Genomic DNA, 56,397 nt, shown 5'->3' on the forward strand with positions numbered 1-56,397 from the left:
CGGGGTCTGGGGCGGAGCCCCAGGGTGGGGTGACTTCCCAGTTGGCCGTCATGGGTGGGTGGGTGGGAAACCCCGGGGTCTGGGGCGGAGCCCCAGGGGCGGCGATCTTCCAGTTGGGCGTCATGGGTGGGTGGGAAACCCCCCGGGGTCTGGGGCGGAGCCCCAGGACGGAAAGGGGCCCGGGGCTGAAGCCTCGGGCCCCCTGGGGGTCACACGCCGCTGCGCGGCCCCGGCACGCTCACCGACAGGCTGCGCCGGGCCTGGATCGGGACGCCGGCCTCAGCGTGGAGGACGGGTACCGGGCCCACCGGGCCGGCCGGCGCGGACATGGCCGGCTCGGCATCGGCGGGCTTGTCGCCCTGGGGGCGACGGGCGCGGTAGGCGGCCCGGTACGCGGCCGGCGAGGAGCCCAGCTGGCGCCGGAAGTGACCCCGCAGGGCCACCGGCGAGCGGAACCCGCAACGGCCCGCGACCTCGTCGACCGAGTAGTCCGACGTCTCCAGCAGCCGCTGCGCTTGCAGCACGCGCTGGGTGATCAGCCACTGGAGCGGCGCGCTGCCGGTCAGCGACCGGAAGCGGCGGTCGAAGGTGCGTCGGCTCATGTAGGCCCGCGCCGCCAGCGTCTCCACGTCGAACTGCTCGTGGAGGTGCTCCAGCGCCCAGGCGACGACCTCCGCGAGCGGGTCGGCGCCGATCTCCTCTGGTAAAGATCGATCGAGGTAGCGCTCCTGGCCGCCCGACCGGCGCGGCGGGACCACCAGACGCCGGGCCAGCGCGCCCGCCGCCTCGTTGCCGTGGTCCGACCGCACGATGTGCAGGCACAGATCGATTCCGGCCGCCGTACCCGCCGATGTCAGGACGTCACCGTCGTCGACGAACAGCTCTCTCGGATCGACGTGCACCGACGGATAGCGCTTCGCCAGCGTCGGCGCGTACATCCAGTGTGTGGTGGCCGGTCGGCCGTCCAGCAGGCCCGCCGCAGCCAGCACGAACGCGCCGGTGCACAGGCCTACGATGCGTGCGCCCTCCTCGTGTGCCCGGCGCAGCGCGTCGAGCGCTTCCTCCGGTGGCGGAGAAGTGATCGAACGCCAGGCCGGTACAACGACCGTACCGGCGCGTGAGATGGCTTCCAGGCCATGCGGTGCGGTGAGTTCCAGGCCCCCTGTGGTCCGCAGCGGGCCTTCCTCGCCGGCGCACACCAGTAGTCGGTAGCGCGGCACGCCGGCGTCCTGGCGGTCAATCCCGAACACCGACAGCGGTATGGAACTCTCGAAGATGGGCCCGCCGCTGAACAGCAGCACGGCGACGATCTCCTTGCGACGTCGCCCGGACAGCTTCCGGGCCGCGGCTTCCGGCGCGGCGGTGGAGTCGTGGCTCATCCTGCTAAGCCCCCCTTGGTGGTCGCGGCTCCTCGGTTGTGTCGCTCCTGCACGTTTCCCCTCGGTCCTGCACGAGTCCCCCGCCGTAAGACATCAAGATCGAATCTACTGGGTGCCACGCCGCCGTGGTGACCAGATCGACACCCGGCGCATTGTCGACATGACAACTTGGCGTGAAGCATTCGATCACGAAGCGTTGCACTCGTGGGCCGTGCAGGGAAGTACGCCTCGTCGCAGTGGCCAAACAGCGTAGGGTGCGCAGGGCCCCCTGGGCCCTTTCCGTGCAGGTGGAACGGGGTGCGAGGGGTGGTTCCGGCCTGTCTTGCACAGTGTCCAGAAGTTGGCTGAAAAGCTACGGGTGCGTGCGCGGAAACCGGTCAGTCAACCGGTGTACCACCCTTGGTGTGACGTCCGCCTCCCTGGGGCGTCGGGCGTGCCGCGCAGCGCTCCGAGCGGCGCAGCAGGATCCGGCAGACGCCGGTGACGGCGGCGAGGCCCAGGGCGGTGCCGGTGGCGCCGGCCAGCGAGGTGCCGTACCAGAGCAGGACCACGGGTACGAGGACGCAGCTGAACACCGCCCAGCGCACCACGTCACCGGCGGTGTCCGGAGTGGGGCGCTGCTTGCTGGTGGGGCGTCGTCCGGGCATCTCGTACTCCCTGGTCGTACTCCTCGCGGCGGTGGCTCACAGGGTTCAACGCGTGTTCGATCGAGCGGTCACTCAGTCGGTCACCCAGTTGATCAGACAGTTGATCACTCAATGGGTCACCGTGCGTGCCGACCGGATGAAGTCGCCGCTGTTGAATCCCGTGCAAACCGCCTGTACGGGGCAGCAACCATTGCGTTACGGGCGTCGCTCGTGCATGCTCCGGGGAACCCCTGCGGACTCCGGGGGCGCCTTACGACGCCTTGCGTCTCACGACGCCTTACGGAGCCCGTGCGGGATCTGGGCTGAGGAAGCTTGCCGCCGTACCCTTGGGGGTATGGGGTGGGGAAGATGTTTCCCGGACACAGCTCCGCCGCACACTGTCGCCACCCAAAAAGGATCACAACGCCGAGACAGCCATGGCCGGTCACGAATTCTTCGAACCCGCGGACCGCAAGCGGCCGGTCGCCGATCCCACGGCGGCCGAGCCCCTGGCGGCGGAAGAGGCGCGTCCTTCCTGCGACCCCGCCTTCAAGCACGGAGTCGTCGTCGGTTTCGACGGCTCCACGTCCAGTGAGCGCGCCCTCGCCTATGCGATCGGCATGGCTCACCGATCCGCCTCGGGGCTGATCATCGTCCACGTCGCCAATCGGCTGCCCACCACCGTGTGGGCGGGGTGTGAGCCCCCGGTCTTCGTCGACGTGCCCGATCACCGCACCGAGGTGCTGGGTCTCGAGCTGGCCTGTGCGGACTATCTGGCCGAGGTGCCCTGGATCCTGGTCGAGCGCGGCGGTGACATCTGCCACGAGCTCGAAGAGGTGGGCCGGGAGTACGAGGCCGACGCGATCGTGGTGGGCTCCACGCACGGGATCGTCGGGCGGATCTTCGGCTCGGTCGCCGGACGGCTCGCCAAGCGGGCGAAGCGGCCCGTGATCGTCATCCCGTGACGTGACGTGTCGTGGAAGCCTGACTCGCCGTCATTCAGCTCGTCGCCCCGTTCCCCCAGGGCTCATCCGCCCGGAACCGTTACGGCGTCACGGTCTCACTCGTTGTCCTACTCGTTGAACCACTCGGACTTCACGTCGTAGCCGTCGCCGTTCCACGAGAGCTGCACCTGGTACGAGCCGAACTGGCCGACGTCGTAGCCCTTCTTGCCACAGCCGGCGTCACCGCCGTCGGTGATGTAGAGCCCCGGCCTCCTTCGGACACAGAAGCGGGCGGGGGACGGATCTCGTGAGCGCACGCTCCGAATACGTCCACCGCCCGCCGGTGATCTACCTCATGCCTCGGCAGTTTGCCTTTGCGGACCGGTAGTTGAATGCGTCGTGCCGGTTACTCCACCGTCACCGACTTCGCCAGGTTCCGCGGCTTGTCGATGTCCCGGCCCAGGGCCAGTGCCGTGTGGTAGGCGAGGAGCTGGAGCGGGATGCCCATCAGGATCGGGTCCAGCTCGTCCTCGTTCTTGGGTACGACGATGGTCTGGTCGGCCTTCTCCTGCTCCTGGTGGGCGACCGCGAGGATCTTGCCGCTGCGGGCCTTGATCTCCTCCAGGGCGGCGCGGTTCTTCTCCAGCAGGTCGTCGTCCGGGACGATCGCGACCGTCGGCAGCGCGGGCTCGATCAGCGCGAGCGGGCCGTGCTTGAGCTCGGAGGCGGGGTAGGCCTCGGCGTGGATGTAGGAGACCTCCTTGAGCTTCAGGGAGGCCTCGCGGGCCACCGGGTAGCCCCGCACGCGGCCGATGAAGAGCATCGAGCGGGCCTCGGCGTAACTCTCGGCCAGCTTCTTGACCTCGTCCTCCTGCTTGAGGATCTCGGAGATCTGCGCGGGCAGCCTGCGCAGGCCCTCGATGATCCGCTTGCCGTCGCGCACGGAGAGGTCGCGGGTGCGGCCCAGGTGCAGGGCGAGCAGGGCGAAGGCGACGGTGGTGTTGGTGAAGCACTTGGTGGAGACGACGCACACCTCGGGGCCGGCGTGCACGTAGATGCCGCCGTCGGCCTCGCGGGCGATCGCCGAGCCGACCACGTTGACCACGCCCAGCACCCGCGCGCCCTTGCGCTTCAGCTCCTGCACGGCGGCCAGCACGTCGTACGTCTCACCGGACTGCGAGACGGCGACGTACAGGGTGTCGGGGTCGACGACCGCGTTGCGGTAGCGGAACTCGGAGGCCGGCTCGGCGTCGGCGGGGATGCGGGCCAGCTCCTCGATCATCTGGGCGCCGATCATGCCCGCGTGGTAGGAGGTGCCGCAGCCGAGGATCTTCACGCGGCGGATCTGGCGCGCCTCGCGGGCGTCCAGGTTCAGGCCGCCGAGGTGCACGGTGGAGAAGCGGTCGTCGATGCGGCCGCGCAGCACGCGGTCCACGGCGTCGGCCTGCTCGTGGATCTCCTTGTGCATGTAGGTGTCGTGGCCGCCCATGTCGTACGACTCGGCCTCCCACTCCACGGTGGTGGGCTCGGCGGTCGTGCGGGTGCCCTCGGTGGTGTAGGTGCGGAAGTCGTCGGCCTTCAGGGTGGCCATCTCGCCGTCGTCCAGCGTCACTATCTGCCGGGTGTGGGCGACCAGCGCGGCCACGTCGGATGCGACGAACATCTCCTTCTCGCCGATGCCGAGGACGACCGGGGAGCCGTTTCGGGCCACCACGATGCGGTCCGAGAAGTCGGCGTGCATCACGGCGATGCCGTACGTGCCCTCGACGACCCGGAGGGTCTCGCGGACCTTGTCCTCCAGCTTCTCGGCCTGCGAGCGGGCGATGAGGTGGGTGAGGACCTCGGTGTCGGTCTCGGAGAGGAACTCGACGCCGTCCGCCTCCAGCTTGCGGCGCAGGTCGGAGGCGTTGTCGATGATGCCGTTGTGCACGACGGCGACCTTGTTGTCGCCGGACATGTGCGGGTGGGCGTTCACGTCGGAGGGGGCGCCGTGGGTGGCCCAGCGGGTGTGGGCGATGCCGGTGGTGCCCTTGAACCGCGCCGGGACCTTGGCCTCCAGGTCACGGACCCGGCCCTTGGCCTTGACCATCTTCAGGCCGGCGGTCTTCGGGGAGGTGACGACGATGCCCGCGGAGTCGTACCCGCGGTACTCCAGGCGCTGAAGGCCCTCCAGGAGCAGCGGGGCGACGTCACGCTTCCCGATGTATCCGACGATTCCGCACATATAAAGGTATCCCCAAGCTTCCGTTCAGCCGTAGACGATGCGCCGCAGTTGCCTGAGCGTGAGCTCGGGCGGGGCCACCGCACGGTATTTCAGGTCCGCCCCGATCCGTTCGAAGATCGCCGCGTTCACCAGGCCCTGGGCCTGGAGCTCGCGGTGGCGGCGACGGACGTAGTCTTCGGTCGTCTCGTCGAAATAGGCGAGCACGTCCTGGATCACCCGCAGTGCCTCGCCCCGGTGCAGGGTCGTGGACCGTGTCAGATGATCAACCAGTTCGTCGTGCACCCGGTAGATCCTGAGGTACCGGCGACGGTTTCGCAAGAATCCTGCCCGATTTCGGGCAACGGCCTGTTGAATCTCTTATGGGGCTCTGTTCGCAACCTGTCCATCCTGCGTCTTGCGCCACGTTGCTTGTGGCGACGATTTTCAGACGCCATGGACATTCCTCGTATGGGCGTACCCGATGAGCTCGCCGACCGCATGACCATGGCCGAGCAGCACGAGTACCTCCGCGCCAGGTTCTCCCGGCGCTCCATGATCAGAGGCGGCGCCGTCACGCTCGGCACCGTCACGGGCGGCTCCTTCGTACTGGGCGGCACCGCCCAGGCCGCCGCCCCCACCCAGTCCTCCGCCCCCGCCACCCAGCACGTCGACGGCGCCTTCGTCGCCCCGTTCGGCCGGCACCTCGCCTACGGCAACGACGCCGGCACGGAGATGACGATCTCCTGGCAGGTCCCGGTCCCGGTGAAGAAGCCCTTCGTCCGCATCGGCACCCACGCCTCGCACCTCTCCGTCAAGATCGAGGCCGAGGTCCGCTCCCTCCACACCCCGGCCGGCGTCGGCGCGAGCGGCGACCACACCCAGTACTACGTGCACGCCAAGCTGGCGGGCCTCAAGCCCGGCAAGACGTACTACTACGGCGTCGGCCACGACGGCTTCGACCCGGCCTCCCCGCGGTTCGCCGGCACCATCGGCACCTTCACCACCGCCCCCCGCCACAAGCAGCCGTTCACCTTCACGGCCTTCGGCGACCAGGGCGTCAGCTACCACGGGCTGGCCAACGACGCCCTCATCCTCGGCCAGAACCCCAGCTTCCACCTGCACGCCGGCGACATCGCCTACGCCGACCCGTCCGGCGCGGGCAAGACCGCCGACACCGGCTTCGACTCGCGCGTGTGGGACCAGTTCCTCGCCCAGACCGAGTCGGTCGCCAAGTCCGTGCCGTGGATGGTGTCGTTCGGCAACCACGACATGGAGGCCTGGTACTCGCCCAACGGCTACGGCGGCGAGGAGGCCCGCTTCACCCTGCCCGACAACGGGCCGGACAAGAAGAACCTGCCGGGCGTCTACTCCTTCGTCCACGGCAACACGGCGGTCATCTCCCTCGACCCGAACGACATCTCCTTCGAGATCCCGGCGAACCTGGGCATATCGGGTGGAACCCAGACCAAGTGGTTCGAGGCCCAGCTGAAGAAGTTCCGGGCCTCGAAGGACATCGACTTCATCGTCGTGTTCTTCCACCACTGCGCGTACTGCACGTCCACGGCGCACGCCTCGGAGGGGGGTGTGCGACAGGAGTGGGTACCGCTGTTCGAGAAGTACACGGTCGACCTCGTCATCAACGGCCACAACCACCAGTACGAGCGCACCGACGTCATCAAGGGCAACAAGGTCACCAAGAAGCTCCCGATCGGCGAGACGGCCTACCCCGAGACCGAGGGCGTCGTCTACGTGACCGCTGGCGCGGCCGGCCGCAGCCTGTACGCGTTCACCGCGCCGGACTCCTACGAGGGGCACCTGAACGAGGTCGACTCCGTCGCCTCCTTCGTCAACACCAAGGACGGCAAGGTCAACGAGACCGTCGCCTGGTCCCGGGTGCGCTACCTCAACTACTCGTTCCTGCGGGTGGACGTCGAGCCCGCGGCGCCCGGCCACTACGCCAGGCTGAAGGTGTCGGGCATCGCCGAGACCGGTGACCGCATCGACCACTTCACGGTGGCGCGCAAGGCCAAGTAGCCGTCGACGGCTCCGCAGGCGGTCCTCACATGCGCTTGAGGACCGCCTGTTTGGCCATCGTGAACTCCTCGTCGGTCAGCACCCCGTCGCGGCGCAACTCGCCCAGTTCCCGCAGCCGCCGCAGCAGGGCGTCGTGGTCGTCCTCGACGGGGGACGACGTGAGCTGCTCGGGGATCCGGGGCGCGTCCGGTCCCGCGTCCGTCCGGTCGGCCGCCGACGGGTGCGGCAGCCGCGCCTGCACCGCCGCCGCGACCAGCGCCATCAGCGGGTCCTTCTTGAAGCCCCACAGCTCCACCGCGTTGGGGTCGTACTTCGGCGGCGCCTTGGTGGCCGCGCCCCGCACGGTGAACCGCAGATGGCCGTTCTCCAGCCCGGCCGCCGGCTGCCACTCCACCGCGGTGATCTCGGCGACGGGGATCGCCCGGGCGCCGGCCGCGGCCTTGGCGTCCTCCGTCTTCCAGTTCCACTCCAGGCGTACGTGCTCGCCGTCGAAGCTCACCGTGCCGTCCCCGGCGGCCACCGACAGCGGGACGGACGGGCCGGGCAGCAGGTACGCGGTCACCGGACCGGACGGAACCCCGTCCAGCAGCAGGGCGTTGCGGACCTCGTCCACGAAGTACTCGGCGACGCCGTACCGGTCCGGCTCCACGGTCAGCTGGTAGGGGTCGTGGGGCTCGGCGAGCCGCCCGCCGGTCGCGTGCAGCAGCGGATCGGCGCCGTCCCGCAGCCGCAGTCTCAGCCGCCCCGACTTCTTGCCGTGCTCGAAGGAGACGCCGGCCAACGCCCCCAGCGGGACCAGCAGTTCACCCAAGGTCCTGCGCAGCAGGCCGACGCTCTTGTCCCGTCCGGGGGTCAGGCGCAGCGCCCCGCCGTCGAAAACCCACGTGCCGTCCTTCTGGATGATCTCCGCCATGAGGGGATTGTTTCACCGGATGCGCGGGAGACTGGTCTCGACCAATCGTGAAGTGACCCTCGTGAAGTGATGGGAGCGCGCTTGTGAGACGGCACCACAGAACGACTCCCCGTATGACCCGACTGCTGGGCTCGCTACTGCTGTTGGCGGCGGGCGCGATCACGGTCGGCGCGGCCCCGCCGGCCCCCCAGGACGCCGGGCAGCGGACCGCGACCCCGCTCGGCCGGGTCGTCCCCGCCCCCGCATCCGTCCAGCCGGGCGGAGCGCCCTACCGCATCACCCGGGACACCCGCATACGCGTCGACGACAACCGCGAGGTCCGCCGCGTCGGCACCTACCTCGCGGACATCCTGCGCCCCTCGACGGGCTACCGCCTGCCCCTGACCGCGCACGGCCGGGGCGGCGTCCGACTGCGCCTCGCCGAGGGCCCGTTCGGCGCCGAGGGCTACCGCCTGCACAGCGGAGCCGACGGCGTCACCCTCACCGCCCGCACGCCCGCCGGCCTCTTCCACGGCGTCCAGACCCTCCGCCAGCTCCTGCCGGCCGCCGTCGAGAAGAACCGCGTACAGCCCGGCCCCTGGCAGATCGCGGGCGGCACCGTCCAGGACACGCCCCGCTACCCCTACCGCGGGGCGATGCTCGACGTCTCCCGGCACTTCTTCACCGTGGACCAGGTCGAGCGCTACATCGACGAACTGGCCCTCTACAAGATCAACGCTCTGCATCTGCACCTCAGCGACGACCAGGGCTGGCGCATCGCCGTCGACTCCTGGCCCCGCCTCGCGACGTACGGCGGCTCCACCCAGGTCGGCGGCGGCCCGGGCGGCCACTACACCAAGGCCGACTACCGGGAGATCGTCCGCTACGCCGCCTCCCGCTACCTGGAGGTCGTCCCCGAGATCGACATGCCCGGCCACACCAACGCGGCCCTCGCCTCCTACGCCCAGCTGAACTGCGACGGCACCGCACCCCCGCTGTACACCGGCACCGAGGTCGGCTTCAGCTCGCTGTGCGCGAACAAGCCGGTCACGTACCACTTCGCGGACGACGTCATCCGGGAGCTCGCCGCGCTCACCCCCGGCCGCTATCTGCACATCGGCGGCGACGAGGCGCACTCCACGAGCCACGCCGACTACGTGACCTTCATGGACCGGGTGCAGCCGATCGTCGCCAGGTACGGCAAGAAGGTCATCGGCTGGCACCAGCTGACCGGCGCGACACCCGCCAAGGGCGCCGTGGCGCAGTACTGGGGCCTGGACGACACCGACCCCGCGGAGAAGGCACAGGTCGTCAAGGCCGCCCAGCACGGGACCGGGCTGATCCTGTCCCCGGCCGACCGGCTGTACCTCGACATGAAGTACACCGCGGACACCCCGCTCGGTCAGGACTGGGCGGGCCTGGTGGAGGTGCGGCGGGCCTACGACTGGGACCCGGGCGCCTACCTCCCGGGGGCTCCGGCCTCGGCGGTCAGGGGCGTCGAGGCGCCCCTGTGGACCGAGACCATCCGGACCTCGGCCGACATCGACCACATGGCCTTCCCCCGGCTGCCCGGCGCGGCCGAGCTGGGCTGGTCCCCGGCGGCCACGCACGACTGGAGCGCCTACCGGACGCGGCTCGCCGCCCAGGCCCCGCGCTGGGACGCCCTCGGTATCGGGTACTACAGGTCACCCCAGGTGCCCTGGCCGACGGGTTCCTAGGAAGGTCGACGGGCACCCCGGTGGACCGTACACCGGGGTGCCCGCCCGTCCGCGGGTCAGAACGCCGCTATCGGGTTCTCCAGGCTGCCGACGAGCTGTAGCGCGCCCGACGGGTCGGCCAGGTCCACCATCTGCCGGTTGTCGCGCAGCTGGAGGCGGTTGAGGCAGGACAGGGCGAACTCGGGGGCGAACATGTCGTACTGGCGGAACCTGTCGGCGAGTTCGGGCGTCGCCTGCTGGTACTCGCGGGTGACCTCGGCGACCGTGCGCCAGAAGTCGTCCTCCTCCAGGATTCCCTCGTCGGCCAGGAGGGCGGCCAGGAAGCGGAAGAAGCAGTCGAAGACGTCCGTGAAGATCGACAGGAGTTTCGTGTCCTCGGGGACCTCGACGCGGATCCGGCCCACCTCGGGCGGCAGCACCGCGTCCGGGTCCATGACGGCGATCTCCTCGGCGATGTCCTTGTAGACCGCCCGCCGCACCACGCCGTCCTCCAGGACCAGGATCACGTTCTCGCCGTGCGGCATGAACACCAGGTCGTAGGCGTAGAAGCTGTGCAGCAGCGGGGTGTAGTAGGCCCGCAGGTACCGCCGCAGCCACTCCACCGGGGACAGCCCGGACCGCTCGATCAGCGCGCCCGCGAAGGACGCGCCCTCGTGGTCCACGTGCAGCAGCGAGGCCATGGTGGCCAGGGACTCGCCCTCCGCGAGGGACGGCACGGGGCTCTCCCGCCACAGCGCGGCCAGCATCTTGCGGTACGGCGAGTACCGGTCGGTGGCCTTCTCGTACTCCAGGTGCCGGTAGCCGACGGCCGCCCGCTCCCGGATGATGGACAGGCCGGTCGACTTCAGCACGGGGTCGTTGTCGATCAGCTGGGCGAGCCAGTCGTTGATGGCCGGGGTCGCCTCCATGTAGGCGGCCGAGAGCCCGCGCATGAAGCCCATGTTGAGGACGGACAGAGCCGTCTTCACATAGTGCTTGCCGGGGTGCGAGGCGTTGAAGAAGGTCCGGATGGACTGCTGGGCCAGGTACTCGTCGTCGCCCTCGCCCAGGCACACCAGGTGCCGGCGGGCGACCTCGGCGGCGAAGGTGACGGTCAGCTTGTTCCACCACTGCCAGGGGTGGACGGGGATGAGCAGGTAGTCGGCGGGGTCGAGGCCCTGGCCGGTGAGCGTGGCGCGGAACCGTTCCAGCGTGGCCTCGCCCAGCTCTCCGCGCAGGAACGCCTCGTACTCGATGCCGGTCCCGGCCGTGAACGCCGCCCGCGACCGGTGCGCCGCCAGCCACACCAGCCGGACGGGGCTCGCCGTCTCGGGGGCGTACGACAGGTACTCGTGGACGCCGAAGCCCAGCCGCCCGTTGTTGGCGACGAAGCAGGGGTGGCCCTCGGTCATGCCGGTCTCGATGGCCTGGAAGCCGCTCCCGGCCAGCTCGGCGGCGGACACCCGGGGCTTGGCGAGCTTGTAGCAGGTGCCGGACAGGGTGGAGGAGATCTCCTCCAGGTAGACCGGCAGGATGTCGTCGCTCAGGCCCAGTGACTGCTTCAGCTCGACGAAGAAGTCCAGTGCGGCCAGGGGGAGTTCGGTGCCGTCGCGGTGGCGGGTGAGGGAGCCGGCGTCCACCTGCCAGTGGTCGAGGGCGCGGCGGACGGCGGTGAAGCGGTAGCGGGTCAGGCCGTCGTCGCTGCGGACGACGTACGCGTCTCCGTCCGCCTCGGGGGTGATCAGCCGCTCGTGCGCGAACTCGGCGAGCGCCTTGCGCACGAGGAGGCGGTTGGCCTGCTCCCAGCGCTCGGGGGAGAGGTGGGCCACGGCGTCGGCGAGGCTCATACGGCCACCCCCGTCGCGGCGACGAACCGCTCGCGGGTGCAGAAGCTCAACAGGGCCTTTTTCTCCGGCTTCTGGATCTCCCGCTCGGGCACGAACCCGACGGCCTCGTTGAGGGCGTGTACGGCCTTGTTGGCCACGTCCGGTTCGACGACGACCCGTTCGACGGCCGGATCCTCGAAGAGGTGCGCCATCACCGCGGTGATGACGGCCCGCGTGAAGCCGTGCACGGGGGTGTCGGTCGCGGGGGTGAGGAAGTGCATGCCGACATCGCCCGGCCGCGGCTCGTACAGGCCGACCAGCTCTCGGTGGGCGGGGTCGTACTTCTCCATCAGGAACGCCGGTACGCCGTCCTCGTCGAGTCCCAGCAGGGCGTGGTGGTGCTCGTCGGCGGCGATCTCCATGTACGCGCGCTCGACGTCCTGAAGCTTCGCGTCCTGCATCATCCAGAACGCCGCCTTGGGATGCGTGACCCAGCCCAGCAGCAGCTCGGCGTCCTTCAGGGGGTCGAGGGGGCGGAGGGTGAAGGTCATACGGAGAACTCCTGGAAAGCGATGCTCTTCTCGACCGGGTAGTACTCCGCGCCGAGCAGCTCACGGATGATGCAGCTGTTGCGGTACGCGCCCATGCCCAGGTCGGGGCTGGTGATGCTGTGGGTGTGCACGCCGGCGTTCTGCAGGAACACGCCGCGGCCGGTGACGTCGACGGCGTAGTTGCGGGCCACGTCGAAACGGCCGTGGCCGTCGAAGCGGAGGCGGTCGCGCAGCGGGTCGAGGAAGGCCGGCGGCTGGTAGTGGTAGCCGGTGGCCAGCACCAGGCCCTCGGTGCGGATCTCGAAGTCCTTGTCCTGCTCGTCCTGGTGGAAGCCGAGGGTGTACGCGCCGTCCTCGTACCGGGCGCCGGTCAGCGAGGAGTTGGTGAGCAGGCGGGTGGGGACCGGGCGGTCGCCGCTGGTGACGTTCTTCTGGTACAGCAGGTCGAAGATGTCGTTGATCAGGTCCGAGTTGATGCCCTTGAAGAGGCCCTTCTGCTGCTTCTCCAGCCGGTAGCGGGTCTCCTCGGGCAGCGCGCGGAAGTAGTCGATGTAGTCCGGGGAGGTCATCTCCAGGGTCAGCTTGGTGTACTCCAGCGGGAAGAACCGCGGGGAGCGGGTGACCCAGTTGAGCTCGTAGCCGTGGACGTCGATCTCGGAGAGGAGCTCGTAGTAGATCTCGGCGGCGCTCTGGCCGCTGCCGACGACCGTGAGGGACTTCTTGGCCCGCAGTTCCGCCTTGCGGTGCATGTACTGCGCGGTGTGGACGAGGTCGCCGTCCAGTTCCCGGCAGGCTTCGGGAACGAAGGGGACCGTGCCCGTGCCGAGGACCAGGTGGCGGGCGCGGTACACCTCGCCGGCCCCGGTGCGGACGACGTGGAGCCCGTCGGTGTCGTCGTACGTCACCTCGGTGACCGTCGTGCCGAACCGGACGCTGCTCAGTTTGCCCGCGGCCCAGCGGCAGTAGTCGTCGTACTCGACCCGCAGCGGGTAGAAGTTCTCGCGGATGTAGAACGAGTAGAGTCTGCCCTTCTCCTTCAGGTAGTTGAGGAAGGAGTACGGGGAGGTCGGATCGGCCAGGGTGACGAGGTCCGACATGAACGGGGTCTGGAGGTGGGCGCCGTCGAGGAACATGCCCGCGTGCCACTCGAAGTCGGGCTTCGACTCCAGGAAGACTCCGCTCAGTTCGTCGATGGGTTCGGTGAGGCAGGCGAGCCCGAGGTTGAAGGGGCCGAGCCCGATCCCCACGAAGTCGTAGGCGGCGGTCGGGGCTTCAGGACGCGCGGTCAAGGGACTCTCCCAGGTACTGCTCGGCGTGGCCGGCGATGAGGTCGAGGACGGCGGCGATGTCGGCCACGGTCGTCTCGGGGTTGAGCAGGGTGAACTTCAGGTAGTGGCGGCCGCCCACCTTGGTACCCGCGACGACGGCGTCGCCGGAGGCGAACAGGGCCTTGCGGGCGTAGAGGTTGGCGCGGTCGATCTCGCCCGGGTCGGTGACGGCGGCCGGGATGTGACGGAAGACCAGGGTGGACAGGGACGGCTCGACGACGACGTCGAAGCGGGAGTCGGCGGCGAGCAGCTCCCAGCCCTCCCGGGCCAGGTCGCACACCTCGTCGAAGAGCTGGCCGAGGCCGTCGGCGCCCATGGTGCGCAGGGTCATCCACAGCTTGAGGGCGTCGAAGCGACGGGTGGTCTGGAGGGACTTGTCGACCTGGTTGGGGATGCGTTCCTGGACCATGCGGCGCGGGTTGAGGTACTCGGCGTGGTAGGTCGCGTGCCGCAGGGTGGCGGCGTCACGCACCAGCACGGCCGACGAACTCACCGGCTGGAAGAAGGACTTGTGGTAGTCGACGGTGACCGAGTCGGCGCGCTCGATGCCGTCGAGGAGGTCGCGCCGACTGGGGGAGACCAGCAGGCCGCAGCCGTAGGCGGCGTCGACGTGCATCCACGCCCCGTACTGGGCGCAGAGTTCGGCGATCTCGGGCAGCGGGTCGATGGAGCCGAAGTCGGTGGTGCCGGCGGTGGCCACGACGGCCATGGGGACGAGGCCGTCCTTCTCGCAGCGCTCCAGTTCGTGGGCGAGGGCCACGGTCTGCATGCGCTTGTCGTGGTCGACGGGGACGGAGACCACGGAGTCCGGGCCCAGGCCGAGGAGTTTGGCGGACTTCTTCACGCTGAAGTGGCTGACCTCGGAGGCGAACACGCGGAGTCTGGCCAGGGAGGCCCCTTCCTCCCACCCGTCCGGCCCTGGCTTGGCCTCCTCCCTAGCCAGCAGCAGCGCCTGGAGGTTGGACTGGGAGCCGCCGGAGGTGAACACGCCGTCGGCGGACGGGCCGAGGCCGATGCGGGCGGCGGTCCAGTCGATGAGCCGGCGCTCGATCAGGGTGCCGCCGGCCGACTGGTCCCAGGTGTCCAGGGAGGAGTTGACGGCGGAGAGCACGGTCTCGCCGAGCACCGCCGGGATGACCACCGGGCAGTTGAGGTGGGCGAGGTAGCGGGGGTGGTGGAAGTAGACCGCGTCCCGGAGGTAGACCTCCTCCAGTTCGTCGAGCACCGCGGTGGTGTCGTGCAGCGGCTGGTCGAGGTCGATCTCGTCGATGCGGGGGGCGAGGGCGTCGACCGTGACGCCGGTGAACGGACGTTCGGTGGTGGCGAGTTTGGCCGCCACCCGCTCGACTCCTTCGGTCACGGAGCGGCGGTAGTGCTCCGCGGTGAGGTCATTGAGCAGGTGCGAGCGCATGTGGGGGTCCTCCGATGGGGACGGTCCGTGCGGGGAGTTCAACTTAGGTTAGCCTAACCTAAGTAGCTCGGCCGAAACCTGCCCCTCCCGTGACCGCCGTCACTTCGAACTGCGGTTCCACCAAAGGGAGTTGGTCGGAACTACTCAGAGGTCCTGAGCTGTTCCTCGGTCATCCCCCGCCGCCAGTAGCCGACGAAGGTGACACACCGGCGGTCGATGCCGCGCTCGCCGACGAGGTGCCGGCGCAGCGCCTTGACGCAGCCGGACTCGCCCGCGATCCAGGCGTAGGGGCGTTCGGCGGCCGGGAGCCGGGCGTCGCGCAGCGCGTCGAGGGCCGGCGGGGCCCCCGCGCTGCCGCCCGGGTCGCGTACGAGCCACGTCACCTCGGCGTCCGCGTCGGTCATGACGTCCTGGATGTCACCTGCGTGGTTCACCTCCAGCCAGGCACGCACACGGGTGCCGGCCGGCAGGGACTCCAGGGTGGCGCAGGCGGCGGGTACGGCGCTCTCGTCGCCCCACATCACCACCAGGTCGGTCCCCTCGGGCGGGCGGAAGCGGATCGCGCGGTTGTCGGCGACGGCCGGGCCGAGGAGGAGGACGCGGTCACCCGGGGTGGCGTCCGCGGCCCAGCGGGAGGCGGGGCCCGACGGGCTGTGCAGGGCGAAGTCGATGTCGATCTCGTCGGGGTCGCGGCGCAGCGCCCGGAGGGTGTACGAGCGCATCACCGCCCGCACGTCGTCGGGGAGTTCACGCCACCCCTGCCACCAGTTGTCGCCCAGCTCCAGCGGGACGACGGGCTCCGGCTGGCCCGGATGCGGCAGGAACAGGGACAGGGACTGGTCCCGCCCGTGGGAGTGGAAGGCGTGCAGGTCGGGCCCGCCGAAGGTGACACGGGCCAGGGACGGGCCGAGCCGCCTCGTCCGTACGACCTGGAGGGAGAAGAAACGGAACGGGGCGGCTACGGCGGTAGTCATCAGGGCTCCTGAATTTCGGTCAGGGGGCAAGGTGGCCGGCCCAAGGGGCGCGGGGCCGTATTGATATGCGGCTCCGCCGCGCGGGCGCGACCAGCCACAGGCGACCCGCGGCGTCCCATGAATCACCCTCACAGGGCGGTCAGCTGACCTGCTTCGCCTTCTCGATCGCCTCGGCCAACTCCTCGAGCAGAGGAGCGCACTTGTCGTACGACAGGATCGGCTCGGGGTTGCGGGCGATGACCTGCCCGGCCTTGACCGCCGGCAGCTTCTTCCACGTCCCCTCGGTGATGTCGGCGGGCTGGATCGCCGAGGAGCGGTTGTCCATCATGATGATGTCCGCGTCGTACTTGTCGACGTTCTCCCAGCTCAGTGACTCGTACCAGCCGCCACCCTTGGCCTTGGCCTTCTCCGGGGGCTCGACGAAGTTCACGCCGAGGGCCTTGAAGTACTCCAGGTCGACGGAGAGGTTGGAGCCGGAGACGTAGAACAGGTCCTGGCTGGCGGAGCCGGCCATCACCTTGATGCCGGGCTTGGCCTTGGTGGCCGCGCGCAGCCGGGCGGCGGCGTCCTCGAAGCGCTTCTTGGCCTCGGTGACCTTGGCGGCGGAGGTGTCCGCGCCGAGCGACTTGGCGAGGGCCAGCATGCGCTGGAGCGGCTCGGTCAGCTGGCGGTCGTAGACGGAGATGCCGACGCTCGGGGCACCGGCGGCCAGGATCTTCTTCTTCGACTCGTCGGGGACGTACCAGAGCGTGCCGGCGTCGTCGAACATGGTGGAGATGAGGACGTCCGGCGCCAGGGCCGCGTACTTCTCGATGTTGAACTGGCCCCACTCGTTGCCGAGGACCGTCACCTTGCTGACGTCCATGTCCCCGGCCTGCACATCGGCCTTGCCGTCCTTGGTCTTCGTCGGGCCGAAGACGCCCTTGGCCTGGACGCCGTAGTCGTACAGCGCGGCGGCCACGCCGACGAACGCGACGATGTTCGACGGGACCTTGTCGGCCTTCGCGGTGGTGCCGCGGTCGTCCTTGAAGGACCAGGGGCCGGACTTGCCCGCCGTCGTGTTGCCGTCCGAGCCGCCGCTTTTCCCGTCTTCGTTCCCGCAGGCCGCGAGCGCGGCCCCCAGACCGATGGCGCCGCCCGCGGCGAGGATGCCGCGACGAGTGAGGTGGGTGGCACGGGCGTTGGGCATGGGTATGACTGCTTTCGAACGGGGCGGAGCGCCCGCCGGACAACTTCCAAGGTAGGTTAGCCTAACCTCAGCTGATGTCCAGAGGGTGGGGCGCCCCGCGCCCGAACGTGTGACCGGCCTTCAGGGCCGGACGGGCAGGCTCAGCCCACCAGCCCCAACTCCCTTGCGATCAGCATCCGCTGGACCTCGCTCGTGCCCTCGCCGATCTCCAGGATCTTGGAGTCGCGCCACATGCGGGCGACCGGGTACTCGTTCATGAAGCCGTAGCCGCCGTGGATCTGGGTGGCCTCGCGGGCGTTGTCCACGGCGACCGTGGACGAGTACAGCTTGGCCAGCGCCGCCTCCTTCTTGAACGGCTCGCCCGCGACCAGCCGGCTCGCCGCGTCGCGCCAGGCCAGGCGGGCGGTGTGGGCCTTCATCTCCATGTCGGCGATCTTGAACTGGATGGCCTGGTTGGCGCCGATCGGACGGCCGAACGCGTGACGCTCCTTGGCGTACTTCACCGACTCGTCCACGCAGCCCTGGGCCAGACCGGTCCCGAGCGCCGCGATGGCGATACGGCCCTCGTCGAGGATCCGCAGGAACTGGGCGTAGCCGCGCCCCTCCTCGCCCAGGAGGTTGGTGGCGGGCACGCGGACGTCGGCGAAGGACAGCTCCCGGGTGTCGGAGGCGTTCCAGCCGACCTTCGAGTAGGGGGCGGCCACCGTGAAGCCCGGGGTGCCGGACGGGACGATGATCGAGGAGATCAGCGGCTTGCCGTCGGGCTTGCGGCCCGTCACCGCCGTGACCGTGACCAACCCCGTGATGTCGGTGCCCGAGTTGGTGATGAAGCACTTGGAGCCGTTGATCACCCACTCGTTCGTGCCGGCGTCCAGGCGGGCCGTGGTGCGGGTGGCGCCGGCGTCGCTGCCGCCGTCGGGTTCCGTGAGCCCGAACGCGCCCAGGATCTCGCCCGCGCACAGCCGGGGCAGCCACTCGCGCTTCTGCTCCTCGGTGCCGAACAGGTGGACCGGCATCGCGCCCAGGGAGACCCCGGCCTCGAGGGTGATGGCCACCGACGAGTCCACCCGGGCCAGCTCCTCCAGCGCGATGCCGAGGGCCAGGTAGTCGCCGCCCATGCCGCCGTACTCCTCCGGGAACGGCAGCCCGAACAGGCCCATGCGGCCCATCTCGCGGACGATCTCGTACGGGAACTCGTGCCGCTCGTAGAAGTCACCGATCTTCGGCGCCACGACGTCGTGCGCGAACTCCTCCACGGTACGGCGGAGTTCCTCCAGCTCGGGGGAGAGACGGTGGTCCATGGCGATCACTGGTCCTTGTGGGAGAGGGCGCGGACGGTGCGGGACGGGCTGGGTCGGCCCAGTTGTTCGGCCATCCACACGCTGGTGGCGGTGAGACGGCCGAGGTCGACCCCGGTGTCGATACCGAGGCCGTGGAGCATCCACACGAGGTCTTCGGTGGCGAGGTTGCCGGTGGCGGACTTGGCGTAGGGGCAGCCGCCGAGGCCTCCGGCGGAGGCGTCGACCGTCGTCACGCCGTGTTCCAGGGCGGCGAACGTGTTGGCGAGGGCCTGGCCGTAGGTGTCGTGGAAGTGCACGCCGATGACGTCTCTCGGCACGCCCTCCGCGTTGAGCGCGGCGAGCAGCGCGCGGACATGGCCGGGCGTGGCGACCCCGATGGTGTCGCCGAGGCTCAGCTCGTCGCAGCCCATGTCCCGCAGCGCCCGGCAGACGCGGACGACCTGGTGGAGCGGTACGGCGCCCTCCCAGGGGTCGCCGAAGCACATCGACACGTACCCCCGTACGTGCGCGCCCTCGTCCTTCGCGTGCCGCACCACCGGCTCGAACACGGCGAGGGACTCGTCGAGGGTGCGGTTGAGGTTGGCCTTCGCGAAGGACTCCGTGGCGCTGGCGAAGACGGCGATACGGCGGGCGCCGAGCGCGAGCGCCCGGTCCAGGCCGCGCTGGTTGGGCACCAGGACGGGCAGGGCCGCGTCCAGGTCGCTGACGAGCGGGAACAGCTCCTCGGCGTCGGCCAGTTGGGGCACCCACTTGGGGTGCACGAAGCTCGTCGCCTCGATGGTCGTCAGGCCCGCGTCGGCGAGGCGGTGGATGAACTCCGCCTTCACCGCGGTGGGTACGGCCGTCTTCTCGTTCTGGAGCCCGTCGCGCGCGCCGACCTCGTGGATCCGCACCCGTGCGGGCAGGTCCTGGGCCGGTACGGCCATGGGCAGTCCGTCGGCGCTCATCCGTCCGCCTCCTCGGTGGGTGCGATGACGGCCAGCACCTGGTCCATGGCGACCGTCGTGCCGGGCCGCACGTCCAGTTCGGCGACCGTGCCGGCGTGCGGGGCGGAGATGACGTGCTCCATCTTCATCGCCTCGACCACCAGCAGGCTCTGGCCGGCGGCCACCTCGTCGCCGACGGCCACCTTCACCACCGTCACCGTGCCCGGCATGGGCGCGGTGAGCGAGTCGGCGCCCGCGTGCGCGGACCGGGACAGGGACGCGGCCACCGGGTCGTGATCGCGCACCTGCCAGGCGTCGCCGTCGCGGCCGAGCCAGTCGGCGGCGCGGTGGAAGGTGTGGCGGACGCCGTCGAGGGTGACGGCGACCCGGTCGTCGGCGACGGTGTGGACACCCCTGGGGGTGTACGTCACCGGGTCGGTCACCCGCAGCGGGAAGGCGGGCCGCTTCGGGGTACCGCCGAGACGCCAGCCGCTCGGCACCGAGAAGGGATCGGTCCAGCCGTCCTCACGAGGCTTCAGTGCCTCCAGCCGTACGGCCGCCGCCGCCTCGTACACCTCCTCCGGTACGTCCGTGGTGACCAGCTCGTCCACCACCCGCTCCACCAGCCCGGTGTCCAGCTCGCCCGCCACCACGGCCGGGTGTGCCAGCAGCCGCCGCAGGAATCCGGCATTGGTCTGCACGCCCAGCGTGACCGTCTCGGCCAGGGCGGCCCGGAGCTTCCTGAGCGCGGTCGCGCGGTCCGGCCCGTACGCGATCACCTTGGACAGCATCGGGTCGTACAGACTGCCGACCTCCGTGCCCTCGCTGAGCCCGGAGTCGGTGCGGATGCCGTCGCCCTGGGGTTCGCGGAGCCTGAGGACCGTGCCGCCCGAGGGCAGGAACCCGCGCGCGGGGTCTTCGGCGCACAGACGGGCCTCGACGGCGTGCCCGGTGAGCGTGATGTCGTCCTGCCCGAACGGCAGCCGCTCGCCCGCCGCCACCCGCACCTGCCACTCCACCAGGTCCAGCCCGGTGATCAGTTCGGTGACCGGGTGCTCCACCTGGAGCCGGGTGTTCATCTCCATGAAGTAGTACGAAGAGGGGTCGCCGCCGGGGACGATGAACTCCACGGTCCCCGCGCCCCGGTACCCGCAAGAGCGCGCCGCCTGCACGGCCGCCTCGCCCATCGCGGCCCGGGTCGCCTCGTCGAGGAGCACGCTGGGCGCCTCCTCGATGATCTTCTGGTGCCTGCGCTGGAGCGAGCACTCGCGCTCGCCCAGGTGGACGACGTTCCCGTGCCCGTCGGCCAGGACCTGGATCTCGATGTGCCGGGGCCGGTCCACCCACCGCTCGACGAGCAGCGTGTCGTCGCCGAAGGAGGCGCGGGCCTCGCGGCGGGCCGCGGCGATCTCCTCGTCCAGCACGGACAGGTCCCACACCAGACGCATGCCCTTGCCGCCCCCGCCTGCCGACGGCTTGAGCAGTACGGGCGCGCCCAGCGCGCGTGCCGCTTCGGCCAGTTCGGGATCGCGCCCGCCCGGGACGACCGGCACTCCGGCGGCCCGCACCGTCTCCTTGGCCCGGATCTTGTCGCCCATGAGCGCGATCGCGTCCGCCGGCGGGCCGATGAAGACCAGCCCCGCCTCCTCGCACGCGTGCGCGAAGCCCGCGTTCTCGGCGAGGAAGCCGTACCCGGGGTGGACGGCCTGCGCGCCCGTCCGCGCGGCGGCCTGAAGGAGCCGCTCCACCGACAGGTAGCTCTCCGCCGCCGGCGCCGGACCGATCCGTACCGCCGTGTCCGCCTCCCGGACGTGCCGCGCGTCGGCGTCGGCGTCGGAGAAGACGGCGACGGAGCGCACGCCCATCGACCGCAGCGTACGGATGACGCGTACGGCGATCTCGCCCCGGTTGGCCACCAGCACTGTGTCGAACATCGTCGTCAACTCCCCCCTCACATCCGGAAGACGCCGAACTGGGGCTCTCCCAGGGGCGCGTTGGCACAGGCGGTCAGGGCCAGGCCCAGCACCTGACGGGTGTCCAGCGGGTCGATGACCCCGTCGTCCCAGAGCCGGGCGGTGGCGTAGTAGGCGTTGCCCTGGCGCTCGTACTGCGCGCGGATGGGCGCCTTGAAGGCGTCCTCGTCCTCGGCCGGCCACTCCTCGCCCCGCGCCTGGAGCTGGTCCCGCTTCACGGTCGCCAGCACCGACGCGGCCTGCTCGCCGCCCATCACCGAGATCTTCGCGTTGGGCCACATCCACAGGAAGCGCGGGGAGTAGGCCCGTCCGCACATGGAGTAGTTCCCCGCGCCGTACGACCCGCCGACCACGACCGTCAGCTTCGGCACGCGCGTGCAGGCGACCGCCGTGACCATCTTGGCGCCGTGCTTGGCGATGCCACCGGCCTCGTAGTCCTTTCCGACCATGAAGCCGGAGATGTTCTGGAGGAAGACCAGCGGGATCCCGCGCTGGTCGCACAGCTCGATGAAGTGGGCGCCCTTCTGGGCGGACTCGGAGAACAGGATGCCGTTGTTGGCGACGATCCCGACCGGGTGGCCGTGGATCCGGGCGAAGCCGGTGACCAGGGTCTGCCCGAACTCCGCCTTGAACTCCGCGAACCGGGAGCCGTCGACCACGCGCGCGATGATCTCGCGTACGTCGTAGGGGGTGCGGGAGTCGACCGGGACGGCGCCGTAGAGCCCGTACTGGTCGACCTTCGGCTCCACCGCGGGCACGGTCTCCCAGGGCAGGGGCCCGCGCGCGGGGAGGGTGGCGACGATGTCGCGCACGATCCGCAGGGCGTGCGCGTCGTCCTCGGCGAGGTGGTCGGTGACGCCGGAGACCCGGGAGTGCACCTCGCCGCCGCCGAGCTCCTCGGCGGTGACGACCTCACCGGTGGCGGCCTTCACCAGCGGGGGACCGCCGAGGAAGATCGTGCCCTGGTTGCGGACGATCACGGCCTCGTCGCTCATGGCGGGCACGTAGGCCCCGCCGGCGGTGCAGGAGCCGAGGACGGCGGCGATCTGCGGGATGCCGGCGCCGGACATCCGGGCCTGGTTGTAGAAGATCCGCCCGAAGTGCTCGCGGTCCGGGAAGACCTCGTCCTGCATGGGCAGGAAGGCGCCGCCGGAGTCGACGAGGTAGACACAGGGCAGCCGGTTCTCGAGGGCGACCTCCTGCGCGCGCAGGTGCTTCTTCACCGTCATCGGGTAGTAGGTGCCGCCCTTGACGGTGGCGTCGTTGGCGACGATCACGCACTCGCGCCCGCTGACCCGCCCGATCCCCGCGATGACCCCGGCGGCCGGGGCCTGGCCCTCGTACATCCCGTCGGCCGCCAGCGGGGCCAGCTCCAGGAAGGGCGAACCGGCGTCGAGCAGGGTGTCCACCCTGTCCCGGGGCAGCAGCTTGCCGCGCGCGGTGTGGCGGGCGCGGGCCTTCTCGCCGCCGCCGAGCGCCGCCGCGGCGAGCTTGCCGCGCAGTTCCCCGACCAGCTCGCGGTGCGCTTCCTCGTTGGCCCGCCAGGCCTCCGACGCGGGATCGGCCGCGCTCGTCAGCTCCGGTGCCTCGTGCATCCTGCGGTCCCCTCACCCAGTGATCGACTGTTAATGAGCGTTAACCATTTCCTCCAGGTTAACGACCGCTAACCTCGCTGTCTAGAATTGCTTCCATGGCCACGAGAACCGACGCCCCCACCCGACGCGAGCAGATCCTCAAGGAGGCCGCGCGGCTCTTCGCCGAGCGCGGCTTCCACGGGGTCGGCGTCGACGAGATAGGCGCCGCGGTGGGCATCAGCGGGCCCGGCCTCTACCGCCACTTCGCGGGCAAGGACGCGATGCTCGCCGAGCTGCTGGTCGGCATCAGCGGCCAGCTGCTGACCGGGGCCAAGCGGCGCCTGGCGGAGGCCGACGGCACGGCTGCCCCGGAGGCGGTCCTGGACTCGCTCATCGAAGGACACATCGACTTCGCGCTCGACGACCGTCCCCTCATCACCCTGCACGACCGCGAGCTGGACCGCCTCCGTGACAGCGACCGGAAGCTGGTCAGGCAGCTCCAGCGGCAGTACGTCGAGCTGTGGGTCGAGGTCGTCCGCGAGGTGTACCCGGACCTGACCGAACCGGCGGCCCGCTCGGCCGTGCACTCGGTCTTCGGCCTGCTGAACTCCACGCCGCACCTGGGTCGCGGCGGCTTCCTCCCGGGCCGGGGGGCCACCTCGGAGCTGCTGCACCGGATGGCGCGGGGCGCGTTCGCGGCGGCCTCGGGGGCCGGGGCCGCCCCGGCGTGACGAGCGTTACCCCGATCACTCTGGACCGCTTCCGTACTCGCCGGTACCTTTGATCTGAGCAAGCGCTTAGACATGCCGAAGTCCGTGGAGGTGGCGGAGTGCGCCGCACGCTGTTCAACGAGGATCACGAGGCGTTCCGGGAGACCATCCGCGCCTTCATCGAGGCCGAGGTCGTACCGGTGTACGACGAGTGGTTCGCCGCCGGCCAGGCGCCGCGCGACTTCTACTACAAGCTCGCCGAGCTGGGCGTCTTCGGCATCCGCGTCGACGAGGAGTACGGCGGCGCCGGCATCGACTCGTACAAGTTCGAGGCCGTCCTCTACGAGGAGACCGCCCGCGCGGGCATCACCTTCGGCGGCTCCGGCGTGCACGTGCTGCTCGGCCTGCCCTACATCAAGCTGCTCGCCAACGACGAGCAGAAGAAGCGCTTCCTGCCGAAGTTCGTCTCCGGCGAGGAGATGTGGGCGATCGCGATGACCGAGCCGGGCACCGGCTCCGACCTCGCGGGCATGAAGACCACCGCCAAGCTCTCCGAGGACGGCACGCACTACGTCCTCAACGGCGCCAAGACCTTCATCACCGGTGGCGTGCACGCCGACCGCATGATCGTCTGCGCCCGCACCGCGGCCCCCACCGCCGAGGACCGCCGCCACGGCATCTCCCTCTTCGTCGTGGACACCAAGGCCGAGGGCTACTCCGTCGGCCGCAAGCTCGACAAGCTCGGCCTGAAGACCTCCGACACCGCCGAGCTGGCGTTCGTCGACGTCAAGGTCCCCGTCGAGGACCTCCTCGGCGAGGAGAACAAGGGCTTCTACTACCTCGGCCACAACCTGGCCTCCGAGCGCTGGGGCATCGCCTTCGGTGCGTACGCGCAGGCCAAGGCCGCCGTCCGGTTCGCCAAGGACTACGTCCAGCAGCGCACCGTCTTCGGCCAGACCGTCGCGTCCTTCCAGAACACCAAGTTCGAGCTGGCCGCCTGCCAGGCCGAGGTGGACGCGGCCGAGGCCGTCGTGGACCGCGCGACCGAGGCCCTCGACGCCGGCGAGCTGACCCCCGCCGAGGCCGCCTCCGCGAAGCTGTTCGCCACCGAGGTCGCCCACCGCGTGATCGACCGCTGCCTCCAGCTGCACGGCGGCTACGGCTTCATGAACGAGTACCCGATCGCCCGCCTGTACGCGGACAACCGCGTCAACCGCATCTACGGCGGTACCAGCGAGATCATGAAGTCGATCATCGCGAAGGACATGGGTCTGTAGCCGCACGCGATCACCGGCGGATACAACCGACTCCATGAGCCAGGCACTCCAGGATCTCCTTGATCTGCTCGACCTCGAGCAGATCGAGGAGAACATCTTCCGCGGCCAGTCCCGGTCCGCCGTCGTCCCGCGGGTCTTCGGCGGGCAGGTCGCTGCCCAGGCGCTGGTCGCCGCCGGGCGCACGGTCCCCGCCGACCGGCACGCCCACTCCCTGCACGCCTACTTCCTCCGCCTCGGGGACCCCGGCGCGCCCATCGTCTACAACGTCGAGCGCATCCGTGACGGCCGCTCCTTCACCACCCGCCGGGTGGTCGCGATCCAGCACGGCAGGCCGATCTTCACCCTCTCCGCGTCCTTCCAGACGCACGAGGACGGCCTCGACCACCAGACCCCCATGCCGCCCGCGCCCGACCCGGCCACCCTGCCCACCTCCCAGCAGCGCCTGCGCGGCTACAGCCACCTCGACCCGCAGGTCGTCGAGCGCTTCATCGAGGCCCGCGAGGCGGTCGACCTGCGCTACGTGGACGAACCGCCGTACGGGAAGTTCGGCGAACCGCGCGAGCCGCACTCCCAGGTGTGGTTCCGCGCCAACGGCAAGCTGGAGGGCGCCATCGACATCCCCCTCCTGCACGTCGTCCTGGCCACCTACGTCTCCGACATGACCCTCCTCGACTCCGTGCTGCTCGCGCACGGCCGCGGCGGCTGGGCCGTCGGCGACGTCGTCGGGGCCTCGCTGGACCACGCGATGTGGTTCCACCGGCCGTTCCGGGCCGACGAATGGCTGCTGTACGACCAGGAGTCGCCTTCGGCGTACGGCGGCCGCGGTCTCGGCCAGGCCCGTATCTACACCCAGGACGGGCGGCTCGCCATCTCGGTCATCCAGGAGGGTGTCGTCCGCGTCCCACGGTGACCGTGTGGCGGTGGGCGCCTCCCGAGATGACGTGTGACGCATGCGGGACTAGGCTCTTGGAGTGAACGCCGCGATGCACGGGACGCCCGGCCGATCTGGATCCGGTGGCGCGCCCGCCATGAAAGCGCGGTGACATCTGAGACCGCGCCGCATTCTCACCTCGCGGCGGCGGCCATCCCATCTCGTGAGTCCACAGCGGAGCCGCGAGAGATGATGGAACGAAAGGTGTATTTCCCATGCGAGCACAACGCGCGAGGCGTCTCCTCGCGGCTTCCGCCGCAACCGTCCTGATGGCGGGCGGCGCCGCACTCGGCGCCGCGGGCGTCGCTTCGGCCGGTGACTGCGGCGACAACCACGACAACGGTGGTTACAGCTGGTCGGACGACGACAACGGCTATGGCGACAACGGCTATGGCGACGACGACTATGGCGACAACGGCGGCTACGACAACGGCGGCTATGGCGACCATGGCGACAACGGCGATCACGGCGGTGACCACGGCGACAACGGTGACCACGGCGGTGGCGACCACGGCGGCGGTGACCACGGTGGTGGCGACCACGGCGGCGGTGACCACGGCGGTGGCGGCTACTGAGGCCGCCCGCCCGGAGAAGTGAAAGGCGTGAGGTGCGGCCCCGTCAGCGGCGCCGCACCTCACGGTGTTCGCCCGCTCCCGGTCAGGCCAGGCCCGCCTCCGCCAGCAGATACGCCGTCAGCGGGTCGTAGTAACGCGGGCTGAGCACATGGTCGTCGAGGGGCACGGCCACCTGGAGGGTGCCCTCCGACTCGGCGAGGAACAGGGCCGGGTCGTTGCAGTCCGCGTAGCCCACGGAGTCGACACCGTGCTGGCCGGCGTACCCCGCCCAGCCGTGGTCGGCGACGACCAGGTCGGGCAGCGGGCGGCCCTCGCGCTCAAGTCCCGTCAGAATGGCCCGCATCGGCGCACCGGAGTGCGTGTGCCACAGCGTGGCGCCGTGCTCCAGCACCGCCACGTCCGCGAACTGCATCACGTACCCCTCCTCCGTCTGCAACCCGTCGGGGATGACGACGATCTCGCAGCCGGCGGCGCGCAACGCGACGGCCGTGGCCCGGTGCACGTCGAGCAGACCGCCGGGGTGGCCGGTGGCGAACAGCACCCGCTGCCGCCCGTCGGCCGCCTTGCGCAGCCGCGCCGCCATCCGCTCCAGGGCGTCGACGGTCAGTTCGGGGTCGATGGTGTCCTGCCCGTACCGGTGCTCCGCGTCGTCGTTGACACCGACCCGCTCCGCCATCACCGCCAGCACGTCCTGCTCGTCCCGCCAGCGGTCGCCGAGTTCCAGGCCGAGCCAGAAGTTGCGGTCGCCGTTGGCCAGCTTGCGGTAGTGGGAAAGGTTGTTCTCGCGGGGCGTCGCGACGTCGCCCGCGATACGGGTCTTCACAAGGTGGTCGACGAGCTCGGCGCGGCTGGGTGTCCCGGGTATCGGCATGTCTCCCATTGTGGGGCAGGGTCCCGTGCGCGTCCCTGGCTTACCACCTGCTGGGACGTGGGTCACGTCGCAGGTCAGCCCCGGTCGGTCACAGGTTCCGCAACGCGAACCACAACTCCATGCGTACGTCCGGATCGTCCAGGTCCGTGCCGAGGAGCGCCGCGCACCGGGCGATCCGTTGCCGGACGGTGTTGCGGTGCACCGACAGGGCCACCGCCGTACGGTCCCAACTGCCGTGCAGGGAAAGCCAGGCGCGCAGTGTCTCGGTGAGCGCGGGGTGCGCCGAGACCGGACCGAGGAGCGCCCGGGCGTGGCTCTCGGCCTCCCCGGGCGGCACCAGGTCGGCCAGGCCCGGGCGGCCGCCGTGCCGGACCAGCGCCGTGCGGGTGGCGCGGGCGCGGGCCAGGGCGCGGGCCGCCTGGGTGTCGGCGGCGGGCCAGTCGTCCGGCGCCACGGGGGCGCTGACACCGAGGGCCCAGCCGGGCTGCGCGGCCGGTTCCCGGTCGGCGGGCACCAGGACCCGTACGACGCCGTCCGCCAGGTCGACCAGCGCGGACCCGAGCGCGGCGCCCAGCGCCGAGGCGGCCACCGCGTCCGGGGCCTGCCCGTCCGGCCGCGCGTGCACGACGACCCACCGCCGGGCCCCGAGCAGCGGGGCCACGTCCTCGGGTGGGGCGCCGAGCAGCAGCCGGACCAGCGCCGACGAGCGGGCCGTGCCCGCGCCGCTCTGGTGCTCGCCGGTGAGGAGGGAGAGGAGGACGGCTGCGACGGAGGCGATGGTGTGGTCCCCGGGCTCACGCCGGTCGGAGGCGACCCCGAGGACGAAACCCTGACCGGTGCCGAGGGCGTAGACGGCGAGATGGGTGCCCAGGACGGTGTCCGTGGCGGAGGAAGGGGCGGCGGCGGAGGAGGAGGAAGGGCCGGGGGAGGGGCGGGAGGAGGGGCCGGCGGAGGAAGCCTGCGCCCCGGTGGGCCGTACGACCCCCGCCAGCCCGGCCAGCGCCTCCCGCACCTCCCGCGCCGTCTCCCGGCCCGCCGCCGCGATCTGCGCGCCGTCCGGGCCGTACAGCACCGCCCGGCCGCCCAGGCGCTGGGCCAGCCTGCGCAGCACCGAGGGCACCGGGTCGGGCCGGGAGGCGGCGGAGGCGAGGCTCTGCTGGGCCTCCGTGACCCGGCGCAGCTCGGCCAGGCGGGCCTGCGCCATCAGCTGCCAGACCGCGCGGGCCACGCCGGAGAACGTGGTCTGCGGCGGCACCTCCAGCAGGGGCAGCCCATGGGTGTCGCAGGCGGCGACCAGGGCCCGCGGCACCGAGTCGTGCACCGGCGCCAGCCCGAACCCGAGCGCGGCCCCGCCCGCGGCCACGATCCGGGACACGTAGTCGTCGAAGTAGGTCCCCGAACCCGCCGCCTCCGGCACGTGCACCCCCGCCGTCAGCAGCAGCTCGCCGCCCAGCAGGTACGGGTACGGGTCGGCCATCTCCGAGGTGTGCGCCCAGTGGATCACGATGCCGGGATCGTCCGGCCCCGCGATCCGCCTCAGGCCCAGGTCCTCCCTGGCCAGCAGGGCGACCAGCGGGACCGGTGGTGTGGGCGGTACGGGAGTGTCCGGCATGGTGGACGATTCCTCCATCCGGTATGGCGACTGTGGATGAAACCTACACTTCCAGGGCGCTTTTCAGCCACCTAGGGTCAACCCACGAACCACCACCTAGCCATGACGCGAGCAAGAAGGGTGGGCCCCCATGGCCGTCGACTACGCAGTGATCGTCGTCTATCTGACAGGCATGCTGGCCATGGGCTGGTGGGGCATGCGCCGCGCCCGCTCCAAGAGCGACTTCCTCGTCGCGGGCCGCCGACTAGGCCCCGCCATGTACTCCGGCACCATGGCCGCGATCGTCCTCGGCGGCGCGTCCACCATCGGCGGGGTGGGCCTCGGCTACAAGTACGGGCTCTCGGGGGCCTGGATGGTCCTCACCATCGGCCTCGGCCTGCTGGCCCTCTCGGTCTTCTTCTCCGCCCGCATCGCCCGCCTGAAGGTCTACACCGTCTCCGAGATGCTCGACCTGCGCTACGGCGGCCGGGCGGGCGTGATCTCCGGCGTCGTCATGTGGGCGTACACGCTGATGCTCGCGGTGACCTCCACCATCGCCTACGCCACGATCTTCGACGTCCTCTTCGACCTCAACCGGACCGTCGCGATCATCCTCGGCGGCTCGATCGTCGTCGCCTACTCCACGCTCGGCGGCATGTGGTCGATCACGCTGACCGACATGGTGCAGTTCGTGGTCAAGACGATCGGCGTACTGCTCCTGCTGCTGCCCATCGCCGTCGTCAAGGCGGGCGGCTTCTCCGAGATGAAGGCGAAGCTGCCGACCACGTACTTCGACCCGCTGGGCATCGGCGGCGAGACGATCTTCACCTATGTGCTGATCTACACCTTCGGCATGCTGATCGGCCAGGACATCTGGCAGCGCGTGTTCACCGCCCGCAGCGACACGACCGCGAAGTGGGGCGGCACGGTGGCCGGAACCTACTGTCTGGCCTACGCCCTCGCCGGCGCCGTGATCGGCACCGCCGCCAAGGTGCTCTACCCCGACCTGGGCAGCGCCGACGACGCCTTCGCCACCATCGTCAAGGACGAACTCCCCGTCGGCGTGCGCGGGCTGGTGCTCGCCGCCGCCCTCGCCGCCGTGATGTCCACCTCCTCCGGCGCGCTGATCGCCTGCGCCACCGTCGCCAACAACGACATCTGGTCCCGGCTGCGCGGCGCCGTCCGGCCCACCGGGGACGAACACGACGAGGTCAGGGGCAACCGCGCCTTCATCCTCGTCATGGGCCTCGGCGTGATCGGCACGGCCATCGCCCTCAACGACGTCGTCGAGGCGCTGACCGTCGCCTACAACCTGCTCGTCGGCGGGCTGCTCGTCCCGATCCTCGGCGGCCTGCTGTGGAAGCGGGGCACCGTGCAGGGCGCGCTCGCCTCGGTGATCGTCGGCGGCCTCGCGGTGATCGGCCTGATGGCCGGGTACGGCATCCTCGCCAACGAGCCCGTCTACCTCGGCCTGTCCGCGTCGCTCGTCGCCTACGTCGCCGTGTCCCTGGCGACCCGGCCCACCGACGCCGCCGTCCTCGCCGCCTGGCGCGAACGCCTCGCGGGACGGAACCCCGAACCCTTGTCCGAACCGGTGCCGGCGCACCAGTAGAGTCGTACAACAAGACGTACATACGCGACGAAGCGTAGGAAAGAAGGCAGTACTCATGAGCGGCAACGAGACGCCCCGCGGCCCCGTCGACTCCTCCCGCATCCCGCGGTACGCCGGACCCGCGACCTTCGCGCGGCTGCCCCGCCTCGACGAGGTCGGCACCGCCGACGTCGCCGTGGTCGGCGTGCCCTTCGACTCCGGCGTCTCGTACCGGCCGGGCGCCCGCTTCGGCGGCAACGCCATCCGCGAGGCGTCCCGGCTGCTGCGCCCCTACAACCCGGCACAGGACGCCTCCCCCTTCGCCCTCGCCCAGGTCGCCGACGGCGGCGACATCGCGGTGAACCCCTTCAACATCCACGAGGCCGTGGAGACCATCGAGGCCGCCGCGGACGAACTGCTCGGCACCGGCGCCCGCCTGATGACCCTCGGCGGCGACCACACCATCGCGCTGCCCCTGCTGAGGTCCATGGCCAAGAAGCACGGCCCGGTCGCCCTGCTCCACTTCGACGCCCACCTCGACACCTGGGACACCTACTTCGGCGCCGAGTACACCCACGGCACCCCCTTCCGCCGCGCGGTCGAGGAGGGCATCCTCGACACCTCCGCCCTCTCACACGTCGGCACCCGCGGCCCGCTGTACGGCAAGCAGGACCTCACCGACGACGAGAAGATGGGCTTCGGCATCGTCACCTCCGCGGACATCTACCGCCGGGGCGCCGACGAGGTCGCCGACCAGCTGCGCCAGCGCATCGGCGACCGCCCGCTGTACATCTCCATCGACATCGACTGCCTCGACCCGGCGCACGCCCCCGGCACCGGCACCCCCGAGGCGGGCGGCATGACCTCCCGCGAGCTGCTGGAGATCCTGCGCGGGCTGGCGTCCTGCAACCTGGTGTCGGCGGACGTCGTCGAGGTGGCCCCCGCGTACGACCACGCGGAGATCACGTCGGTGGCCGCGTCCCACACGGCGTACGAACTGGCCACGATCATGACCCGGCAGATCGCGGCGGCGAAGCAGGAGAAGGCAGCCAAGTGACCCACGACCACGACCTGGTACTCCGCCCGACGCCCGCCCAGACGGAGGCCGCGCTGAACCCTCCCCCCGGCCGCAACGGCGGAGACCTCGTCGTGGAGACCCTGACCGGTCTCGGCGCGACCACCGTCTTCGGCCTGCCCGGCCAGCACGCGCTGGGCATGTTCGACGCCCTGCGCCGCTCCGCGCTGCGGTACGTCGGCCTGCGGGTGGAGAACAACGCGGGGTTCGCGGCCGACGCGTACGGCCGGATCACGGGCGAGGCGGCCCCGCTGCTGCTGTCGACCGGCCCGGGAGCCCTCACCTCCCTGGCCGCGCTCCAGGAGGCGGCGGCCGCTTCGGCGCCCGTACTGGCGATCAGCAGCCAGATCCCGACGGCGGGCCTCGGCGGCGGCCGCCACGGTTACCTGCACGAACTCCCGGACCAGGCGGCCTCGTTCCGGGGCGTCGTCAAATCGGTCCACACCGTCCGGGCCCAGTCCCAGATCCCGTCCGCCGTCGCCGCGGCCTGGAAGTCGGCGCTCACGGCTCCGCACGGCCCGGTGTGGGTGGAGATCCCGCAGGACGTCCTGCTGGCGGAGACGACCCTGCCGGTGGTGACGGCGCCGGACGCCACCCCCGACGAGCTGCCCCCGCGCCCCGAACTGACCGCCGTTGCAGCGGAGTTGCTCTCCTGCGCCGCCCGCCCGGCGATCATCGCGGGCGGTGGAGCGGTACGGGCGGACGCCTCCGGCAAGCTGAGGCAGCTCGCCGAGAGGCTCCAGGCGCCGGTGGTGACGACGTTCGGCGGCAAGGGCGCGTTCCCCTGGGAGCACCCCCTCTCCCTCCAGTCCTGGCTGGAGGACCGCCACACGACGGACTTCCTTCAGGACGCGGACGTCCTCCTCGTCGTCGGCTCCGGCCTCGGCGAACTCTCCTCCAACTACCACACGTTCAAGCCCCGCGGCCGCGTGATCCAGATCGAGGCGGACCTCGGCAAGCTGGAGTCCAACCACCCGGCCCTCGGCATCCACGCCGACGCGCGCCTCGCGGTCCAGGCGCTGCTGGAGACGGTGCGGGAGCGCACCGACGAGACGGCGCACGAGCGCGTGCGCACGGTGCTCGCCAAGGTCGGCGAACGGATCGCCTCCCAGGAACTGACCCTGGAACAGGACGTGCTGGCGTCGGTCCGCCGAGCCCTGCCCGCCGACTCCCCGTCCTTCTGGGACATGACGATCCTGGCCTACTGGGCCTGGTCCGCCTTCGACCCCAGGGGCGCGAACACCATGCACTCCGCCCAGGGCGCCGGCGGCCTCGGCTACGGCTTCCCGGCGGCCCTGGGCGCGGCCGCCGCCGACCCGACCCGCCCGGTGCTCGCGGTGTCCGGCGACGGCGGCGCCCTGTACTCGATCGCCGAACTGGCCACGGCCAAGCAGTACGACCTGCCGGTCACCTGGCTCATCGTCGACGACGGCGGCTACGGCATCCTGCGCGAGTACATGACCGACGCCTTCGGCCAGCCGACGGCGACGGAACTGACCCGCCCGGACTACGTGGCCCTCGCGGAGTCCTTCGGCGTCCCCGGGGTCCGCACGACCCCGGAGACCCTGGAGGCGGACCTGGCCAAGGCCCTGTCGACGCCTGGGCCGTCGGTGGTCGTACTCCCGGCGGTACTGCGGATGTTCGCGCCGACGCACCTGGACTGAGAGGCCGTATCAGCAGGCCCCCGGGCCCACTCCGTCGATACGGCCGCCGAAGTCACCGAGGTAGCGGGAGCGCCAGTCGCCGTTGAAGACGTCCCGCTTCTCGACCGGCTGCCAGTTGATGAAGCAGGCCCTGGTGCTGGAGACGGCCGAGCCGACGTGGTCGTGGAGGAAGGACGGCATGTCGCGGTAGCCGCTGCGGGAGGTCCACTCCCAGGTGCTGCCGCTGAAGCCCTCCCCGCTCCAGAAGCACACCGACCCGTCGGGACAGGATGGCTGGGCGACCCGGGCCGAGGCCGTCTGGGCGGGCAGCACGAGCGCGGTCAGGGCGAGAACGGCGGCGAGGGACCAGGAACGAAGCTTCACGAGACTCTCCGAAAAGGGGAGTTGGCAAGCCCCGGCGGATCTGCCGGGGCCTCGCCATGCTCCTGCCCGGCGGCCGGGACACGCCCGGGAGCAAGATCGGTATCACCGGTGTGAGCGAACTAGTAGGACTGCTCGTTCACTTGTCACTTCATGGCGTCCCGGTACTCGACCTCGTAGATTCCTTGCTGCGTACGGAACGCATGTTGGAAGTCGTCGGCGTCCGAGGAGAAGCTTGCGGGGACCCCGCCGGGTGGCAGGAATTCCGGTATGCGCAGCCACAGCGCGTCGGCGGCCTTGGTCCGAGGCGGTCTGCGGGTACGCGCACCGACGAGGTGTTCCGGTGCCTTGTCGAGCTGCTCCGTGATCAGGCGACCCGGATTTCTGCGAACGGCCTCCAGCACTTCCTTGCTCGCGAGTTTCTCGCGGTCCCCGCTCCTCGTGTACCCGACGACCCTCAGTATGTGCAGCGTCGCCCACAGCTGGCCGCACAGGTACGCGTTGCTCGGCTTCTCCGTCATGGGCGGATCACTACCCCTGCGCGGTTTCCCGAGAACCCCGTGCGGCCGGCGCGCGGCAGTCCTACCAGATCGCGTCCACCCACTCCGGGTGGTCGATGAACGGGTTGCGGTTGTGCTGGTAGGAGTCGTAGATGACCTGGTTGCGGTGCTCCTCGAAGGCGTCCGGCGGGTCTTCGTCGTTCCACTTCTTCAAGATCGACAGCTTGCCGATGTACGGGTTGCTGCCGTTGTTGACCTTGTCGTCGGGCTCCAGGTTCGCGAAGCCGTCGTCGCCCTCGTAGCGGACCGCCATGTAGAGGATCATGCGGGCCACGTCGCCCTTGACGGCGTCGCGGGGCTCGAAGGAGTCCGAGTCGGCCTTGCTGCCGCCGCTGTTGGTGAAGGTGGAGCCGCCCTCGTCGAAGTCGAGGTTGGCGCGCTTGCCGTTGACCGCGACGTCCTCCGGGCGGATGTGGTGCAGGTCGGTGCCGGGGCCGGTGGAGGTGGTGAGGTCGCCGTGGGAGATCGCCCACACGTGCTCGCGGTTCCAGTCGCCGGTGGCACCGCCGTTGAGCGACTTGCTGCGGGAGATGCCCGAGTACAGCAGGATCACGTTGCCGCTGTTGTTCGGGTCCTGGTCGGTCACCTTCAGCGCGTCCCACAACTGGGAGTAGGACAGCTTGCTCTGGCTGCTGATGATCGTGTGCAGGGACGACTTCAGGCCGGTGCCGGTCTTGCCGATCGCGTTCTTGTAGTACGTCGAGTCGTACGAGGTCGTCGTCGCCGCGGCCGGGGCCGCCGTCAGCGTCGGAGCGGTGAGGCCGACCAGGACGGCGGCCGTGGTCAGGGCCACCGACTTCCATCGGCGGGGGAGCGTCGCCAGCATCATGTGGGGTCCGTTCTACGCGGGTTGACCGGAGGCGGCATCCGGAGCGTGACATGAACATGCACGCGACGCAATGAACGTGAGGTGTCGGTTCGGTGACACGACGAACGGCCCCTGACAGGAGTGGTGATCAGGGGCCGTTCAGCTGGGGGAGCCGGGCAGGCGTCAGCTCACGTCGGACGGGTCCAGGCGGTAGACGGTCGAAGTGTTAGAGGAGCTGGAGGAGTTGGCGGAACCGGAGGACTTCGACGAGCCGGTCGACGACGAACCCTTGCCGTACGCGCTCTCCTTCACCGCCGTCCCGTGCTTCTGCACCCACGACGTCACCGCGGAGCTGAGGCTGTTGTTGCCCCCGCCCGGGCCGCCGCCCATGCCGCCGCCACCGACCTGGACGTAGTGCAGCTCGCCCTTCTTCACCAGTTCCTCCAGCTTGGCGACGGTCATCGCGTTGTCGCTGCCGGTGAAGCCCCACATGGAGATGACGGGCTGCCTGGTGCTGAGCTCGATCTGGGCCGCGCTCTGGGAGTTGGACACCGCCAGCAGCCACTTGGCGCCGTCCTGGTGCTTCTTCAGGTAGGCGATGAGCTCGCTGCTCGCGCCGCCGCCCATGCCTCCACCGCCGGGGCCGCCGGTGCGGGTTCCGGTGCCTGTACCTGAACCCGTGCCGCCCGGGGGCGTACCGCCGTTGGTGCCGCTGGGCGGGCCGCCCGCCTCCGCGTTCCCGCCGCCCTGCCGGCCGCCCGGGAAGCCCCCGCCCTGCGGGAGTTCCCCGTTGCCCCCGCCCGGCGTCATCTGGCCGCCCGGGGCGCCCTGTTGGCCGCCCTGCTGCGGCATCTCCCCGCCTCCCGGGAACCCGCCGCGGCCACCGCCTCCGCCGCCCCCACCGGGCCCGGCGCCGAAGCCGTTGCCCGTGGACGGGCCGGCCGTCGGGTTCGTGCCGCCCATTCCGCCACCGCCCGACTCCGACGGCACCGACCAGGCGTACGCCGCCGGGCCCGCGACCGCCGCGACGACCGCCGCCGCCCCCGAGGCCGCCAGCAGCCGCACCCGGCTGCCCGAGCGGAAGACCAGCAGGCCCACGATCGCCGCCGCCATGACGACGCCGATCACCGGCCACAGCCAGGTGTTCCAGCCGGAGGCCCGGCGCAGCAGCACGATCGCCCAGACGCCGGTGACACCGAGGGCGACGGGCAGCACCCACGCCCACCGCCTGTCGGCGCGGAAGGCGCGCAGCAGCATCAGGCCGCCGCCCCCGCACAGCACCGCGATGCCGGGCGCGAGCGCGGTCGTGTAGTACGGGTGCATGGTGCCCTCGGCCATGGCGAACGTCAGGTAGTGCAGGGCCGTCCAGCCGCCCCACAGCACCAGCGCGGCACGCGTGAGGTCGGTGCGCGGCGCCCTGCCGCACAGCACCAGGCCGGCGACGCAGGCGATCGCGGCGAAGGGGATCAGCCAGGAGATCTGGCCGCCGAGGATGTCGTTGAAGAGGCGGCCGAGCCCGGCGGTGCCGGAGAAGCCTCCGCCTCCGCCTCCGCCGCCCCCGCCGTTGCCCTCGCCGCCGAAGACCCGGCCGAGGCCGTTGTAGCCCATGATGAGGTCCCAGGCGGTGCCGTCCGTGGAGCCGCCGATGTACGGGCGGTCGGAGGCGGGCACGAGGGACACCGCGGCCGCCCACCAGAAGCTGGAGACGGCCAGGACCACGGCCGCGAGCGCGAGGTTGACGATCCGCTTCACCAACGGGAGCCGGGTCGCGTACAGATAGACCGCGAAGACGGCGGGCAGCGCGATGTAGCCCTGGAGCATCTTCGTGTTGAACGCGAGGCCGAAGCAGGCCGCCGAGCACAGCAAGGGCAGCAGCCGGCCGTTCGTCACCGCGCGCAGCCCCAGCGCGGCCGCGCCGGTCATCAGCAGCACCAGCAGCGTGTCGGGGTTGTTGTCCCGGTTGATGGCCACCGTGATCGGGGTCAGGGCGAGCACCAGCGCGGCGATCGCCGCCGCGCCGTGCCCCCACACCCGCTTCACGGAGGAGTGCAGGATCCAGATGGTGGCCAGCGCGGCCACGATCATCGGCGCCATCATCTGCCAGGTGCCGAACCCGAAGATCCGGCAGGACAGGCCCATGACCATGAGCGCGAGGGGCGGCTTGTCGACGGTGAGGAAGTTGCCCGCGTCCAGCGAGCCGAAGAACCACGCCTTCCAGCTCTGCGTGCCGCTCAGGACGGCCGCGCTGTAGAAGCTGTTGAGGCTGGATCCGGACAGGTTCCAGGAGTAGAGAACCGCCGCCAGGACCAGGATCGCGATCAGCGCGGGCAGCGACCAGCGGGGTGCGGCGCCCGGGGCCGTCGCGGGCGGGACGGGCGCCGGCGGGTCGGGGGTCACGGTCGGGTGGGGGTGTGGATCGGTGGCAGATGTCACGGGCGCAGCCTGCCGGGCGGGCGTGGGTGGGGGCTGTGCCGTACCTGGCCGCTGGCTGTGAATACGCACTGGGCGCGGTAATGCCCGTTGGGCAACTCCTTGTACAGCCTTTGCCTGATGATCAGCTGCGCTCGTACAACCATTCACTCGAATCTGTGAGTCATCTGGGGCATGACTCACAGGACTTCCAGGAGGGCCAGGGTGCTGGCGGCCGCCGTCGGCGCCGCGGTACTCATACCGGGGGTCGTCGCCGCGACCCCGGCCGCCGCGACGACCCCCACGGTCAGTTGCACGTCCGCGAAGGCGGGCCTGGCCGACAAGTTGAAGAAGGACATCACGGCGGCCCTCGCGAACCGCAGGGGCACCGTCGCCGTCGGGCTCTACGACCGCTCCACCAAGACGACCTGCACGCTGCGCCCGACCACGTCCTACGACTCGGCCAGCACCGTCAAGGTCACCGTGCTCGCCACGCTGTTGTGGGACGCGAAGAAGCACAACCGGTATCTGACGAGCACCGAGCAGTCGCTCGCCAAGGCCATGATCACGCAGTCGGACAACGCCGCGACCAGCAAGCTGTGGAAGCAGCTGGGGCTGACGAAGATCAAGGGCTTCCTGGCCGCCGCCGGGATGACCAAGACCACGCCGGGCGCGGACGGCTACTGGGGTCTGACCCAGGAGAACGTGACCGACGAGCAGAAGCTGCTGGGGCTCGTCACCGCCAAGAACACCGTGCTGAGCGACAACTCCCGCGCCTACATCCTGAAGCTCATGGGCCAGGTCGTCTCCTCGCAGCGCTGGGGCACGCCCGCCGGGGCGCCGTCGACCGTCTCCGTGCACGTCAAGAACGGCTGGCTGCAACGCTCCACGCACGGCTGGCGGGTGCACAGCCTCGGCACCTTCAACGGCGCCGGACACGACTACATGATCAGCGTGCTGACGCAGGACAACAGCACCATGGACTACGGCGTCGCCACCATCCAGAACGTGGCCAAGGCCATCCACAAGGACCTGGTGCCGACCACGTCGGGCACGGCGACCTACACCCCGACCAGCACGCCCCGCGAGGCGTTCGTGGCGGTTCCGGAACAGGGCTGACGCTTCACGAGGCGGTCTCCCGCAGGCCACCGGACCGTTCTACGGTGACGCCCATGCGCCTGAGAACCGTACTCGTCACCCTCACTGCCGGCCTGGCGGCGGCCACTTGTCTGGCCGTCGCCGGGCCCGCCGACGCGGCTCGGACCAACACCGCCGCGGACCACGCCTGTTCGCCCGCCGTCTCGATCGACCGCTTCTCCGACGCGCTCGACAAGACCAGGTACCAGGGCGACTTCGTCGGCAACTTCTCCGCCCTCGCCACGGACCGCGACGGCACCCTCGCCGCCCTCTCCGACCGCTCGTCCCTGTTCTCCCTGGACGCGAAGACCCTCGCGCCGAAGGCCCTCGTCCCGCTCGCCGACGAGAACGGGACCGTCCTCGACTCCGAGGGCCTGGTCATCGACGGGGACGGCACCCGGCTGATCACCTCCGAGACCGAGCCGTCCGTCCGCCGCTACTCCCGCGACGGCCATGTCCTCGACCGCCTCCCGGTCCCGCCCTCCCTCCTCGTCGCGCCGGCCGGCCGGGCCACGTCGAACCAGACCTTCGAGGGCCTGACCCTCCTGCCCGGCGGCCACACCCTGCTGGCGTCCATGGAGTACTCGATCTCCGGCGACACCGCCGGCACCGTCCGCTTCCAGACCTGGCAGCGGACGAAGGGCGACCACTTCAGGCTCGGCGCCCAGTACGCCTACCGCACCGACTCCGGCCTCGGCGTCCCCGAGGTCCAGGCGACGCCGGACGGCCGCCTGCTGGTCCTGGAGCGCGGCTTCACCCCCGGCGTCGGCAACACGGTCCGCCTCTACCTGGCCGACCCGCGGCACGCCACCGACACCAGCGGCATCGAGAACCTGACCGGTCAGGCGGGCGTCCACCTGATCAGGAAGACCCTGCTCACCGACATCGCCACCTGCCCCGCCCTGGGCGCCACCGCCAAGCAGCCCCAGCCCAACCCCCTCCTCGACAACATCGAGGGCATGACGGTCACGGGCCGGGCGCACGGCCGGCTGAAGGTATTGCTGGTGAGCGACGACAACCAGAACACGGCGCAGACGACCCGCTTCTACTACCTGCGGGTACGTATCTGATACCTGCGGGTACGTGTCTGACATGTCCGGTTCCCGCTGTTGTTTTGTTGCGGAGGGATGAAATCCGCTTCTTTTCGCGTTGGTGCCTTCCGTAGACCAGGACCGGATCAGGACCGGACCGGATCAACGGAGGGCACCGCGTGACACCGCAACGGGGATGGGCACGTCGACTGGCCGGATACGCGTGGCGGTATCCGAAGGACGTCGTCCTCGCCCTCGGCGCCTCGCTCGCCGGCATGGCCGTCATGGCGGTGGTGCCGCTGGTCACCAAGGTCATCATCGACGACGTGATCGGCGACCACAGCCGGCGCATGGCCCCCTGGGCGGGCGCCCTCATCGCGGCCGCGCTCCTCGTCTACGCCTCGACCTACGTCCGCCGCTACTACGGCGGCCGCCTCGCCCTCGACGTCCAGTACGACCTGCGGACCGAGATGTACGGGACGATCACCCGCCTCGACGGCCGCCGCCAGGACGAGCTGTCCACCGGACAGGTGGTCGGCCGGGCCACCAGCGACCTCCAGCTGATCCAGGGCCTGCTCTTCATGTTGCCGATGACCATCGGCAACGTCCTGCTCTTCCTGATCTCCCTGGTGATCATGGCCTGGCTGTCGCTGCCGCTGACCCTGGTCGCCATCGCGGTCGCCCCCGCGCTCGGCTGGATAGCCAAGCGCAGCCGCTCCAAACTGCACCCCGCCACCTGGTACGCGCAGGCCCAGGCCGCCGCCGTCGCGGGCGTGGTCGACGGCTCGGTCAGCGGCGTACGCGTGGTCAAGGGCTTCGGGCAGGAGGAGCAGGAGACCGGAAAGCTGCGTGAGGTCGGCCGCCGCCTCTTCGCCGGACGTCTGCGCACCATCCGTCTGAACAGCAAGTACACCCCGGCCCTCCAGGCCGTCCCCGCGCTCGGCCAGGTCGCCATGCTGGCGCTGGGCGGCTGGCTGGCCGTACGCGGCCACATCACGCTCGGCACCTTCGTCGCCTTCTCCGCCTACCTCGCGCAGCTCGTCGGCCCGGTCCGGATGCTCGCCGTGGTCCTCACCATCGGCCAGCAGGCCCGCGCGGGCACCGAGCGGGTACTGGAGCTGATCGACACCGAGCCGTCGATCAAGGAAGGCACCAAGACCCTCCCCGCCGACGCCCCCGCGACCGTCGAGTTCGACGACGTGTCCTTCGGCTACGCCCACGCCTCCGGCCGGACCAGCCCCGTGCTCCAGGGCCTGAGCTTCGAGATCCGCCCCGGCGAGACCCTCGCCTTCGTCGGCTCCTCCGGCTCCGGCAAGTCCACGGTCTCCCTGCTGCTGCCGCGCTTCTACGACGTCACCCACGGCGCCGTCCTGATCGGCGGCCACGACGTGCGCGAGCTGACCTTCGACTCGCTGCGGGCCGCGATCGGCCTGGTGCCCGAGGACTCCTTCCTGTTCTCTGACAGCGTCCGCAACAACATCGCGTACGGCCGACCCGATGCCACCCAGGAAGAGATCGAGGCCGCCGCCCGCGCCGCCCAGGCCGACCGGTTCATCACCGAGCTGCCCGACGGCTACGACACCAAGGTCGGCGAGCACGGCCTGACCCTCTCCGGCGGCCAGCGCCAGCGCGTCGCGCTCGCCCGCGCGATCCTCACCGACCCCCGGCTGCTCGTCCTGGACGACGCGACCTCCGCCGTGGACGCCCGCGTCGAGCACGAGATCCACGAGGCGCTGAAGCAGGTGATGCGCGGCCGGACGACGCTGCTGATCGCACACCGCCGTTCCACGCTCAACCTCGCCGACCGCATCGCCGTCCTCGACGGCGGCCGTCTCGCCGACATCGGCACCCACGAGGAACTACAGGAACGTTCCGCCCTCTACCGCAGCCTGCTCACCGACCCGGACGAACTGGGCGGCGTCTCCCCGGGCCACGCCCAGCCCGCCGCGCCCGAGGAGGACACCTCCCTGCGCGACGAACTCGACGCCGAGTTCGACGTCGAGCGGGGCGTCACCCCCCGCCTGTGGACCGGCGACCGCGAGCCCAAGGACACCGCACTCGCCGGCACCCCGGCCACCCCGGAGCTCCTCGCCCAGGTAGAGGCGCTGCCCCCGGCCACCGACACCCCCGACATCGACGAGGCGCGGGCGGTCCGCCCGGAGGCCTCCTACGGCCTGCGACGCCTGCTGCGCGGCTTCGGCCCGCCCCTCCTCGTCAGCCTGCTGCTGGTCGCCGTGGACGCCGGCATGGGCCTGGCGCTGCCGGTCCTGATCCGGCACGGCATCGACCAGGGCGTCAACCGGGTGGCCCTCGGCGCCGTGTGGTCGGCCTCCCTGCTCGCCCTGCTCGCCGTACTCGTGCAGTGGGCCGCGCAGATCGGCGAGACCCGGATGACCGGCCGCACCGGCGAGCGCGTCCTGTACTCCCTGCGCCTGAAGATCTTCGCCCAGCTCCAGCGCCTCGGCCTCGACTACTACGAGCGGGAGCTGACCGGCCGGATCATGACCCGGATGACGACGGACGTCGACGCCCTGTCCACCTTCCTCCAGACGGGCCTGGTCACGGCGTTCGTCTCGGTCGTCACCTTCTTCGGCATCATGGTCGCCCTGCTGGTCATCGACGTACAGCTCGCGCTGGTCGTCTTCGCGACCCTGCCCCCGCTGATCGTCGCCACGTACTTCTTCCGCCGGGCGAGCGTGAAGGCCTACGAACTCGCCCGTGAGCGCGTGTCGGTGGTCAACGCCGACCTGCAGGAGTCGGTGTCCGGGCTGCGGATCGTGCAGGCCTTCCGGCGCGAGCGGGACGGCGGGCGCCGGTTCGCCGAACGCAGCGACAGCTACCGGAGCGCCCGCATCCGCGGCCAGTGGCTGATATCCGTCTACTTCCCCTTCGTCCAGCTGCTGTCCTCGGTCGCCGCGGCCTCCGTGCTGATCGCGGGCGCGGGCCGGATCGAGGCGGCCACGCTGACGACCGGCGCGCTCGTCGCCTACCTGCTCTACATCGACCTGTTCTTCGCCCCCGTCCAGCAGCTCTCCCAGGTCTTCGACGGCTACCAGCAGGCGACGGTGTCGCTGGGCCGCATCCAGGAACTCCTCCAGGAGCCGACGTCCACCCGGTCCGCCGAGAAACCGCTGGAGGTGCCCTCGCTCCAGGGGGACATCGCCTTCGAGGACGTGCACTTCGCCTACGGCGACGGTGAGGAGGCGCTGGGCGGCATCGACCTCACCATCTCCGCCGGCCAGACCGTCGCCTTCGTCGGCGAGACCGGAGCGGGCAAGTCGACCCTGGTGAAGCTGGTGGCACGGTTCTACGACCCCACCCGCGGCCGGGTGACGGTCGACGGCACCGACCTGCGCGCCCTGGACCTGACCTCGTACCGCCACCGCCTCGGCGTGGTCCCCCAGGAGGCGTACCTCTTCCAGGGCACCGTCCGCGACGCCATCGCCTACGGCCGCCCCGACGCCACCGACGCCGAGGTGGAGGCCGCGGCCCGGGCGGTCGGCGCCCACGACATGATCGCCACGCTCGACGGCGGCTACCTGCACGAGGTCGCCGAACGCGGCCGCAACCTCTCGGCGGGCCAGCGCCAGCTCATCGCCCTCGCCCGCGCCGAACTGGTCGACCCCGACATCCTGCTCCTCGACGAGGCCACCGCGGCCCTCGACCTCGCCACCGAGGCCCAGGTCAACCAGGCGACGGACCGCCTGACGGGCCGCCGCACCACCCTCGTCGTCGCCCACCGCCTGACCACCGCCGCCCGCGCCGACCGGGTCGTGGTGATGGACCACGGCCGCGTCGCCGAGGACGGCACCCACGAGGAACTGCTCGCCCGGGACGGCCGGTACGCCGAACTGTGGCGGACGTTCATCGGCCAGGCCGAGCCGGAGGAGCCGGTCGGGGTGTCCCGCTGACGGTCGTGCAACCATCCGACATATGTCGTGCGTCCGTACATCAGTACGTTCATGGCTGGTGCATGACCGATGTACGGGAGGGACCACAGTGGACAGTGGTGCGATACGCCGGCGCCTGGCGCTCGGCACGGCCGTCCTGGCCGCATCCGGGGTGTTCGCGCTCGCGGCGCCGGGCAGCGCCCAGGCGGCGACGCAGACGTCCTGCGCCGGGCGCGAGGTGAGAACCCTGCCCTTCTCCACCGGCAGCGTGCACGTCTACAAGCGCAACGGCTACGTCTGCGCGGTCACCGTCCCCAAGAAGGCCGGCGCCAAGCGCGCGATGTCGGTCAGTGTGCAGGCCCGCGGCAACCGTCCCGTCGTCGACAGGGGCCGCTACGCCCACCTGGCGGGCCCGGTGACGGTGCACGCCGGCCACCGCTGCGTGTGGATCAAGGGCTCGGTGAGCCGCGGCTCGGTGAGCTCGGGCTGGATCCTGTGCTGAACCGCTGAGGCCGCCCCCCCGTCCCGTCACACCCGCCGCGCGCACCCCACCGGGTTCCGGCCGCCGAGCTGGACGTAGAGGGCGGTGGACGCGGGGCACCGGCCGCGGGTCGCCACCGCCTTGATGACCTTGTACTGGGGTTTCCGTGCGCCCGAGCCGTCGCAGGGTGTCTCGCGGACCTGGTCACTGCCGGAGCCGTAGACGCAGTCGCCGGGGATGGTGCGGGGGCCGCCTCCGCCCCCGGGATCGCCGGGGTGCGGGGGTTCGAGGTCGCGCATGCAGGCGTAGCCCTGGGGGATGCTGCCGTCGCCGTCCTCGCCGGCGGACGGGCTCTGGGCGCTGATGTGCAGCACGAAGTCGGTGGTCGGCGGGCACAACGGGCCGTCGGCCGCGGTGCCGTCGTAGCGGGCGACGACCCGGGCCGCCGCCCGCTCGCCGGCGCACGGCACCTCGGTGAAGCTGGTGGTCCCGAAGGAGCTGCACTCGCCCATGCCGAGGAACTCGGCGCCGTAGCCGGTGGTCGGGGTGGGTGTGGCCGCCCCGGCCGGGGTGCCGTCCGCGGCGGGCCCCGGGGCGTCCTGGCAGCCCGTCAGCAGGGCCAGGGGCAGTGCGCACAGCCCGCACACCAGCCCCACCAAACGCCTCGCGCGCATCGCCATCCCCCCAGACACCTCGACCAGCGTGACCCGCGGCGACAGGCCACGCCAGGCGTATCGGAGGCTTTCCGCCCTTTGTGGGCGTTACGCACCTTGCGTGACGTACGTCTAGTACGTCAGCCCGTGCCCGATGGGATACAGCACCTGTGTCGGATCGTCCGCCCGCTGCACCGGCACCGGCAGTTTCCCGCGCGGCCGGACCTGCCCGGTGATCACCCGGGCGGCGGCACGCAGTTCGACGTCCGTCCAGGAGTACGTCGCCAGGTACGACCCGACGGCGGGGAGCACGGCGATGTCGTACGGGTTGCGGACCGCGACCGCCACCACCGGCCTGCCCGTCCCGACGAGCCGGTCCACGAGCGTCTTCTGACCACTGCTCGCCGTGACGTTGTACGTCGCCACGACCACCGCGTCCACGTCCTGCGCGGCCCTCACCGCCTGGGCGACGGCGGCGTCCGAGGGAGCCGTGCCCGTCGACAGGGCCGTGGCCGTGAAGCCCAGCTCGGTCAGGGCGGCGGCCAGCACTCCGGTGGGCGGGCCCGTGGTGCCGGACGGGGAGGCCGGGTCGGCGCCCACCACCAGCAGCCTGGGGTGGGTGCGCCGGGACAGCGGGAGCAGTCCGCCCTCGTTGACCAGGAGCGTGGTGGTGCGTTCGGCGATGCGGGCTGCGGCCCTCAGGTGCCGCGGGGTGCCGACGGTGCGGTCCACATCGTCCGTGCTGACGTACGGCCGGTCCAGCAGCCCCAGCTTCGCCTTCAGCCGCAGAATCCGCAGGATCGATTCGTCCAGCCGCGCCTCGGTCAGCTCACCCTCCCGGACCGCCGCGAGCACGGCCTTGAACGCCACGTCGATGGACGGCGGGTTGAGCAGCTGGTCGACGCCCGCCTTCAGCGCGAGCACCGGCACCCGGTCGTCCCCGTACTTGGTGCGGACACCCTGCATGCCGAGGGAGTCGGTGACCACGACCCCGTCGTAGCCGAGTTCCCCGCGCAGGATGCCGGTGAGGACGGGGTGGGACAGGGTCGCCGGGTCACCGGAGTCGTCGAGGGCCGGGAACTGGATGTGCGCGGTCATCACCGAGTCGATGCCCGCCCGGATCGCCGCCCGGAACGGCACCGCGTCCAGCTTCTCCCACAGCTCACGGCTGTGCGTGATCACCGGAAAGCCGAAGTGGCTGTCCACGGCGGTGTCCCCGTGCCCCGGGAAGTGCTTGGCGGTCGCCGCCACCCCGGCCGCCTGGTACCCCCTCACCTCGGCCGCCACCAGATCGGCCGCGGCCTGAGGATCGGCGCCGAAGGACCGCACGCCGATGACCGGGTTGGCCGGGTTGACGTTCACGTCCGCGTCGGGGGAGTAGTCCTGGCGGATGCCCAGCGCGCGCAGCTCCGCCCCGGAGATCCGGCCGAGGGTGCGGGCGTCGGTACGGGAGCCGCCGGCGCCGATCGCCATCGCGCCCGGGAACAGCGTCGCGGGCTTGCCGACACGGCACACGGCACCGTGCTCCTGATCGGTGCTGATGAGCACCGGCAGCCCGCGGGACTGGCCCAGCGAGGCCTGCTGGATGCCGTTGGACAGGTCCGCGATCTGACGGGGGTCCCGGGTGTTGTGCGCCCAGGTGAAGTAGATGATGCCGCCGACCCGGTACCTGGCGATCAGCTCGGCGGCCGTCCGTACGCCGAGCTCCTTGAGGTTGGCGTCGATGTCGGCCTGGTCGGGGGCGGTGGCCGAGTGGCCGTACACCCGCATCACGAAGAGCTGACCGACCTTCTCCTCCAGCGTCATGCGGGAGATGAGCGCGTGGAGCCTCTGGTCGTCGGGCTTCTTGTCCTGCGCTGCGGCGTGCGCGGTGCCGCTGACGGTCGCGGCGGCGGTGAGGCCGGCGGTCGCGGCGAGGACGGTACGTCTGGAGGGGCGTGCGGTGCTTCCCGTGCCGGTGTGGTGCACGTGCGCTCCTTCCGGTCCACTGAAGGAAACTTCCGAGAAGTCACCCATATCCGGGAAGTTTCTGCCAGTCAAGGGAACGCACAGCGCGTGGCCCCGGAAGGGGGCCGCCATCGGCGCAGTTGGAGGGGGCGCGCCGATGGCGGTGTGCTGCCGGGCGCGGTGCGGCGGAGAGGGTGGTCAGCGATCGCAGCCAGCAGCGAGGGCCGACACCGCACCGCGTGGACTCGTCCGGCAGTTCGCGGGTTGGACGGGGCGGGGCCGGGGTGGGTTCCCACTCAGTCCAGGTCGTAGTCGAAGGAGTACGGGAAGGGTGTCTCGCCGGGTCGGTAGGTGAAGGTTCCGGTGCCGCGCAGCCCGGCCAGCTCCCCGGTGCCGGACCCCGGCACCACCTCGAAGGAACAGCGCACCGAGCCGTCGGCCTCGAACGCCCCGCGCTCCTCCAGCACGAAGCTCCCCGCCCGCCCGTCGAGCCGCCCCGCCAGCAGCTCCATGCCGGTGAACGTCCCGGTCTTCCCGGTGGTGTAGACGATCGTGTACTCGCAGGTCGTGCCGGCCGCCTCGATGCCGCCGGTGAAGGCGTTGGTGACGGAGGCGTGGGCGAGCCGCGGGAGGGGCTCCTGCGGGCCGGCCGGGTTCTCCTTCCAGTCGGCGTAGGAGATGTCACCGGTGGTGTGCGTGGGCATGCGGGTCCTTTCGCTGGGGCGCCGTGCGGTGCCCGCCCCAGCCTGGCCGCCGTACCTGACACCTTCTGTCAGGTACCGGGAGAATGCCGCCATGCGCGCCGACCGGCTCCTCTGCCTGCTCCTGCTGCTCCAGAACCGCGGCCGGATGACCGCGCCCGAACTCGCCGCGGAGCTGGAGGTGTCGGTCCGCACGGTCTACCGGGACATCGAGGCACTGGGCGCCTCGGGCGTGCCGGTCCTCTCCGACCGCGGCCCCGCCGGCGGCTACCGCCTCATGGACGGCTACCGCACCCGGCTGACCGGCCTCACCGACGCCGAGGCCGACGCCCTCTTCCTCGCCGGCGCACCCGGGCCGGCGCGGGACCTGGGCCTCGGCGCCGTCCTCGCCACCGCCCAGCTGAAGCTGCGCGCGGCCCTTCCGGCCGAACTCGCCGACCGCACCCGGCGCGTCCAGGAACGCTTCCACCTCGACACCCCGGCCTGGTTCCGGGACGCCGACCCGGTCCCGTACCTGGAGCCGGTGGCCCGGGCGGTGTGGGAACAGCGGGTGCTGCACGCGCACTACCGCCGCTGGCGCGGGGAGGTGCGGCGCGAACTGCGGCCCCTGGGGCTCGTGCTCAAGGGGGGCAACTGGTACCTGGTGGCACTGGCGGACGCACGGAACGCGGCCGTGGGGGCCGTACGGACCTACCGGATGTCCCGGTTCGTGACCGTCGACCTGACGGCCGACACCTTCGAACGCCCCGCCGGATTCGATCTGGCCGCCCACTGGGCGGAGTCCTCCCGGAACCTGGAGCAGGCGCTCCACGCGGACACCGCGCGCCTGCGGATCTCACCCCGGGCCCAGCGGCTGCTGCCGATGCAGTTCGGGGCGCTGGGCAGGCAGGCCCTGGACGGTGCCGGGCCGCCCGACGGCGAGGGCTGGGTCGAGGTGGAGATGCCGGTCGAGACCCAGGCCGTCGCGGTCACCGACCTGCTGCGGCTCGGCCCGGAGGCGGAGGTGCTCGGCCCGCCCGGGCTGCGGCAGGCGGTCACGGAGGCGGTGGCCGCGCTGGCCCGCCGCTACGGACTGACCGCGCCGGGCTGAACCCGCCCGCCGCGAGGGCGTGGGCCCCTACGCCGAGTCGCTCAGCAGCCGTACGAGGTGCTCGCGGCCCGCGTCCAGCAGTCCGGGGAGCGGGGCGGCGGACTCGTACCACCGCTTTTCGTACTCCCAGCACAGCCAGCCGTCCCAGCCGTGCCGGGAGAGCACCTCCACGCACTCGGTGAGCGGCAGCACGCCGGCGCCGAGCGGCAGCGGAGTGGTGTCCTCGGCCGAGGCGATGTCCTTGACCTGGACGTATCCGAGGTGCGGGAAGAGCGCCGCGTACGTCTCCGAGGGCTGTTCGCCGCCCAGCCAGGTGTGCATCACGTCCCACAGCGCGCCGACCTGGCGGTGGCCGACGGGACCGAGGACGCGGATCGCGTCGGCGCCGGTGCGGTGCGAGTCGTGGGTCTCCAGCAGGATCCGGACGCCGAGGGCACCGGCGTCCTCGGCGGCGGTGCCCAGCCGCCGGGCGGCCGTGGCGTCCGCGTCGGCGGGGGGCTGGTCTGGGGCGGCGCCCGGGAAGACCCGCACGAAGGGCGCCCCGAGGTCGTGGGCGAGCTGGAGGAGCTGCCGGATCTCGCCGAGTACGGGCTCGTCCGCCCCGGGCTCGGCGACGCGCGCGTATCCGGCGATGCCCAGGATCTCGATCCCGGAGGCCTTGAACGCGGCGGCCACCTCGGCCCGTTCGGCGGGGCCGAGGCCCGCGTGCACCGGTTCCTCCGGGTGCGCGCGCAGCTCGACGCCGTGGTAGCCGTGTTCGGCCGCGAGGGCCAGTACCTCCGGTACGGGCAGGCCGGGGACACCGAGGGTGGAGAACGCCAGCTTCATGGGGCGGACACTACCCGGCATCGCCCGTCGCTCACCTGATCCGCGCAGATCGGCGATCCCCCGTTCCGCGGTCCCCCCGTTCCACGATCCCCTTTCCGCGTCTGCCTATTCGGCGGGGGCGGCCCGGTAGACGTTCACCAGCGCTCCGGTCTTGGCGGTGGTCGTCGACACCAGCTCCAGCGTCCGCTTCCCCCCGTCCGCCGGGAAGATCGACTTGCCGCCGCCGAGGAGCACCGGCATGACGACGAGCTGGAGTTCGTCGACCAGCCCCTCCTGGAGCAGGGCCCTCACCAGCGTGGGGCTTCCCATCATCGCCAGGTCGCCGCCTTCGGCCGCCCGCAGCTCACGGACCCGGCCGAGGGCCTCGGCGACGGGGATCCGGACAGTGTTCTCCCAGGTCAGCTCGGACTCCCCGAGGGTGTCGGAGACGACGTACTTGCGCATCGAGTTCAACCGGTCCGCGAACGGGTCCCCGGCCCGCTCCGGCCAGGCCGCCGCCATCGACTGCCAGGTGCGCCGCCCGTACAGCAGCGCCTCCGCCTTCTCCAGCCCCGCGGCGAAGGCCCCGCCGATCACCTCCGGGTCGAAGAACGGGTGCGACCAGCCCCCGTGCGCGAACCCCCCGTCGGTGTCCTCCTCGGGCCCACCGGGGGCCTGCACGACGCCGTCCAGACTGATGAACTCGGTCACCACTACGCGCATCAGAACCACTCCTCCACCGCCCGGCTCGGGCGGTCAATCGGTTACGGCAACCAAGACCCCGGCGGCGATGAGAACTCATCGGTCCCGGCGCCCCCATTCTCGGCTGGCACGGCCACCACCTCGACTCCGGCCGCCCGCAGCCTGCGCGCGAGCCATTCCGTCTCGGGCAGGGTCCCGCCGTACTCCCCGCTCAGGACGCGTTCCAGTAGGTCCCTGGCCTCGGCGAGCGGGACCCCCAGCGCCGTCCGCAGCACGCGCATGACCGCCACCCGCACCCCAGGTGCCACCGGCGCCCCAGGGGCCTGTTCCAGCCGCAGCACCGTCCGTCCGTGCTCGGCGAGCATGCGCTCCCGCAGTGGGGCCGGCAACTCCCCGCCGCAGACGGCCATCGCGCTCCCGCAGTCCCGGCACACCACCTCGGTGTCCCACCGCAGGGAGTCGCCCACCAGAGCCTGGACGCCGTGCCACGCGGCCTCACCCGCGCAGTCCGCGCAGGGAACGGTCGCCGCCGGCGATTCGAGGATCACGCCGTCTCAGCCCCAGCACCAGCGTCCTCGCGTCCCCGGATCACCCCCGCGGCACCGCCGTGGACCCCCGCACCATCAGCTCCCCCCGGACCGTCGCGATCCCCCCGTGCGGCGGCTCCTCCCGCCCCATGGCGATGCGGCCGGCCCGGGCGCCCGCCTCCGCGAGCGGGAGCCGTACCGTCGTGAGGGCGGGTACCGCGTCGATGCTGAACGGCAGGTCGTCGAACCCGGCGACCGACACCTCGGCGGGGATCCGCAGCCCGGAGTCCCGCAGGGCCGCGCAGGCGCCGAGGGCGACGGAGTCGTTGGCGGCGACGACGGCGGTCAGGGAGGGGTCGCGGCGCAGCAGTTCCAGCGTCGCCTCGTAGCCGGAGCGCCGGTCGTAGCGGCCGTGCACCGTCCAGCGCGGGTCCTCCTCGATGCCGGCCGCTGCCAGTGCCTCGCGGTGGCCCTCCAGCCGGTGCCGGGTGGTGGTGCGTTCCTCGGGGCCCGCGATGTAGCCGAGCCGGCGGTGGCCGAGGCCGATGAGGTGCTCGGTCAGCTGCCGGGCGCCGCCGCGGTTGTCGAAGGCGAGTGCGACGGCCTGGGTGTCGGGCGCCGGCGGGCGTCCGCACAGCACGACCCGGGTCCCGGCCTCCGTGAGCTTGCGCAGCTTCGCGGCCACCGCCGCCGCGTGCGGCGCCTCCTCCACCGCGCCGCCGGTGAGCACCACGGCCGCGGCGCGCTGCCGCTGGAGCAGGGTCAGGTAGGTCAGCTCGCGCTCGGGGGAGCCGCCGGTGTTGCAGACGACGGCCAGCCGCTCCCCGCCGGCCCGTCCGCCGGGGCCGCCGATCTCGCCCTGGATCGCGCCGGCCATGATGCCGAAGAAGGGGTCCGCTATGTCGTTGACGAGGATGCCGACGAGGTCGGAGGTCGCCGCCGCCAGGGCGCTGGCGGGGCCGTTGAGGACGTAGTCCAGCTCGTCCACGGCCTGCAGTACCCGCTCCCGGGTGGAGGCGGCCACGGGGTAGTTCCCGTTCAGCACGCGCGACACCGTCGCGGGCGAGACCTGGGCGCGGGCCGCCACGTCCGCCAGGGTCACCGTCATCTCGTCGTCCTCCGGTCGCGCATATTCGTCGTACGTCCACGTAGACAGGCCATCCCACGGACACGGTTCCGTGAGGTGCCGAGCAGACCATAAGGCCAACGGAGCCTTTTGTTCGCCCCCTCGAACAAGTCGGAGTGGACCAGGCCTTGTCCGGAACCCCGCTCAGAGGCTAGCTTCTCATTGGATAGAAAGCGCTTGCTGTACTCGCTTGCTGGACTGCTTACCGGGGCGCCCGACGCCCATGAAGGGGACTGACGTGACACGCAAGACGGTGCGTATCGCCATGAACGGCGTCACCGGGCGCATGGGCTACCGCCAGCACCTCGTCCGGTCGATCCTCGCCCTGCGCGAACAGGGTGGCCTCGACCTCGGCGACGGCACCGTGCTGTGGCCCGAACCGATCCTGATCGGCCGCCGGGAACACGCCCTGCGGGAGATCGCCGAACGGCACGGCCTGGAGCACGTCTCCACGGACGTGGACGCGGTCCTCGCCGACCCGGACGTGGACATCTACTTCGACTCCCAGGTCACCTCCGCCCGCGAGGAGTCGATCAAGAAGGCGATCGCCGCGGGCAAGCACGTCTACACCGAGAAGCCCACCGCCACCGGCCTCGACGGCGCCCTCGAACTCGCCCGGCTCGCGAACGCCGCCGGCATCAAGCACGGCGTCGTGCAGGACAAGATCTTCCTGCCGGGCCTGCTGAAGCTGAAGCGGCTCATCGACGGCGGGTTCTTCGGCCGGATCCTGTCCATCCGCGGCGAGTTCGGCTACTGGGTGTTCGAGGGCGACTGGCAGCCGGCCCAGCGCCCCTCCTGGAACTACCGCGCCGAGGACGGCGGCGGCATCGTCGTCGACATGTTCCCGCACTGGGAGTACGTGCTCCACGAACTGTTCGGCCGCGTGAAGTCCGTCCAGGCCCTCGCCGCCACCCACATCCCGCAGCGCTGGGACGAGAACGGCAAGCCCTACGACGCCACCGCCGACGACGCCGCCTACGGCATCTTCGAGCTCGACGGCGGCGCCATCGCCCAGATCAACTCCTCCTGGGCGGTCCGCGTCAACCGCGACGAACTGGTCGAGTTCCAGGTGGACGGCACGGAAGGATCGGCCGTCGCGGGCCTGCGCAACTGCCGCGCCCAGCACCGCTCCGCCACCCCCAAGCCGGTCTGGAACCCCGACATCCCCGCCACCGAGGTCTTCCGCGAGCAGTGGCAGGAGGTCCCGGACAACGCCGAGTTCGACAACGGCTTCAAGGCCCAGTGGGAGCTGTTCCTCAGGCACGTCTACGCCGACGCCCCCTACCACTGGGACCTCCTCGCCGGCGCCCGTGGCGTCCAGCTCGCCGAACTGGGCCTGAAGTCGTCCGCCGAGGGCCGCCGCATCGACGTACCGGAGATCGCGCTGTGACCATCCGACTGCCCGACGCCCACGGGGACCTGAGGACCTACGAGCCGCGCACCGAGCCGCTCGCCCTCACCCCCGGCACCCCCTTCACCTCCCGTACGGTCTTCTCGGCGGCGCACGTCGTCGCCGACCCGTACGCCGATGTGTCCCCCGACTCGGCCGCCGCCGTCGACTGGGACGCCACCCTCGCCTTCCGCCGCCACCTGTGGTCGCACGGCCTCGGCGTCGCCGAGGCGATGGACACCGCCCAGCGCGGGATGGGCCTCGACTGGGCGGGCGCCGCCGAGCTGATCCGCCGGTCCGCGGCGGAGGCCCGCAGCGTGGGCGGCCGGATCGCCTGCGGGGTCGGCACCGACCAGATCACCGGCGGGTCTCTCGTGGAGATCCGAGCGGCGTACGAGGAGCAACTCGCCCTCGTCGAGGAGTCCGGCGCACAGGCGATCCTGATGGCCTCCCGCGCCCTCGCTGCCGCCGCCCAGGGCCCCGAGGACTACCTGGAGGTCTACGGCCACCTGCTGCGCCAGTCCGCCGAACCGGTCGTCCTGCACTGGCTCGGCCCGATGTTCGACCCGGCGCTGGAGGGCTACTGGGGCTCCTCCGACCTGGACGCCGCCACCGACACCTTCCTCGAAGTCATCGCCGCCCACCCGGACAAGGTCGACGGCATCAAGGTCTCCCTCCTGGACGCCCAGCGCGAGATCGACCTGCGCCGCCGCCTCCCACAGGGCGTGCGCTGCTACACCGGCGACGACTTCAACTACCCCGAGCTGATCGCGGGCGACGCGAAGGGCTTCAGCCACGCCCTGCTCGGCATCTTCGACCCGCTGGGCCCGCTGGCCGCCGAGGCGGTACGGGTGCTGGACACCGGGGACACGGCCGGCTTCCGCGCCCTCCTCGACCCCACGGTGGAGCTGTCCCGCCACCTCTTCCAGGCCCCCACCCGCTTCTACAAGACCGGTGTCGTCTTCCTGGCCTGGCTCGCCGGCCACCAGAGGCACTTCACGATGGTCGGCGGCCTCCAGTCGGCCCGCTCCCTCCCGCACTTCGCCCGCGCCTACGAACTCGCCGACGGACTGGGCCTCTTCCCGGACCCGAAGCTCGCCGAGGAACGGATGAAGAACCTGCTGTCGCTGTACGGGGTGAACCAGTGAGCACGACGAACGGCCTCGAACGCTTCTCCATCAACCAGATGACGGTCAAGCAGCTGTCGATGCCCGAACTCGCCGACGCCTGCCGCGAGCTGGGCGTCACGAACGTCGGCCTGTGGCGCGAGCCGGTGCAGACCTACGGCCTGGAGGCGACGGCGAAACTGGTCCGCGACGCGGGCCTCACCGTCACGACCCTGTGCCGGGGCGGCTTCCTCACGGCGATCGACCCCGAGGGGCGGGCGGCGGCCCTGGCCGACAACCGCCGCGCCGTCGACGAGGCCGCGGCCCTCGGCACCGAGGTACTGGTCCTGGTCTCCGGCGGCCTGCCCGCCGGCTCCAAGGACCTGCACGGCGCCCGCGAGCGCATCGCGGACGCCCTCGCCGAGCTGGGCCCGTACGCCGAGGACCACGGAGTGAAGCTGGCCATCGAGCCCCTCCACCCCATGTACGCCTCCGACCGCTGCGTGGTCTCCACCCTCACCCAGGCCCTCGACCTCGCGGAACGCCTCCCCGCCCACCAGGTCGGCGTCACCGTCGACACGTACCACATCTGGTGGGACGACACCGCCCCCGAACAGATCGCCCGGGCGGGCGCGGGCGGCCGTATCCACACCTTCCAGCTCGCCGACTGGACCACCCCCCTGCCCGAGGGCGTGCTCAACGGACGCGGCCAGATCGGGGACGGCGCGATCGACATGAGGGAGTGGAAGCGTTACGTGGAGGCGGCCGGCTACACCGGGCCCATCGAAGTGGAACTCTTCAACGACGGGCTGTGGGCACGGGACGGGCGGGAGGTGCTGGCCGAGACCGCGGCGCGGTTCGTGGAGCACGTCGTGGGATGACGGCCGACGGGCCCCCACACCCGAATGGGGGCCCCTCGGCGTCGGCGATCAGCTCTCGTTGTGGCAGTTGTACGGGTTGGGGTCGCCGAAGTCGTGGCCGGCGAAGCAGGACCGGAAGTCGTAGCCGTTGGGCTTGAACAGGAACGCCATGTCCTGGGTGTTGTTCCAGATGTAGTTGCCGCTGCCCCAGTACAGGTGACCGGCGGTGTTGGTGCCCCGTCCGGTGTGCAGCTTGACCGTCTTGCCCGCGCCGAGCTTGTACGACGGGAAGGTGTAGTGGTGCCCCGCCAGGTCCTCGACCGACCAGCCCTTGAGCTGCACCGCGGCGGACGTGCCGTTGTGGATGTTGATCCACTCGTTGTTCAGGCTCGTGTTGGAGCGGGTGTCGCTGCCGGGGCTGTCGTACTGCCATCCGCCGAAGTGAACGGTCCTCGGATCGGTGGCGGCGGAGGCCGGGGTGGCGGCGATGGTGGCGGCGGCCATGGCGGCAGCGGCGGTCAACACGAAGTACTTCTTCAAAGCGGTCCCTCCCTGTGCATGAACACGCCCCGGCCTCGCGCTGCGGCACGAGGGGCCGGGGCGGCCGTCATGTTGACACATCGCACACGTGATCCATTGCGGCGGGGGCGTGAAAAGGGGGCGAGGCAAAAAATCTCGAGAAGCCGTGCAACCCTCCTCGTCCCTGCGGTGTCGTACTTGGCGTCAGGGCTTCTGGTGGGGGATCCGGGGGGATCGAGGAGGCCTGACACGGAGGGGAAACGCCGAGGGGCCCGGTCGACGAGACCGGGCCCCTCGAAGCTTCCGGCACCCGTGGCGAGGGGGCCGTCATCCGTCAGAATCCGTCAGAAGAACACCCCGCACCGCAGCAGCACGTTCGCGTACGGCCGGGCCTCCCCCGTGCGTACGACCAGACGCGCCCCCGCCGACAGCTCCTTCAGCCGCTCGTGCGGGACCAGGGCCAGCTCCGGGAAGTGCCCCTCCAGCAGGGACGCGGCCGCGGGATTGGCCTCCCGCACCTCCGTCGCCGCGGTCGCGCCCTCCACCACCAGCTCGGCCAGCAGGCCCTCCAGCACCTCGGCGAAGGACGGCACACCGGCGCGGAAGGCGAGGTCCACGACCCGGGGGCCGTCGGGAATCGGCATGCCCACGTCGCACACGAGCACGCCGTGCCCATGACCCAGCCCGGCGAGCGCCCCGGCGAGGTGACCGTTGAGGATGCCCGCCTTCTTCACGGGGCCTCGACCTCCTCCGCCGTCGGGAACGACTCCTGCGCGCCCCGCTTCGTCACGGCGGCCGCCCCGACCCGGGCGGCGTAGGCCGCCGCCTGGGCGAGCGAGGCCCCCGAACCCAGCCGCCAGGCCAGCGCCGCGGTGAACGCGTCGCCGGCGCCCGTGGTGTCCACGGCGTCCACCTTCACCGACGCGACCGGCGTGACGCCCTCCGCCGAAGCCACCAGCGCGCCCTCCGCGCCCAGCGTGACCACCACCGACCGCGGCCCCTTCGCCAGCAGCAGCCGGGCCCAGTCAGCCGGACGGCCCTCCGCGGAGGTGTCGCCCAGGATCACCCTCGCCTCGTGCTCGTTGACGATCAGCGGATCGCAGGCCGCCAGCACCTCCGGCGGGAGCGGGCGCGGCGGGGAGGGATTGAGGACGAAACGGCTGCCCGCGGGCAGGTTCCG

Annotated in this window: 50 protein-coding genes (1 of these 50 only partly in view); 18 read left to right on the forward strand and 32 right to left on the reverse strand. The window is 71.2% G+C overall.

The features are described 5' to 3' along the window. Positions 1-209 precede the first annotated feature (209 nt). Together ACFY01_RS42590 and ACFY01_RS42595 are read right to left on the reverse strand one after the other, a co-directional pair. The gene (locus tag ACFY01_RS42590; protein WP_390741143.1) at positions 210-1,379 is read right to left on the reverse strand and encodes a helix-turn-helix domain-containing protein; all 1,170 of its coding nucleotides are present in this window, start codon (positions 1,377-1,379) and stop codon (positions 210-212) included. A gap of 377 nt (positions 1,380-1,756) precedes the next feature. Then, on the reverse strand, positions 1,757-2,026 hold the full coding sequence (locus tag ACFY01_RS42595; RefSeq protein ID WP_390741144.1) for a hypothetical protein: 270 nt from the start codon (positions 2,024-2,026) through the stop codon (positions 1,757-1,759). Positions 2,027-2,442: 416 nt separating this feature from the next. Between ACFY01_RS42595 and ACFY01_RS42600 the strand changes: the two genes are divergently transcribed. Continuing rightward, positions 2,443-2,970, forward strand: a complete 528-nt coding sequence (locus ACFY01_RS42600) for a universal stress protein (protein WP_390741145.1) — start codon at positions 2,443-2,445, stop codon at positions 2,968-2,970. A 107-nt stretch (positions 2,971-3,077) separates the two neighbouring features. Here ACFY01_RS42600 and ACFY01_RS42605 read toward each other — a convergent pair whose 3' ends face one another. From ACFY01_RS42605 to ACFY01_RS42615, 3 genes are all read right to left on the reverse strand, one after another. Beyond that, positions 3,078-3,266: a hypothetical protein gene (locus ACFY01_RS42605; RefSeq protein ID WP_390741146.1), complete on the reverse strand. Its 189-nt coding sequence runs from the start codon at positions 3,264-3,266 to the stop codon at positions 3,078-3,080. An 89-nt stretch (positions 3,267-3,355) separates the two neighbouring features. Then, complete coding sequence (glmS, locus tag ACFY01_RS42610; protein ID WP_390741147.1) at positions 3,356-5,173, reverse strand: glutamine--fructose-6-phosphate transaminase (isomerizing); 1,818 nt, start codon at positions 5,171-5,173, stop codon at positions 3,356-3,358. 24 nt (positions 5,174-5,197) lie between these two features. Then, positions 5,198-5,455, reverse strand: a complete 258-nt coding sequence (locus tag ACFY01_RS42615; RefSeq protein ID WP_390741148.1) for a hypothetical protein — start codon at positions 5,453-5,455, stop codon at positions 5,198-5,200. A gap of 165 nt (positions 5,456-5,620) precedes the next feature. Between ACFY01_RS42615 and ACFY01_RS42620 the strand changes: the two genes are divergently transcribed. Continuing rightward, positions 5,621-7,186, forward strand: a complete 1,566-nt coding sequence (locus ACFY01_RS42620) for a purple acid phosphatase family protein (protein WP_390741149.1) — start codon at positions 5,621-5,623, stop codon at positions 7,184-7,186. 25 nt (positions 7,187-7,211) lie between these two features. On the opposite strand, the gene ACFY01_RS42625 is transcribed toward ACFY01_RS42620, so the two are convergent. After that, complete coding sequence (locus tag ACFY01_RS42625; RefSeq protein WP_390741150.1) at positions 7,212-8,099, reverse strand: DUF4429 domain-containing protein; 888 nt, start codon at positions 8,097-8,099, stop codon at positions 7,212-7,214. A gap of 113 nt (positions 8,100-8,212) precedes the next feature. Here ACFY01_RS42625 and ACFY01_RS42630 point away from each other — a divergent pair, with 113 nt between their 5' ends. Beyond that, on the forward strand, positions 8,213-9,796 hold the full coding sequence (locus ACFY01_RS42630; protein WP_390741151.1) for a beta-N-acetylhexosaminidase: 1,584 nt from the start codon (positions 8,213-8,215) through the stop codon (positions 9,794-9,796). A 56-nt stretch (positions 9,797-9,852) separates the two neighbouring features. Here ACFY01_RS42630 and ACFY01_RS42635 read toward each other — a convergent pair whose 3' ends face one another. The 10 genes from ACFY01_RS42635 to ACFY01_RS42680 form a co-directional block, all read right to left on the reverse strand. Beyond that, positions 9,853-11,622, reverse strand: a complete 1,770-nt coding sequence (locus tag ACFY01_RS42635; RefSeq protein ID WP_390741152.1) for an IucA/IucC family protein — start codon at positions 11,620-11,622, stop codon at positions 9,853-9,855. After that, entirely contained in the window at positions 11,619-12,152 is a 534-nt protein-coding gene (locus ACFY01_RS42640; protein ID WP_390741153.1) for a GNAT family N-acetyltransferase, read from the reverse strand. Before ACFY01_RS42640 ends, ACFY01_RS42635 begins: the two co-directional genes overlap by 4 nt. Continuing rightward, positions 12,149-13,441 (reverse strand): lysine N(6)-hydroxylase/L-ornithine N(5)-oxygenase family protein, encoded by a 1,293-nt coding sequence (locus ACFY01_RS42645; protein WP_390741154.1) that lies wholly within the window; start codon positions 13,439-13,441, stop codon positions 12,149-12,151. Before ACFY01_RS42645 ends, ACFY01_RS42640 begins: the two co-directional genes overlap by 4 nt. Next, positions 13,425-14,891 (reverse strand): lysine decarboxylase DesA, encoded by a 1,467-nt coding sequence (gene desA, locus ACFY01_RS42650; RefSeq protein WP_390741155.1) that lies wholly within the window; start codon positions 14,889-14,891, stop codon positions 13,425-13,427. The genes ACFY01_RS42645 and desA overlap by 17 nt, the downstream gene beginning before the upstream one ends. A 140-nt stretch (positions 14,892-15,031) precedes the next feature. After that, positions 15,032-15,865, reverse strand: coding sequence for a siderophore-interacting protein (locus ACFY01_RS42655; protein WP_390741156.1), 834 nt, complete (start codon positions 15,863-15,865; stop codon positions 15,032-15,034). A gap of 139 nt (positions 15,866-16,004) precedes the next feature. After that, entirely contained in the window at positions 16,005-17,054 is a 1,050-nt protein-coding gene (locus ACFY01_RS42660) for an ABC transporter substrate-binding protein (RefSeq protein ID WP_390741157.1), read from the reverse strand. 140 nt (positions 17,055-17,194) lie between these two features. After that, complete coding sequence (locus ACFY01_RS42665) at positions 17,195-18,355, reverse strand: acyl-CoA dehydrogenase family protein (RefSeq protein ID WP_390741158.1); 1,161 nt, start codon at positions 18,353-18,355, stop codon at positions 17,195-17,197. Positions 18,356-18,360: 5 nt separating this feature from the next. Continuing rightward, positions 18,361-19,302: a hydroxymethylglutaryl-CoA lyase gene (locus ACFY01_RS42670; RefSeq protein ID WP_390741159.1), complete on the reverse strand. Its 942-nt coding sequence runs from the start codon at positions 19,300-19,302 to the stop codon at positions 18,361-18,363. Beyond that, positions 19,299-21,215 carry an acetyl/propionyl/methylcrotonyl-CoA carboxylase subunit alpha gene (locus tag ACFY01_RS42675; RefSeq protein WP_390741160.1) on the reverse strand — a complete coding sequence of 639 codons (1,917 nt, stop codon included), beginning with the start codon at positions 21,213-21,215 and terminating at the stop codon, positions 19,299-19,301. Before ACFY01_RS42675 ends, ACFY01_RS42670 begins: the two co-directional genes overlap by 4 nt. Positions 21,216-21,232: 17 nt before the next feature. Then, a complete protein-coding gene (locus tag ACFY01_RS42680; RefSeq protein ID WP_390741161.1) occupies positions 21,233-22,849 on the reverse strand; it encodes a carboxyl transferase domain-containing protein in 1,617 nt (538 codons plus the stop codon). A 95-nt stretch (positions 22,850-22,944) separates the two neighbouring features. On the opposite strand from ACFY01_RS42680, the gene ACFY01_RS42685 reads away from it, so the two are divergent. The 4 genes from ACFY01_RS42685 to ACFY01_RS42700 all read left to right on the forward strand — a co-directional run bounded on the left by ACFY01_RS42685 (position 22,945) and on the right by ACFY01_RS42700 (position 26,321). Next, complete coding sequence (locus ACFY01_RS42685) at positions 22,945-23,559, forward strand: TetR/AcrR family transcriptional regulator (protein WP_390741162.1); 615 nt, start codon at positions 22,945-22,947, stop codon at positions 23,557-23,559. Between the two features lie 98 nt (positions 23,560-23,657). Then, positions 23,658-24,815, forward strand: a complete 1,158-nt coding sequence (locus ACFY01_RS42690; RefSeq protein ID WP_390741163.1) for an acyl-CoA dehydrogenase family protein — start codon at positions 23,658-23,660, stop codon at positions 24,813-24,815. A gap of 34 nt (positions 24,816-24,849) precedes the next feature. Beyond that, positions 24,850-25,725: an acyl-CoA thioesterase gene (locus ACFY01_RS42695; protein ID WP_390741164.1), complete on the forward strand. Its 876-nt coding sequence runs from the start codon at positions 24,850-24,852 to the stop codon at positions 25,723-25,725. 236 nt (positions 25,726-25,961) lie between these two features. Continuing rightward, positions 25,962-26,321 carry a hypothetical protein gene (locus tag ACFY01_RS42700; protein WP_390741165.1) on the forward strand — a complete coding sequence of 120 codons (360 nt, stop codon included), beginning with the start codon at positions 25,962-25,964 and terminating at the stop codon, positions 26,319-26,321. 82 nt (positions 26,322-26,403) lie between these two features. On the opposite strand, the gene ACFY01_RS42705 is transcribed toward ACFY01_RS42700, so the two are convergent. Both ACFY01_RS42705 and ACFY01_RS42710 read right to left on the reverse strand, forming a co-directional pair. Continuing rightward, positions 26,404-27,192: a phosphatase gene (locus tag ACFY01_RS42705; protein WP_132851434.1), complete on the reverse strand. Its 789-nt coding sequence runs from the start codon at positions 27,190-27,192 to the stop codon at positions 26,404-26,406. A gap of 88 nt (positions 27,193-27,280) precedes the next feature. Then, positions 27,281-28,804: a helix-turn-helix domain-containing protein gene (locus ACFY01_RS42710; protein ID WP_390741166.1), complete on the reverse strand. Its 1,524-nt coding sequence runs from the start codon at positions 28,802-28,804 to the stop codon at positions 27,281-27,283. Between the two features lie 130 nt (positions 28,805-28,934). On the opposite strand from ACFY01_RS42710, the gene ACFY01_RS42715 reads away from it, so the two are divergent. The 3 genes from ACFY01_RS42715 to ACFY01_RS42725 are packed head-to-tail and all read left to right on the forward strand — an operon-like array spanning position 28,935 to position 33,113. Then, a complete protein-coding gene (locus tag ACFY01_RS42715; RefSeq protein ID WP_390741167.1) occupies positions 28,935-30,395 on the forward strand; it encodes a sodium:solute symporter in 1,461 nt (486 codons plus the stop codon). Between the two features lie 55 nt (positions 30,396-30,450). Continuing rightward, a complete protein-coding gene (gene speB, locus ACFY01_RS42720; RefSeq protein ID WP_390741168.1) occupies positions 30,451-31,431 on the forward strand; it encodes an agmatinase in 981 nt (326 codons plus the stop codon). Then, complete coding sequence (locus tag ACFY01_RS42725; RefSeq protein ID WP_390741169.1) at positions 31,428-33,113, forward strand: thiamine pyrophosphate-binding protein; 1,686 nt, start codon at positions 31,428-31,430, stop codon at positions 33,111-33,113. Before speB ends, ACFY01_RS42725 begins: the two co-directional genes overlap by 4 nt. A gap of 9 nt (positions 33,114-33,122) precedes the next feature. Here ACFY01_RS42725 and ACFY01_RS42730 read toward each other — a convergent pair whose 3' ends face one another. The 4 genes from ACFY01_RS42730 to ACFY01_RS42745 all read right to left on the reverse strand — a co-directional run bounded on the left by ACFY01_RS42730 (position 33,123) and on the right by ACFY01_RS42745 (position 37,274). After that, on the reverse strand, positions 33,123-33,476 hold the full coding sequence (locus tag ACFY01_RS42730; protein ID WP_390741170.1) for a peptidase inhibitor family I36 protein: 354 nt from the start codon (positions 33,474-33,476) through the stop codon (positions 33,123-33,125). Positions 33,477-33,619: 143 nt separating this feature from the next. Continuing rightward, positions 33,620-33,994: a hypothetical protein gene (locus tag ACFY01_RS42735; RefSeq protein ID WP_390741171.1), complete on the reverse strand. Its 375-nt coding sequence runs from the start codon at positions 33,992-33,994 to the stop codon at positions 33,620-33,622. 61 nt (positions 33,995-34,055) lie between these two features. Beyond that, the gene (locus ACFY01_RS42740; RefSeq protein ID WP_390741192.1) at positions 34,056-34,859 is read right to left on the reverse strand and encodes an endonuclease I family protein; all 804 of its coding nucleotides are present in this window, start codon (positions 34,857-34,859) and stop codon (positions 34,056-34,058) included. A gap of 165 nt (positions 34,860-35,024) precedes the next feature. After that, positions 35,025-37,274 (reverse strand): ArnT family glycosyltransferase, encoded by a 2,250-nt coding sequence (locus tag ACFY01_RS42745; protein WP_390741172.1) that lies wholly within the window; start codon positions 37,272-37,274, stop codon positions 35,025-35,027. A 171-nt stretch (positions 37,275-37,445) separates the two neighbouring features. Between ACFY01_RS42745 and ACFY01_RS42750 the strand changes: the two genes are divergently transcribed. The 4 genes from ACFY01_RS42750 to ACFY01_RS42765 all read left to right on the forward strand — a co-directional run bounded on the left by ACFY01_RS42750 (position 37,446) and on the right by ACFY01_RS42765 (position 43,810). Further along, a complete protein-coding gene (locus ACFY01_RS42750; RefSeq protein WP_390741173.1) occupies positions 37,446-38,369 on the forward strand; it encodes a serine hydrolase in 924 nt (307 codons plus the stop codon). Between the two features lie 53 nt (positions 38,370-38,422). Next, complete coding sequence (locus ACFY01_RS42755) at positions 38,423-39,457, forward strand: esterase-like activity of phytase family protein (protein WP_390741174.1); 1,035 nt, start codon at positions 38,423-38,425, stop codon at positions 39,455-39,457. A 140-nt stretch (positions 39,458-39,597) separates the two neighbouring features. Beyond that, on the forward strand, positions 39,598-43,329 hold the full coding sequence (locus ACFY01_RS42760) for an ABC transporter ATP-binding protein (protein ID WP_390741175.1): 3,732 nt from the start codon (positions 39,598-39,600) through the stop codon (positions 43,327-43,329). 88 nt (positions 43,330-43,417) lie between these two features. Beyond that, positions 43,418-43,810, forward strand: coding sequence for a hypothetical protein (locus ACFY01_RS42765; RefSeq protein ID WP_390741176.1), 393 nt, complete (start codon positions 43,418-43,420; stop codon positions 43,808-43,810). Positions 43,811-43,836: 26 nt separating this feature from the next. Here ACFY01_RS42765 and ACFY01_RS42770 read toward each other — a convergent pair whose 3' ends face one another. The 3 genes from ACFY01_RS42770 to ACFY01_RS42780 form a co-directional block, all read right to left on the reverse strand. Next, entirely contained in the window at positions 43,837-44,463 is a 627-nt protein-coding gene (locus ACFY01_RS42770) for a hypothetical protein (RefSeq protein WP_390741177.1), read from the reverse strand. A 111-nt stretch (positions 44,464-44,574) separates the two neighbouring features. Then, the gene (locus ACFY01_RS42775) at positions 44,575-46,410 is read right to left on the reverse strand and encodes a glycoside hydrolase family 3 protein (protein ID WP_390741178.1); all 1,836 of its coding nucleotides are present in this window, start codon (positions 46,408-46,410) and stop codon (positions 44,575-44,577) included. 275 nt (positions 46,411-46,685) lie between these two features. After that, entirely contained in the window at positions 46,686-47,093 is a 408-nt protein-coding gene (locus ACFY01_RS42780; protein ID WP_390741179.1) for a DUF3224 domain-containing protein, read from the reverse strand. A gap of 91 nt (positions 47,094-47,184) precedes the next feature. Here ACFY01_RS42780 and ACFY01_RS42785 point away from each other — a divergent pair, with 91 nt between their 5' ends. Then, complete coding sequence (locus ACFY01_RS42785) at positions 47,185-48,180, forward strand: helix-turn-helix transcriptional regulator (RefSeq protein ID WP_390741180.1); 996 nt, start codon at positions 47,185-47,187, stop codon at positions 48,178-48,180. A gap of 27 nt (positions 48,181-48,207) precedes the next feature. Here ACFY01_RS42785 and ACFY01_RS42790 read toward each other — a convergent pair whose 3' ends face one another. The 4 genes from ACFY01_RS42790 to ACFY01_RS42805 form a co-directional block, all read right to left on the reverse strand. Next, a complete protein-coding gene (locus ACFY01_RS42790) occupies positions 48,208-49,008 on the reverse strand; it encodes a sugar phosphate isomerase/epimerase family protein (protein WP_390741181.1) in 801 nt (266 codons plus the stop codon). 105 nt (positions 49,009-49,113) lie between these two features. Continuing rightward, the gene (locus tag ACFY01_RS42795; protein ID WP_390741182.1) at positions 49,114-49,710 is read right to left on the reverse strand and encodes a dihydrofolate reductase family protein; all 597 of its coding nucleotides are present in this window, start codon (positions 49,708-49,710) and stop codon (positions 49,114-49,116) included. Positions 49,711-49,751: 41 nt separating this feature from the next. After that, the gene (locus ACFY01_RS42800; protein ID WP_390741183.1) at positions 49,752-50,237 is read right to left on the reverse strand and encodes a hypothetical protein; all 486 of its coding nucleotides are present in this window, start codon (positions 50,235-50,237) and stop codon (positions 49,752-49,754) included. A gap of 40 nt (positions 50,238-50,277) precedes the next feature. Further along, positions 50,278-51,324, reverse strand: a complete 1,047-nt coding sequence (locus ACFY01_RS42805) for a LacI family DNA-binding transcriptional regulator (protein WP_390741184.1) — start codon at positions 51,322-51,324, stop codon at positions 50,278-50,280. Positions 51,325-51,580: 256 nt separating this feature from the next. On the opposite strand from ACFY01_RS42805, the gene ACFY01_RS42810 reads away from it, so the two are divergent. The 3 genes from ACFY01_RS42810 to ACFY01_RS42820 are packed head-to-tail and all read left to right on the forward strand — an operon-like array spanning position 51,581 to position 54,719. Then, entirely contained in the window at positions 51,581-52,732 is a 1,152-nt protein-coding gene (locus tag ACFY01_RS42810; RefSeq protein WP_390741185.1) for a Gfo/Idh/MocA family protein, read from the forward strand. Then, positions 52,729-53,880, forward strand: coding sequence for a dihydrodipicolinate synthase family protein (locus tag ACFY01_RS42815; RefSeq protein WP_390741186.1), 1,152 nt, complete (start codon positions 52,729-52,731; stop codon positions 53,878-53,880). The genes ACFY01_RS42810 and ACFY01_RS42815 overlap by 4 nt, the downstream gene beginning before the upstream one ends. A gap of 38 nt (positions 53,881-53,918) precedes the next feature. Continuing rightward, positions 53,919-54,719, forward strand: coding sequence for a sugar phosphate isomerase/epimerase family protein (locus ACFY01_RS42820; protein ID WP_390741193.1), 801 nt, complete (start codon positions 53,919-53,921; stop codon positions 54,717-54,719). Positions 54,720-54,767: 48 nt separating this feature from the next. On the opposite strand, the gene ACFY01_RS42825 is transcribed toward ACFY01_RS42820, so the two are convergent. From ACFY01_RS42825 to ACFY01_RS42835, 3 genes are all read right to left on the reverse strand, one after another. Beyond that, positions 54,768-55,202, reverse strand: a complete 435-nt coding sequence (locus ACFY01_RS42825) for a lamin tail domain-containing protein (RefSeq protein ID WP_390741194.1) — start codon at positions 55,200-55,202, stop codon at positions 54,768-54,770. A gap of 359 nt (positions 55,203-55,561) precedes the next feature. Next, a complete protein-coding gene (gene rbsD / locus ACFY01_RS42830; protein ID WP_390741187.1) occupies positions 55,562-55,951 on the reverse strand; it encodes a D-ribose pyranase in 390 nt (129 codons plus the stop codon). After that, on the reverse strand, positions 55,948-56,397 hold the 3' end of the coding sequence (locus tag ACFY01_RS42835; protein WP_390741188.1) for a ribokinase. 453 nt of this gene lie beyond the right edge of the window; only the last 450 of its 903 coding nucleotides appear in the window; its start codon lies off the right edge, out of view — the gene reads right to left on this strand; its stop codon occupies positions 55,948-55,950. The genes rbsD and ACFY01_RS42835 overlap by 4 nt, the downstream gene beginning before the upstream one ends.

Source organism: Streptomyces sp. NPDC001480, assembly GCF_042894725.1.
Classification (GTDB): domain Bacteria; phylum Actinomycetota; class Actinomycetes; order Streptomycetales; family Streptomycetaceae; genus Streptomyces.

Bases quoted from the DNA above. Each gene is read 5' to 3' on its own strand.
- ACFY01_RS42785 (WP_390741180.1), top strand. From the start codon at position 47,185: ATGCGCGCCGACCGGCTCCTCTGCCTGCTCCTGCTGCTCCAGAACCGC.
- ACFY01_RS42625 (WP_390741150.1), bottom strand. From the start codon at position 8,099: ATGGCGGAGATCATCCAGAAGGACGGCACGTGGGTTTTCGACGGCGGG.
- ACFY01_RS42695 (WP_390741164.1), top strand. From the start codon at position 24,850: ATGAGCCAGGCACTCCAGGATCTCCTTGATCTGCTCGACCTCGAGCAG.
- ACFY01_RS42805 (WP_390741184.1), bottom strand. From the start codon at position 51,324: ATGACGGTGACCCTGGCGGACGTGGCGGCCCGCGCCCAGGTCTCGCCC.
- ACFY01_RS42700 (WP_390741165.1), top strand. From the start codon at position 25,962: ATGCGAGCACAACGCGCGAGGCGTCTCCTCGCGGCTTCCGCCGCAACC.
- ACFY01_RS42750 (WP_390741173.1), top strand. From the start codon at position 37,446: ATGACTCACAGGACTTCCAGGAGGGCCAGGGTGCTGGCGGCCGCCGTC.
- ACFY01_RS42630 (WP_390741151.1), top strand. From the start codon at position 8,213: ATGACCCGACTGCTGGGCTCGCTACTGCTGTTGGCGGCGGGCGCGATC.
- ACFY01_RS42770 (WP_390741177.1), bottom strand. From the start codon at position 44,463: ATGCGCGCGAGGCGTTTGGTGGGGCTGGTGTGCGGGCTGTGCGCACTG.
- ACFY01_RS42660 (WP_390741157.1), bottom strand. From the start codon at position 17,054: ATGCCCAACGCCCGTGCCACCCACCTCACTCGTCGCGGCATCCTCGCC.
- ACFY01_RS42780 (WP_390741179.1), bottom strand. From the start codon at position 47,093: ATGCCCACGCACACCACCGGTGACATCTCCTACGCCGACTGGAAGGAG.
- ACFY01_RS42715 (WP_390741167.1), top strand. From the start codon at position 28,935: ATGGCCGTCGACTACGCAGTGATCGTCGTCTATCTGACAGGCATGCTG.
- ACFY01_RS42680 (WP_390741161.1), bottom strand. From the start codon at position 22,849: ATGCACGAGGCACCGGAGCTGACGAGCGCGGCCGATCCCGCGTCGGAG.
- ACFY01_RS42600 (WP_390741145.1), top strand. From the start codon at position 2,443: ATGGCCGGTCACGAATTCTTCGAACCCGCGGACCGCAAGCGGCCGGTC.
- ACFY01_RS42595 (WP_390741144.1), bottom strand. From the start codon at position 2,026: ATGCCCGGACGACGCCCCACCAGCAAGCAGCGCCCCACTCCGGACACC.
- ACFY01_RS42670 (WP_390741159.1), bottom strand. From the start codon at position 19,302: ATGAGCGCCGACGGACTGCCCATGGCCGTACCGGCCCAGGACCTGCCC.
- desA (WP_390741155.1), bottom strand. From the start codon at position 14,891: ATGCGCTCGCACCTGCTCAATGACCTCACCGCGGAGCACTACCGCCGC.
- ACFY01_RS42740 (WP_390741192.1), bottom strand. From the start codon at position 34,859: ATGCTGGCGACGCTCCCCCGCCGATGGAAGTCGGTGGCCCTGACCACG.
- ACFY01_RS42705 (WP_132851434.1), bottom strand. From the start codon at position 27,192: ATGCCGATACCCGGGACACCCAGCCGCGCCGAGCTCGTCGACCACCTT.
- ACFY01_RS42820 (WP_390741193.1), top strand. From the start codon at position 53,919: ATGACGGTCAAGCAGCTGTCGATGCCCGAACTCGCCGACGCCTGCCGC.
- ACFY01_RS42790 (WP_390741181.1), bottom strand. From the start codon at position 49,008: ATGAAGCTGGCGTTCTCCACCCTCGGTGTCCCCGGCCTGCCCGTACCG.
- ACFY01_RS42640 (WP_390741153.1), bottom strand. From the start codon at position 12,152: ATGACCTTCACCCTCCGCCCCCTCGACCCCCTGAAGGACGCCGAGCTG.
- ACFY01_RS42710 (WP_390741166.1), bottom strand. From the start codon at position 28,804: ATGCCGGACACTCCCGTACCGCCCACACCACCGGTCCCGCTGGTCGCC.
- ACFY01_RS42655 (WP_390741156.1), bottom strand. From the start codon at position 15,865: ATGACTACCGCCGTAGCCGCCCCGTTCCGTTTCTTCTCCCTCCAGGTC.
- glmS (WP_390741147.1), bottom strand. From the start codon at position 5,173: ATGTGCGGAATCGTCGGATACATCGGGAAGCGTGACGTCGCCCCGCTG.
- ACFY01_RS42825 (WP_390741194.1), bottom strand. From the start codon at position 55,202: ATGGCCGCCGCCACCATCGCCGCCACCCCGGCCTCCGCCGCCACCGAT.
- ACFY01_RS42795 (WP_390741182.1), bottom strand. From the start codon at position 49,710: ATGCGCGTAGTGGTGACCGAGTTCATCAGTCTGGACGGCGTCGTGCAG.
- ACFY01_RS42665 (WP_390741158.1), bottom strand. From the start codon at position 18,355: ATGGACCACCGTCTCTCCCCCGAGCTGGAGGAACTCCGCCGTACCGTG.
- ACFY01_RS42620 (WP_390741149.1), top strand. From the start codon at position 5,621: ATGGGCGTACCCGATGAGCTCGCCGACCGCATGACCATGGCCGAGCAG.
- ACFY01_RS42635 (WP_390741152.1), bottom strand. From the start codon at position 11,622: ATGAGCCTCGCCGACGCCGTGGCCCACCTCTCCCCCGAGCGCTGGGAG.
- ACFY01_RS42675 (WP_390741160.1), bottom strand. From the start codon at position 21,215: ATGTTCGACACAGTGCTGGTGGCCAACCGGGGCGAGATCGCCGTACGC.
- speB (WP_390741168.1), top strand. From the start codon at position 30,451: ATGAGCGGCAACGAGACGCCCCGCGGCCCCGTCGACTCCTCCCGCATC.
- ACFY01_RS42735 (WP_390741171.1), bottom strand. From the start codon at position 33,994: ATGACGGAGAAGCCGAGCAACGCGTACCTGTGCGGCCAGCTGTGGGCG.
- ACFY01_RS42685 (WP_390741162.1), top strand. From the start codon at position 22,945: ATGGCCACGAGAACCGACGCCCCCACCCGACGCGAGCAGATCCTCAAG.
- ACFY01_RS42590 (WP_390741143.1), bottom strand. From the start codon at position 1,379: ATGAGCCACGACTCCACCGCCGCGCCGGAAGCCGCGGCCCGGAAGCTG.
- ACFY01_RS42755 (WP_390741174.1), top strand. From the start codon at position 38,423: ATGCGCCTGAGAACCGTACTCGTCACCCTCACTGCCGGCCTGGCGGCG.